58 protein-coding genes (1 of these 58 only partly in view) are annotated in these 55626 nt (G+C 60.2%); 34 read left to right on the top strand and 24 right to left on the bottom strand.

All coding sequences use genetic code 11. The features are described from left to right. Positions 1-22: 22 nt before the first annotated feature. Genes KRR23_RS20855 through pilG form a run of 4 tightly spaced genes read right to left on the bottom strand, consistent with a single transcriptional unit; the run spans position 23 to position 3504 of the window. Complete coding sequence (locus tag KRR23_RS20855) at positions 23-2083, bottom strand: methyl-accepting chemotaxis protein (protein WP_216744037.1); 2061 nt, start codon at positions 2081-2083, stop codon at positions 23-25. A 31-nt stretch (positions 2084-2114) separates the two neighbouring features. Next, positions 2115-2666, bottom strand: a complete 552-nt coding sequence (locus tag KRR23_RS20850; protein WP_216744036.1) for a chemotaxis protein CheW — start codon at positions 2664-2666, stop codon at positions 2115-2117. Positions 2667-2676: 10 nt separating this feature from the next. Next, positions 2677-3042 carry a twitching motility response regulator PilH gene (gene pilH, locus KRR23_RS20845; protein WP_019694067.1) on the bottom strand — a complete coding sequence of 122 codons (366 nt, stop codon included), beginning with the start codon at positions 3040-3042 and terminating at the stop codon, positions 2677-2679. Positions 3043-3099: 57 nt separating this feature from the next. Beyond that, on the bottom strand, positions 3100-3504 hold the full coding sequence (pilG, locus tag KRR23_RS20840; protein ID WP_103316754.1) for a twitching motility response regulator PilG: 405 nt from the start codon (positions 3502-3504) through the stop codon (positions 3100-3102). 234 nt (positions 3505-3738) lie between these two features. On the opposite strand from pilG, the gene gshB reads away from it, so the two are divergent. From gshB to KRR23_RS20805, 7 genes are all read left to right on the top strand, one after another. After that, positions 3739-4692 carry a glutathione synthase gene (gene gshB / locus KRR23_RS20835; protein ID WP_216744035.1) on the top strand — a complete coding sequence of 318 codons (954 nt, stop codon included), beginning with the start codon at positions 3739-3741 and terminating at the stop codon, positions 4690-4692. A 77-nt stretch (positions 4693-4769) separates the two neighbouring features. Further along, a complete protein-coding gene (locus KRR23_RS20830; RefSeq protein WP_216744034.1) occupies positions 4770-5669 on the top strand; it encodes an energy transducer TonB in 900 nt (299 codons plus the stop codon). A gap of 240 nt (positions 5670-5909) precedes the next feature. After that, on the top strand, positions 5910-6479 hold the full coding sequence (locus KRR23_RS20825; protein WP_216744033.1) for a YqgE/AlgH family protein: 570 nt from the start codon (positions 5910-5912) through the stop codon (positions 6477-6479). Then, on the top strand, positions 6479-6916 hold the full coding sequence (gene ruvX, locus KRR23_RS20820) for a Holliday junction resolvase RuvX (RefSeq protein ID WP_054594455.1): 438 nt from the start codon (positions 6479-6481) through the stop codon (positions 6914-6916). The genes KRR23_RS20825 and ruvX overlap by 1 nt, the downstream gene beginning before the upstream one ends. Before the next feature lie 95 nt (positions 6917-7011). Then, a complete protein-coding gene (gene pyrR / locus KRR23_RS20815; protein WP_123581324.1) occupies positions 7012-7518 on the top strand; it encodes a bifunctional pyr operon transcriptional regulator/uracil phosphoribosyltransferase PyrR in 507 nt (168 codons plus the stop codon). 26 nt (positions 7519-7544) lie between these two features. Continuing rightward, on the top strand, positions 7545-8549 hold the full coding sequence (locus tag KRR23_RS20810) for an aspartate carbamoyltransferase catalytic subunit (protein ID WP_216744032.1): 1005 nt from the start codon (positions 7545-7547) through the stop codon (positions 8547-8549). After that, a complete protein-coding gene (locus tag KRR23_RS20805) occupies positions 8546-9817 on the top strand; it encodes a dihydroorotase (RefSeq protein WP_216744031.1) in 1272 nt (423 codons plus the stop codon). Before KRR23_RS20810 ends, KRR23_RS20805 begins: the two co-directional genes overlap by 4 nt. Positions 9818-9975: 158 nt before the next feature. Here the strand turns inward: KRR23_RS20805 and KRR23_RS20800 are convergent, their stop codons facing one another. Continuing rightward, positions 9976-10395, bottom strand: coding sequence for a TM2 domain-containing protein (locus KRR23_RS20800; RefSeq protein ID WP_216744030.1), 420 nt, complete (start codon positions 10393-10395; stop codon positions 9976-9978). Between the two features lie 251 nt (positions 10396-10646). On the opposite strand from KRR23_RS20800, the gene KRR23_RS20795 reads away from it, so the two are divergent. After that, on the top strand, positions 10647-11270 hold the full coding sequence (locus KRR23_RS20795) for a C40 family peptidase (protein ID WP_216744029.1): 624 nt from the start codon (positions 10647-10649) through the stop codon (positions 11268-11270). Between the two features lie 166 nt (positions 11271-11436). Here the strand turns inward: KRR23_RS20795 and KRR23_RS20790 are convergent, their stop codons facing one another. Continuing rightward, complete coding sequence (locus KRR23_RS20790; protein WP_123581329.1) at positions 11437-12471, bottom strand: type IV pilus twitching motility protein PilT; 1035 nt, start codon at positions 12469-12471, stop codon at positions 11437-11439. 56 nt (positions 12472-12527) lie between these two features. On the opposite strand from KRR23_RS20790, the gene KRR23_RS20785 reads away from it, so the two are divergent. From KRR23_RS20785 to KRR23_RS20735, 11 genes are all read left to right on the top strand, one after another. Next, entirely contained in the window at positions 12528-13214 is a 687-nt protein-coding gene (locus KRR23_RS20785; protein WP_216744028.1) for a YggS family pyridoxal phosphate-dependent enzyme, read from the top strand. A gap of 33 nt (positions 13215-13247) precedes the next feature. Next, a complete protein-coding gene (proC, locus tag KRR23_RS20780) occupies positions 13248-14066 on the top strand; it encodes a pyrroline-5-carboxylate reductase (RefSeq protein ID WP_216744027.1) in 819 nt (272 codons plus the stop codon). Between the two features lie 24 nt (positions 14067-14090). Continuing rightward, complete coding sequence (locus KRR23_RS20775; protein ID WP_054594462.1) at positions 14091-14678, top strand: YggT family protein; 588 nt, start codon at positions 14091-14093, stop codon at positions 14676-14678. Next, positions 14678-14974 (top strand): DUF167 domain-containing protein, encoded by a 297-nt coding sequence (locus tag KRR23_RS20770; RefSeq protein WP_216744026.1) that lies wholly within the window; start codon positions 14678-14680, stop codon positions 14972-14974. The genes KRR23_RS20775 and KRR23_RS20770 overlap by 1 nt, the downstream gene beginning before the upstream one ends. A 303-nt stretch (positions 14975-15277) precedes the next feature. After that, positions 15278-16417: a homoserine O-acetyltransferase gene (locus KRR23_RS20765; RefSeq protein ID WP_216744025.1), complete on the top strand. Its 1140-nt coding sequence runs from the start codon at positions 15278-15280 to the stop codon at positions 16415-16417. 7 nt (positions 16418-16424) lie between these two features. Further along, entirely contained in the window at positions 16425-17045 is a 621-nt protein-coding gene (gene metW / locus KRR23_RS20760; RefSeq protein WP_071552963.1) for a methionine biosynthesis protein MetW, read from the top strand. Positions 17046-17069: 24 nt separating this feature from the next. Further along, positions 17070-17504 carry a DUF4426 domain-containing protein gene (locus KRR23_RS20755; protein WP_216744024.1) on the top strand — a complete coding sequence of 145 codons (435 nt, stop codon included), beginning with the start codon at positions 17070-17072 and terminating at the stop codon, positions 17502-17504. Next, the gene (gene rdgB / locus KRR23_RS20750) at positions 17501-18097 is read left to right on the top strand and encodes an RdgB/HAM1 family non-canonical purine NTP pyrophosphatase (protein WP_216744023.1); all 597 of its coding nucleotides are present in this window, start codon (positions 17501-17503) and stop codon (positions 18095-18097) included. Before KRR23_RS20755 ends, rdgB begins: the two co-directional genes overlap by 4 nt. Continuing rightward, positions 18094-19296, top strand: coding sequence for a radical SAM family heme chaperone HemW (gene hemW / locus KRR23_RS20745; RefSeq protein ID WP_145014308.1), 1203 nt, complete (start codon positions 18094-18096; stop codon positions 19294-19296). The genes rdgB and hemW overlap by 4 nt, the downstream gene beginning before the upstream one ends. A 9-nt stretch (positions 19297-19305) precedes the next feature. Continuing rightward, on the top strand, positions 19306-19629 hold the full coding sequence (locus KRR23_RS20740; RefSeq protein ID WP_054594469.1) for a DUF3392 domain-containing protein: 324 nt from the start codon (positions 19306-19308) through the stop codon (positions 19627-19629). An 89-nt stretch (positions 19630-19718) separates the two neighbouring features. Further along, positions 19719-20267: an RNA 2'-phosphotransferase gene (locus KRR23_RS20735; protein ID WP_216744022.1), complete on the top strand. Its 549-nt coding sequence runs from the start codon at positions 19719-19721 to the stop codon at positions 20265-20267. A gap of 412 nt (positions 20268-20679) precedes the next feature. On the opposite strand, the gene trmB is transcribed toward KRR23_RS20735, so the two are convergent. The 4 genes from trmB to KRR23_RS20715 all read right to left on the bottom strand — a co-directional run bounded on the left by trmB (position 20680) and on the right by KRR23_RS20715 (position 22940). Further along, positions 20680-21405, bottom strand: a complete 726-nt coding sequence (gene trmB / locus KRR23_RS20730) for a tRNA (guanosine(46)-N7)-methyltransferase TrmB (protein WP_054594470.1) — start codon at positions 21403-21405, stop codon at positions 20680-20682. Positions 21406-21414: 9 nt separating this feature from the next. Further along, complete coding sequence (locus KRR23_RS20725) at positions 21415-22209, bottom strand: thiazole synthase (protein WP_019694092.1); 795 nt, start codon at positions 22207-22209, stop codon at positions 21415-21417. A gap of 68 nt (positions 22210-22277) precedes the next feature. Beyond that, a complete protein-coding gene (thiS, locus tag KRR23_RS20720; protein WP_007897898.1) occupies positions 22278-22478 on the bottom strand; it encodes a sulfur carrier protein ThiS in 201 nt (66 codons plus the stop codon). Between the two features lie 90 nt (positions 22479-22568). Then, the gene (locus KRR23_RS20715; protein WP_216744021.1) at positions 22569-22940 is read right to left on the bottom strand and encodes a DUF423 domain-containing protein; all 372 of its coding nucleotides are present in this window, start codon (positions 22938-22940) and stop codon (positions 22569-22571) included. Between the two features lie 74 nt (positions 22941-23014). On the opposite strand from KRR23_RS20715, the gene mtgA reads away from it, so the two are divergent. Then, a complete protein-coding gene (mtgA, locus tag KRR23_RS20710; protein WP_216744020.1) occupies positions 23015-23737 on the top strand; it encodes a monofunctional biosynthetic peptidoglycan transglycosylase in 723 nt (240 codons plus the stop codon). A gap of 180 nt (positions 23738-23917) precedes the next feature. Here the strand turns inward: mtgA and rpoH are convergent, their stop codons facing one another. From rpoH to ftsY, 4 genes are all read right to left on the bottom strand, one after another. Then, the gene (gene rpoH / locus KRR23_RS20705; RefSeq protein ID WP_019694095.1) at positions 23918-24772 is read right to left on the bottom strand and encodes an RNA polymerase sigma factor RpoH; all 855 of its coding nucleotides are present in this window, start codon (positions 24770-24772) and stop codon (positions 23918-23920) included. Between the two features lie 113 nt (positions 24773-24885). Further along, positions 24886-25908 carry a permease-like cell division protein FtsX gene (ftsX, locus tag KRR23_RS20700; protein WP_216744019.1) on the bottom strand — a complete coding sequence of 341 codons (1023 nt, stop codon included), beginning with the start codon at positions 25906-25908 and terminating at the stop codon, positions 24886-24888. Next, positions 25905-26576, bottom strand: coding sequence for a cell division ATP-binding protein FtsE (ftsE, locus tag KRR23_RS20695; RefSeq protein WP_019694097.1), 672 nt, complete (start codon positions 26574-26576; stop codon positions 25905-25907). Before ftsE ends, ftsX begins: the two co-directional genes overlap by 4 nt. Continuing rightward, complete coding sequence (ftsY, locus tag KRR23_RS20690) at positions 26573-28132, bottom strand: signal recognition particle-docking protein FtsY (RefSeq protein WP_216744018.1); 1560 nt, start codon at positions 28130-28132, stop codon at positions 26573-26575. The genes ftsE and ftsY overlap by 4 nt, the downstream gene beginning before the upstream one ends. Before the next feature lie 342 nt (positions 28133-28474). On the opposite strand from ftsY, the gene KRR23_RS20685 reads away from it, so the two are divergent. From KRR23_RS20685 to KRR23_RS20665, 5 genes are all read left to right on the top strand, one after another. Beyond that, positions 28475-29836 carry a pitrilysin family protein gene (locus tag KRR23_RS20685; RefSeq protein WP_216744017.1) on the top strand — a complete coding sequence of 454 codons (1362 nt, stop codon included), beginning with the start codon at positions 28475-28477 and terminating at the stop codon, positions 29834-29836. Next, positions 29829-31319, top strand: a complete 1491-nt coding sequence (locus KRR23_RS20680; protein WP_216744016.1) for a pitrilysin family protein — start codon at positions 29829-29831, stop codon at positions 31317-31319. The genes KRR23_RS20685 and KRR23_RS20680 overlap by 8 nt, the downstream gene beginning before the upstream one ends. Beyond that, entirely contained in the window at positions 31319-31936 is a 618-nt protein-coding gene (gene rsmD, locus KRR23_RS20675) for a 16S rRNA (guanine(966)-N(2))-methyltransferase RsmD (RefSeq protein WP_054594477.1), read from the top strand. Before KRR23_RS20680 ends, rsmD begins: the two co-directional genes overlap by 1 nt. A 72-nt stretch (positions 31937-32008) precedes the next feature. After that, positions 32009-33007: a hydrolase gene (locus KRR23_RS20670; RefSeq protein WP_216744015.1), complete on the top strand. Its 999-nt coding sequence runs from the start codon at positions 32009-32011 to the stop codon at positions 33005-33007. 4 nt (positions 33008-33011) lie between these two features. Then, a complete protein-coding gene (locus KRR23_RS20665; RefSeq protein ID WP_216744014.1) occupies positions 33012-33842 on the top strand; it encodes an AraC family transcriptional regulator in 831 nt (276 codons plus the stop codon). Positions 33843-33879: 37 nt separating this feature from the next. Here the strand turns inward: KRR23_RS20665 and KRR23_RS20660 are convergent, their stop codons facing one another. Together KRR23_RS20660 and KRR23_RS20655 are read right to left on the bottom strand one after the other, a co-directional pair. Continuing rightward, positions 33880-34734, bottom strand: a complete 855-nt coding sequence (locus KRR23_RS20660; RefSeq protein ID WP_216744013.1) for a sulfurtransferase — start codon at positions 34732-34734, stop codon at positions 33880-33882. A gap of 32 nt (positions 34735-34766) precedes the next feature. Further along, on the bottom strand, positions 34767-35438 hold the full coding sequence (locus KRR23_RS20655; protein WP_216744012.1) for a TetR/AcrR family transcriptional regulator: 672 nt from the start codon (positions 35436-35438) through the stop codon (positions 34767-34769). A 147-nt stretch (positions 35439-35585) separates the two neighbouring features. Here KRR23_RS20655 and KRR23_RS20650 point away from each other — a divergent pair, with 147 nt between their 5' ends. The 5 genes from KRR23_RS20650 to KRR23_RS20630 all read left to right on the top strand — a co-directional run bounded on the left by KRR23_RS20650 (position 35586) and on the right by KRR23_RS20630 (position 40390). Further along, entirely contained in the window at positions 35586-37016 is a 1431-nt protein-coding gene (locus KRR23_RS20650; RefSeq protein ID WP_054594482.1) for a coniferyl aldehyde dehydrogenase, read from the top strand. Positions 37017-37199: 183 nt separating this feature from the next. Further along, entirely contained in the window at positions 37200-37745 is a 546-nt protein-coding gene (locus tag KRR23_RS20645; protein WP_216744011.1) for a twin-arginine translocation pathway signal protein, read from the top strand. A 64-nt stretch (positions 37746-37809) separates the two neighbouring features. Next, complete coding sequence (locus KRR23_RS20640; protein ID WP_216744010.1) at positions 37810-39405, top strand: GMC family oxidoreductase; 1596 nt, start codon at positions 37810-37812, stop codon at positions 39403-39405. Between the two features lie 115 nt (positions 39406-39520). Next, complete coding sequence (gene coaD / locus KRR23_RS20635; RefSeq protein WP_008019993.1) at positions 39521-40000, top strand: pantetheine-phosphate adenylyltransferase; 480 nt, start codon at positions 39521-39523, stop codon at positions 39998-40000. Positions 40001-40138: 138 nt separating this feature from the next. After that, the gene (locus tag KRR23_RS20630) at positions 40139-40390 is read left to right on the top strand and encodes a YfhL family 4Fe-4S dicluster ferredoxin (protein WP_019694109.1); all 252 of its coding nucleotides are present in this window, start codon (positions 40139-40141) and stop codon (positions 40388-40390) included. Positions 40391-40489: 99 nt separating this feature from the next. Here KRR23_RS20630 and KRR23_RS20625 read toward each other — a convergent pair whose 3' ends face one another. The 3 genes from KRR23_RS20625 to KRR23_RS20615 all read right to left on the bottom strand — a co-directional run bounded on the left by KRR23_RS20625 (position 40490) and on the right by KRR23_RS20615 (position 42792). Next, on the bottom strand, positions 40490-40813 hold the full coding sequence (locus KRR23_RS20625) for a multidrug transporter (RefSeq protein ID WP_216744009.1): 324 nt from the start codon (positions 40811-40813) through the stop codon (positions 40490-40492). Between the two features lie 54 nt (positions 40814-40867). Then, positions 40868-41680, bottom strand: a complete 813-nt coding sequence (mutM, locus tag KRR23_RS20620; RefSeq protein WP_054594486.1) for a bifunctional DNA-formamidopyrimidine glycosylase/DNA-(apurinic or apyrimidinic site) lyase — start codon at positions 41678-41680, stop codon at positions 40868-40870. Positions 41681-41976: 296 nt separating this feature from the next. Then, a complete protein-coding gene (locus tag KRR23_RS20615; protein ID WP_216744062.1) occupies positions 41977-42792 on the bottom strand; it encodes an HDOD domain-containing protein in 816 nt (271 codons plus the stop codon). Positions 42793-42993: 201 nt separating this feature from the next. Between KRR23_RS20615 and KRR23_RS20610 the strand changes: the two genes are divergently transcribed. Both KRR23_RS20610 and KRR23_RS20605 read left to right on the top strand, forming a co-directional pair. After that, complete coding sequence (locus KRR23_RS20610; RefSeq protein ID WP_216744008.1) at positions 42994-44190, top strand: class I SAM-dependent rRNA methyltransferase; 1197 nt, start codon at positions 42994-42996, stop codon at positions 44188-44190. A gap of 134 nt (positions 44191-44324) precedes the next feature. After that, on the top strand, positions 44325-45524 hold the full coding sequence (locus tag KRR23_RS20605) for a multidrug effflux MFS transporter (RefSeq protein ID WP_216744007.1): 1200 nt from the start codon (positions 44325-44327) through the stop codon (positions 45522-45524). Positions 45525-45691: 167 nt separating this feature from the next. On the opposite strand, the gene KRR23_RS20600 is transcribed toward KRR23_RS20605, so the two are convergent. Both KRR23_RS20600 and KRR23_RS20595 read right to left on the bottom strand, forming a co-directional pair. Continuing rightward, the gene (locus KRR23_RS20600) at positions 45692-47374 is read right to left on the bottom strand and encodes a DUF4153 domain-containing protein (protein ID WP_216744006.1); all 1683 of its coding nucleotides are present in this window, start codon (positions 47372-47374) and stop codon (positions 45692-45694) included. A 29-nt stretch (positions 47375-47403) separates the two neighbouring features. Continuing rightward, on the bottom strand, positions 47404-47973 hold the full coding sequence (locus tag KRR23_RS20595) for a hypothetical protein (RefSeq protein ID WP_216744005.1): 570 nt from the start codon (positions 47971-47973) through the stop codon (positions 47404-47406). Positions 47974-48271: 298 nt separating this feature from the next. On the opposite strand from KRR23_RS20595, the gene ilvD reads away from it, so the two are divergent. Beyond that, positions 48272-50113, top strand: coding sequence for a dihydroxy-acid dehydratase (gene ilvD / locus KRR23_RS20590; protein WP_216744004.1), 1842 nt, complete (start codon positions 48272-48274; stop codon positions 50111-50113). A gap of 102 nt (positions 50114-50215) precedes the next feature. On the opposite strand, the gene KRR23_RS20585 is transcribed toward ilvD, so the two are convergent. Genes KRR23_RS20585 through KRR23_RS20575 form a run of 3 tightly spaced genes read right to left on the bottom strand, consistent with a single transcriptional unit; the run spans position 50216 to position 53931 of the window. Further along, a complete protein-coding gene (locus tag KRR23_RS20585; protein WP_216744003.1) occupies positions 50216-51442 on the bottom strand; it encodes an SGNH/GDSL hydrolase family protein in 1227 nt (408 codons plus the stop codon). A 1-nt stretch (position 51443) separates the two neighbouring features. Continuing rightward, positions 51444-52544, bottom strand: a complete 1101-nt coding sequence (locus KRR23_RS20580) for an SGNH family hydrolase (protein WP_216744002.1) — start codon at positions 52542-52544, stop codon at positions 51444-51446. Beyond that, complete coding sequence (locus KRR23_RS20575; RefSeq protein WP_367880661.1) at positions 52531-53931, bottom strand: MBOAT family protein; 1401 nt, start codon at positions 53929-53931, stop codon at positions 52531-52533. The genes KRR23_RS20580 and KRR23_RS20575 overlap by 14 nt, the downstream gene beginning before the upstream one ends. Positions 53932-54242: 311 nt before the next feature. Between KRR23_RS20575 and KRR23_RS20570 the strand changes: the two genes are divergently transcribed. Continuing rightward, positions 54243-55626 carry the 5' portion of an L-cystine transporter gene (locus tag KRR23_RS20570; RefSeq protein ID WP_216744000.1) on the top strand. 8 nt of this gene lie beyond the right edge of the window, so the window shows 1384 of its 1392 coding nt (coding positions 1-1384); the start codon lies at positions 54243-54245; its stop codon lies off the right edge, out of view.

Genomic DNA, 55626 nt, shown 5'->3' with positions numbered 1-55626 from the left:
ATGCTTTTCCAGCAGGCATCGTTCAAGCCTTGTCGGCGCTGCGCTCAGGCACCGCCGGCAAGGTGAAACCAGACACCGAACGCCGCAGCTGGCTGGCCATCTTCGCCAGGTTGCCGATGCTCTCGGCGGTGGCCGTGGAGCCCGACGAGGTCTGCGTGGTGATCTGCTGGATCACGTTCATCGTCAAGGATATCTGACCCGCCGAAGACGTCTGTTGCTGCGCCGCGTTGGAAATACTCTGGATCAACGCTGCAAGCGTTTTCGATACGCCTTCGATTTCTTCCAGGGCCACCCCCGCATCCTGCGCCAGTCGCGCGCCACGCACCACTTCGGTGGTGGTCTGCTCCATGGAAATCACCGCTTCATTGGTGTCAGTCTGGATCGCCCGCACCAGAGTTTCAATTTGTCGGGTGGCCGCCGACGAGCGCTCCGCCAGCCGCTGGACTTCATCGGCAACCACCGCAAAACCACGCCCGGCGTCACCGGCCATGGAGGCCTGAATGGCGGCGTTCAGCGCGAGAATATTGGTCTGGTCGGCAATGTCGTCGATCAGGCTGACGATGTCGCCGATTTCCTGGGACGACTCGCCCAGACGCTTGATCCGCTTGGCTGTGTCCTGAATCTGCTCACGGATATTGTCCATGCCGTGAATGGTGTTGTGCACCACCTCGTTGCCTTTGTTGGCGATCTCCACCGAGCGCTCGGCAACGGCGGACGACTCGGCGGCATTGGCCGAAACCTGATCGATGGATTGGGCCATTTCGTTGATCGCTGTCGAGGCTTCGGAAATCTGCTGCGCCTGATGCTCCGAGGCCTGGGCCAGGTGCATCGCGGTCGCCTGGGTTTCCTGCACCGCGGCAGCGACCTGGCCGGCGGTCAGGTTGATGGTCGCGACCAGATCGCGCAGCTGATCGACCGAGTAATTGATCGAGTCGGCGATGGTCCCGGTGAAGTCTTCGGTGACCGATGCCGTGACTGTCAGGTCGCCATCGGCGAGGTCTTCGATCTCGTCGAGCAAGCGCATGATCGCGTTCTGGTTACGTTCGTTCTTCTCGGCGGTTTCGCGCAACTGGCGATTGGTTTCACGGACCATCACCAGGCCGATCAGGATGATTGAAGTCAACGCCAGCAAACCCAGCACGTAACCACCGATGGTATCGGTCGAACGCCCACCCACCATGTTTTCGAAACCGTTGGCCAGGTGCGACGCCTCATCGAGCAAGGTCTGCGACAAGTTGAAGATATTGCCCGCCGACTCGCGGACCTTGAACAGTTCCGGCGAGGTTTCGAGGATCTCGTCGACCGAGCCCGAAACGAACTCGAACAGCTCGGCAATCTCGGTCAGACGGGCACGGGCGTCCTGGTCTTCGACCTGGCTGATTTTCATCAGCGGATTGCCTTGAAGCATGCCGTTGAGCACTTGACCAAAGCGCGCGGCATCACGGCCAAAGGCGTCGGCAGCCTGTTGGGCATTTTCGTCGCCGACGAGCACCGTGTTGACCGCGCCCAGGATCCGTTCGGCCAGCAACGACTGGCGCTGAGCCATGGCGACCTGAGTCGCCGGTGCGCCGCGCTGGAGCAGGATTTCGACGACTTTTTCGTACTCGACCTGCAACTGCGGCACGGTCTCGGCCAGGGTCGCGGCGACCTGATGCAGCGACAGCACAGTCTGTTCGCTGGAAAGAATCGCGTCGGTATTTTTCAGCAGGCGCTCCCAGTCCAGTTGCACCGCTCGCATTTCGGCGTGCACCGCGTGGGGTGCTGGTGGCAGACCGGTGGTCGGGTCACCTTTTTTCAGGTAGCCCCAACGCAGGGCGAAGTCGTTACGCGAATCACTCAGCAGCTTAAAGGCCGCCGCTTTGCCGGCCGCCGCTTCAGTGGCGTTCTTGGCGATGCGCTGGGACAGCACGCGCAGCTCGCCAGCGTGACCAATGTACTGCTTGTCGTAGGAGGCCTGGGTATTGAGGTAAGCGAAGTTGGCGAACAGCAACACGATGAACACGATCAGCGCCATGAACAGCACAATGATCTGCGCACGACTGCGCGACCCTTCCGTAGCCTTGCCTGTATTTGCTTTTATCATCGATCCTCGCCCGTTCTGCCCAATTCAACTCTCACCCCTGTAGGAGCAAGGCTACATCCATGAACCGAGGGGACTGCACCAGGGCAAACGGGCTGAAAACCTGCCAACGTTGCTCGCGTTCGAACTGTCCCTTTATGAAAAGGCCCGCCGCACCACCCTGAGCGTCCAGTGATGCCGGCTCGAAACTGGCCTGATTGAAGTGCTGCATGCCAAGCACCTCATCGACCATCAACCCGACGAACACCTCTTTATACTCAACGACCAATACGCGCCGCTGTTTGCGCAGCGCAGACAACTCAATCCCGAGGAAACCGCACAGATCCATGACCGGCAACAGTCGTCCGCGCAGGTTACCCACGCCCCTGACCCACGACTTGACCCCAGGCAGCTGAGTCAGACGCGGTTCGTGCAACACCTCGCTGACCTCGCCCATCGGCGCCACGTACCAGCGCTCGCCGAGGCGAAAGCCGATCCCGCTCCAGCCGTGGTTGCGGGTTTGCTGCGAAGGCAGGTCCGCCGCCAGCAGGCGGCAGCGCTGATCGATCTGCAGCAGCAGTTCGAAGGCAGTCAGCGACTCGGCCATCGGTCGGCCGTCAGCCTGCCAGCACGTTGTTCAGGGTCTTGATCAGGGTGTCTTCTTCCACCGGCTTGGTGAGGTAGTCCCTGGCGCCCTGGCGGGTGCCCCAGACCTTGTCGGTTTCCTGATCCTTGGTGGTGATGATGATCACCGGGATGTGCCCGGTTTCCGGGTCTTTGGTCAACTGGCGGGTGGCCTGGAAACCGTTGAGGCCGGGCATGACGATGTCCATCAGCACCGCGTCGGGTTTTTCCTGGCGGGCCAGTGCCACACCGTCTGCGCCGTTTTCGGCTTTCAACACTTCGTGACCGTGCTTTTCCAGCATGCCGGTCAGTTTGTACATTTCGGTCGGCGAATCATCGACGATCAGAATACGTGCCATGGTCTTCCCCATTCTTGTAGACGCCGGGCCCGCTGGCCGAGCGTCACTGTGCGTGTCTTACTGCGGCGAAACAACGGCAAAGCCCGGTACATGGGCCTGGATCGCGCTCAGCAGTTCTTCCTTGCTGAAAGGCTTGGTCAAAAACTGGTCGGAGCCGACGATGCGCCCCTTGGCCTTGTCGAACAACCCGTCCTTGGACGACAGCATAATCACTGGCGTGGACTTGAACGCGCTGTTGTTCTTGATCAACGCGCAGGTCTGATAGCCATCCAGACGCGGCATCATGATGTCGACAAAGATGATGCCGGGATGATTGTCGGCAATCTTGGCCAGGGCATCGAAACCATCGATGGCCGTGATGACCTCACAGCCTACGTTTTTCAACAACGTTTCGGCGGTACGGCGAATCGTCTTCGAATCGTCGATCACCATGACCTTCAAGGCGCTGGAATGCTGTTCCATATCTGCTCTACCGTCGCCTTTGCGAATCAAATTGTCGTTTGCGGCTTACCGAGGGCCCGAAACCCTTGATGCTCAAGGGCCAGAACGATATGGCAGCCTTTTTAGCACAGTCTCCAAATCCAATCTATCGAGCAACCTTCGAGGTGGTTTTTCCTTGACCGGGAACACACTGGGCGCCACTCTGACGCCACTTTTTCATGTCGCTTCGACCACCCAAATTTCGAGGAAAAACCCATGAGCGTTCGCGTCGGGATTGTCATGGACCCTATCGCCAGCATTTCCTATAAAAAGGATAGCTCGCTGGCCATGCTGTTGGCCGCCCAGGCGCGCGGCTGGACGCTGTTCTATATGGAACAGCGCGATCTTTACCAGGCCGAAGGTGAAGCCCGGGCGCGGATGCGTCCTTTGAAAGTTTTCGCCAACCCGGAAAAATGGTTTGAGCTGGGAGCCGAAACCGACGCGCTGCTGAGCGATCTGGACGTGATCCTGATGCGCAAGGATCCGCCATTCGACATGGAGTTCGTTTACTCCACCTACTTGCTGGAGCAAGCCGAGAGCGCGGGCGTACTGGTAGTCAACAAGCCGCAGAGTCTGCGCGACTGCAATGAAAAACTGTTCGCCACACTGTTCCCGCAGTGCACGCCGCCGACCGTGGTCAGCCGCCGTCCCGATGTACTGCGCGATTTCGCCGATCATCATGGCGATGTGATTCTCAAACCGCTGGACGGCATGGGTGGTGCGTCGATCTTCCGTCACACCAAGGGCCATCCGAACCTGTCGGTGATCCTCGAAACCCTGACCCAGCACGGCAAGCAGCAAATCATGGCGCAGGGTTACCTGCCGGCGATCAAGGACGGCGACAAGCGCATCCTGATGATCGATGGCGAACCGGTGGATTACTGCCTGGCGCGGATTCCCGCCGCTGGCGAAACCCGTGGCAACCTGGCCGCCGGTGGTCGTGGCGAAGCACGTCCGCTGACCGACAAGGACCGCTGGATCGCCGCACAGGTCGGCCCGACCCTGCGTGAAAAGGGCTTGCTGTTCGTCGGCCTCGACGTGATCGGCGAGCACCTGACCGAAATCAACGTCACCAGTCCGACCTGCATTCGCGAGATCGACAACGCTTTTGGCACGAACATCGGCGAAATGCTGATGGCTGCCATCGATCAGAAGCTTAAAGCGCGTTGATATAGAACACCCAAGTTACGACCAACATTGCGTTATCATGCGCGGCTTGTGAAAAACGCGATGTTGGTTTTCTTGTTATGACACTTCCGTCCGATCTGCCTCCCGAACTCGCCCACCGTGGCGTGCGCCCGGCCGATCGCCTCGGATTTACCCTGTTTCTTGCGGCGCTGATTCACCTGGCCTTGCTGTTGGGCGTCGGGTTCACCTTTGTCGAACCCAAGCAGATCAGCAGAACCCTGGAAATCACCCTCGCCACCTTCAAAAGCGAAAAGAAGCCTGCAAAAGCCGATTTCCTCGCCCAGGAAAACCAGCAAGGCAGCGGCACTCTGGATAAGAAGGCGATCCCCAAGACCACCGAGATCGCACCATTCCAGGACAACAAGGTGCAAAAGGTCTCGCCCCCGCCGTCGGTCAAGCCTCAGGTAGAGGAAGCCGCGCCGAAAGCCGCCGTGACCACCATCGCGCCCGCGCCAAAGAAAGCCGTGGCCAAGAAACAAGAGGTCAAGGCCGAGCCGACACCCAAGGCCGCGACACCGACGTTTGACAGCTCGCAGCTGTCCAGCGACATCGCCAGCCTGGAAGCGGAACTGGCCAACGAACAACAGCTGTATGCCAAGCGCCCGCGTATCCACCGCCTGAGCGCCGCCTCGACCATGCGCGACAAGGGCGCCTGGTATAAGGACGAATGGCGCAAGAAGGTCGAGCGTATCGGTAATTTGAACTACCCCGAAGAAGCCCGGCGCAAGCAGATCTACGGCAACTTGCGACTGATGGTCTCGATCAACCACGATGGTTCGCTGTATGAGGTGCTGGTGCTGGAATCCTCCGGCCAGCCGCTGCTGGATCAAGCCGCGCAGCGCATCGTCCGTCTGGCCGCACCGTTTGCGCCGTTTACCGGCGACCTATCGGATATCGACCGGCTGGAAATCATTCGCACATGGAAATTTGCACGCGGAGACAAGCTCTCCAGTAACTGACACTGGCGCTCATCTGTGGCGAGGGAGCTTGCTCCCGCTGGGCTGCGAAGCGGCCCCAAAAGCGGCAACCCCATTCAATCGGGCACAACGCGCCAGCCGGATTGCGACTGCTACGCCCGAGCGCGGACCGGCCCAGCGGGAGCAAGCTCCCTCGCCACAGGGGCCTGCGGTGAATCCAATCAGCATTTCCTGCGCATCCCCAGCTTGTCAGTTTGCCCCTCCAACGCCACACTAGCGCCTATGAAGAACGTCAGCCCGAGCTACCTCAAGCATCACTTCCTGATCGCCATGCCTCACATGGCCGACCCGAACTTTGCGCACACCTTGACCTACATCGTCGAGCACACGGCCAATGGTGCCATGGGGTTGATCATCAACCGCCCACAAGACCTGAGCCTGGCGGACATTCTCGAGCAATTGCGCCCTGACATCGAACCCTCGCCACTGTGCCAGCACGTGCCGATTTTCACTGGCGGCCCGGTACAGACCGATCGCGGTTTTGTCCTGCACCCCGTCGGCTCGACGTATCAGGCAACGGTCGAGCTGGATGGCCTGGCACTGTCCACCTCCCAAGACGTGCTGTTTGCCATCGCCGATGGCGTTGGCCCGAGCAAAAGCCTGATCGCCCTCGGCTACGCCGGTTGGGAACCCGGACAACTGGAAACCGAGCTGGCCGACAACGCCTGGCTGACCTGCCCGTTCGATGCCGACATCCTGTTCAACACCAGCAGTGAGCTGCGCCTGGAAGCGGCTGCCAAGCGCCTGGGCATCAACCTAAGCCTGCTAACCAGCCAGGCGGGACACGCCTGATGGCCCTGCGTCTGATTCTGGGCTTTGACTACGGCACCAAACAGATCGGCGTTGCGGTCGGACAGGTGATTACCGGCCAGGCCCGCGAGCTCTGCACCTTGAAGGCGCAAAACGGCATCCCGGACTGGAATCAGGTCGAAGCCCTGATCAAGGAATGGAAACCCGACGCTGTGGTGGTCGGCCTCCCGCTGAACATGGACGGCACGCCCAGTGACATGTGCTTGCGCGCCGAGAAGTTCGCCCGCCGCCTGAATGGCCGCTACAACCTGCCCTTCTATACCCACGATGAACGTCTGACCACCTTTGAGGCCAAAGGTGAACGGCGGGCACAGGGCGGGCAGAAAGGCAGTTACCGCGACAACCCGGTCGACGCCATCGCTGCCGCCCTGCTGCTGCAAGGCTGGCTCGACGAAAACACTGCACTGTTCGAATCCTGAAAGCCGAATCCTGAAGAGGCGCCACAGTGCCTCTCTTCGCTACAACCCGAGCCGCACTGTACACGCAGCGTGCTCGGGCCCATGAAGGAGCAACCATGAGCCTGCCCAATCCCGCCGAACTGATCAGCCAAATGGCGGTCCGTCTCAAGGCCCATCTTGAACACCGGGGCATCAGCGAACCGCGCTACGTCGGCATTCGCACCGGTGGTGTGTGGGTCGCCCAGGCCTTGCTCGAAGAGCTTGGCAGCGACGCGCCACTGGGCACCCTGGACGTTTCCTTCTACCGCGACGACTTCAGCCAGAGCGGTCTGCACCCGCAGGTGCGCCCTTCGGCACTGCCGTTCGAAATCGAAGGCCAGCACCTGGTGCTGATCGACGACGTGCTGATGAGCGGTCGGACCATCCGCGCCGCCATGAACGAACTCTTCGATTACGGCCGCCCGGCCAGCATCACCCTGGTGTGCTTGCTCGATCTGGATGCCGGCGAGCTGCCAATCCGCCCGAACGTGGTGGGTGCCACCCTGTCGCTGGCGGCCCACGAACGGGTCAAGTTGACCGGCCCCGACCCGCTGCAACTCGAACTGCAAGACCTCGCCCTTTAATTCGCCCTTTTAAAGAGTCCATTGCGATGACGCCTTCAGACACCAAGCGCCCGCTGCAGCTCAATGATCAGGGCCAGCTGCGCCACTTCCTCTCGCTCGACGGTCTGCGCCGCGAGCTGCTGACGGAAATCCTCGACACCGCCGACTCGTTCCTTGAAGTCGGCGCCCGGGCGGTCAAGAAAGTCCCGCTGCTGCGCGGCAAGACCGTGTGCAACGTGTTCTTCGAAAACTCCACCCGCACCCGTACCACCTTCGAACTGGCAGCCCAGCGGCTGTCAGCAGACGTAATCACCCTGAACGTGTCGACGTCGTCGGCGAGCAAGGGCGAAACCCTGCTCGACACCCTGCGCAACCTTGAAGCCATGGCCGCCGACATGTTCGTGGTGCGCCACGGTGACTCTGGCGCCGCGCACTTCATTGCCGAACATGTTTGCCCACAGGTGGCGATCATCAACGGTGGTGACGGCCGTCACGCCCACCCGACCCAGGGCATGCTCGACATGCTGACCATCCGTCGGCACAAAGGCAGCTTTGAAAACCTGTCGGTGGCCATCGTCGGCGACATCCTGCACTCGCGGGTTGCACGCTCGAACATGCTCGCGCTGAAAACCCTCGGCTGCCCGGACATCCGCGTGATCGCGCCGAAAACCCTACTGCCAATCGGTATCGAGCAGTACGGCGTGAAGGTCTACACCGACATGACCGAAGGCCTGAAGGACGTCGACGTGGTGATCATGCTGCGTCTGCAGCGTGAGCGCATGACCGGCGGCCTGCTGCCGAGCGAGGGCGAGTTCTATCGCCTGTTCGGCCTGACCACTGCGCGCTTGGCCGGTGCCAAACCGGATGCCATCGTCATGCACCCGGGTCCGATCAACCGGGGCGTGGAGATCGAATCGGCGGTGGCCGACGGTCCGCACTCGGTGATCCTCAATCAGGTGACCTACGGGATTGCCATTCGTATGGCCGTGTTGTCCATGGCCATGAGCGGGCAGACTGCCCAGCGCCAATTCGAGCAGGAGAAGGCCCAGTGAAGCTCAGCATTCTCGGCGCCCGCGTCATCGATCCAAGCAGCGGCCTGGATCAAGTCACCGATATTCACATTGAAGCCTGCAAGATCGTCGCCATTGGCGCCGCTCCAGCCGGTTTCGTCGCTGTCGAGACCCTTGAGGCCAAAGGCCTGGTGGTCGCTCCCGGCCTCGTCGACCTGAACGTCGCCCTGCGCGAACCGGGTTACAGCCGCAAAGGCACGATTGCCAGTGAAACCCGCGCCGCTGCGGCGGGCGGCGTCACCAGCCTGTGCTGCCCGCCACGGACCAAACCGGTGCTGGACACCTCCGCCGTGGCTGAGCTGATCCTCGACCGTGCCCGCGAGGCTGGGAATGCCAAGGTCTTTCCGATTGGCGCCCTGAGCAAAGGGCTGGACGGCGAACAGCTGGCGGAACTGATTGCCCTGCGCGATGCCGGCTGCATTGCATTCGGCAATGGCCTCGATAATTTCCGCAACACCCGGACCCTGTGCCGGGCGCTGGAATACGCGGCGACGTTCGACCTGACGGTGATCTTCCATTCGCAGGATCACGACCTGGCCGAAGGTGGCCTGGCTCACGAAGGCCCGACCGCGAGTTTCCTCGGCTTGCCGGGGATTCCCGAAACCGCTGAAACCGTGGCCCTGGCCCGTGATCTGCTGCTGGTCGAACAAACCGGCGTACGTGCGCACTTCAGTCAGCTCACCAGCGCCCGTGGTGTGGCATTGATTGCTCAGGCTCAGGCCCGCGGCATGAAAGTGACAGCCGATGTGGCGTTGTATCAACTGATCCTCACCGACGAAGCGCTGATCGACTTCAACAGCCTGTACCACGTCCAGCCACCGCTGCGCACCCGCGCTGACCGCGATGGCCTGCGCGCCGCCGTGAAGTCGGGGGTAGTTCAAGCCATCTCCAGCCATCACCAGCCGCACGAGCGCGACGCCAAGCTGGCACCGTTCGGCGCGACCGAGCCGGGCATCAGCAGCGTTGAACTGCTACTGCCGCTGGCCCTGACGCTGGTAGAAGACGGTTTGCTCGACCTGCCGACGCTGCTGGCACGCTTGAGTGCCGGTCCGGCCGATGCCCTGCGCCTGCCGGTAGGCAAGCTGGCGGTGGGCGCTCCGGCGGATCTGGTGGTGTTCGACCCAACCGCCTCCACCGTGGCCGGTGAGCACTGGCTGTCGAAGGGCGAAAACTGCCCGTTCCTCGGCCATACCCTGCCGGGTGTGGTGCGCTACACCCTGGTGGACGGACGGATCACCCACCGGGCTTGAGACGCGTCACCTGTGACAAGGGGGCTTGCCCCCGTCGGCCGGTCCGCGCTCGGGCGCAGCAGTCGCAAAACCAGCTAATGGGTTCTATCTGAAAGAACTCGGCTGCTGATTTGGGGCTGCTTCGCAGCCCAACGGGGGCAAGCCCCCTCGCCACATATTCAGCGGCTTTGCGCGTTACGAATCGAGATCTGGTCATTCAATGTCCAGAAGTCATACAGCACCCCCAGAAAGAACAACCCGCCGGTCACCAGGTACAGCAGGCCCGTCAGCCACTTGCCTTGGTACATGCGGTGCAGACCGAACACGCCCAGGAAGGTCAGCAGGATCCAGGCAACGTTGTACTCGATAGGGCCGGCGGTAAAACGCAGGTCCGCTTCACGGTCCATCGCCGGGATCAGGAACAGGTCGATCAGCCAGCCAATGCCCAGCAACCCGAAGGTGAAAAACCAGATCGTACCGGTGACCGGCTTGCCGTAATAGAAACGGTGAGAGCCGGTAAAACCGAAAATCCACAGCAGGTAACCGATCACCTTGCTGTGGGTGTCCTGGCGTGAAACATCCTGACGATAGGTGTCCATGGGTTCCCTCATTTGCCTCGATAGATAAATATTCTTGAATTCTTTGTGACTTTTTTACAGGCGACCGACGTGTGGCAAATGCTACCTTGTCTCCCGTCAAAGCCTTGTAACACCTGACTTCTGTCCGACAATTGAGTCCGTTTGCCGCTTCTTTGCTGCAGTTGACCCCCGGGTTGAATCGACCAACGGCCTCGGAAAGGACAAAAAAGCTGTTATAAAGTTGCGCGCTTCCCCATATAGAGCCTTGCCTAATGCGTCCATTTTTCAAGACATGGCTAACCATTTGCCTATTAATGCCACTGGCCGCCCACGCCACCAATCGTGAGCAACGTCTTCCGAACGTTAATGGTTACACCCCAAAATCTCATGTTTCTGCCGTCACCAGCAAAAACAAACACGCTGTAAAAGGTCTGACTCACCTGAGCAAGGCCGATAGCAAACCGGTCCCGCCAATGGGAGCCAAACAAAGCAGCAATGTACTGAGCCGTGCAGTAAACGTGCTCGGCACTCCTTATCGTTGGGGCGGCAGTAGCCCAAGTAAAGGCTTCGATTGCAGCGGGCTGGTGAAATACGCCTTCAATGGCGTGGGTGCGGCTGATCTGCCACGCACTTCCAACGCCATGGCCGCCGGTCACGGACAGAAAGTCGATCGCAAGGACTTGAAGCCCGGCGATCTGATTTTCTTCAATATCAAGAGCCGAAAGGTCAACCACGTCGCCATTTACCTGGGCAACGACCGCTTCATCCACGCACCGCGTCGTGGCAAGTCGGTGACCATCGACACCCTGAAGAAACCGTACTGGGAAAGCCATTACGTGGTTGCCAAGCGGGTTGAAACGAAAGAATCGAAAGCCCTGCGCATCGCTCAGCGCTGATCCGAAACAAGATCATTGTGGTGAGGGGGCTTGCCCCCGTTGGGCTGCGAAGCAGCCCTAAAGTCATCAAATGTATATTTTCAGGCGTACCGCATTCGCAGGGTTGCGACTGCTGCGCAGTCGAGCGGGGGCAAGCCCCCTCGCCACAGGTTTGCATTCAACCCTCTCAGAAATTATCCGGTGACCGCGCCCTCTCTCGCGCATGCTCGCGACTGATCAGGCCTTTGTTCACCAGATCCTTCAAGCTCATATCCAGCGTCTGCATCCCCAGCGAAGCCCCGGTCTGAATCGACGAGTACATCTGCGCAATCTTGTCTTCGCGGATCAGGTTTCGAATCGCCGAGGTGCCAAGCATGATTTCGTGGGCCGCCACCCGGCCACCACCGATTTTCTTGATCAGCGTTTGGGAAATCACCGCCTGCAACGACTCCGAGAGCATCGAACGCACCATCGACTTCTCATCGCCTGGAAACACGTCCACCACCCGGTCAATGGTTTTCGCCGCCGAGTTGGTGTGCAAGGTGCCGAAGACCAGATGCCCGGTCTCGGCCGCCGTCAGCGCCAGGCGGATAGTCTCCAGGTCACGCATCTCCCCTACCAGAATCACGTCCGGGTCCTCGCGCAATGCCGAACGCAACGCAGTAGCGAAACTGCGCGTATCGCGGTGCACTTCACGCTGATTGATCAGGCATTTGCGTGATTCATGGAGGAATTCGATGGGGTCTTCGATGGTGAGGATATGGTGATGCCGGTGGTTGTTCAGGTAATCGATCATCGCTGCCTGGGTGGTCGATTTACCGGAGCCTGTGGGCCCGGTGACCAGTACCAGTCCGCGAGAGACCTCGGCAATACGGCGAAACACATCCCCCAACCCCAGATCTTCCATGCTCTGGATTTTCGAGGGGATGGTCCGGAACACCGCGCCCGGGCCGCGATACTGATTGAACGCATTGACCCGAAAGCGCGCCACACCTGGCGCCTCGAAGGAAAAGTCGGTCTCCAGCGCCTGCTCGAACTCCACCCGCTGCTTGTCGTTCATGATCGCGTAGATCAGCTCGCGCACCTGCTTGTCATCCAGCGCCGGCAGGTTGATCCGCCGCACATCGCCATCGACCCGGATCATCGGCGGCAGCCCCGCAGACAGGTGCAAGTCGGAAGCCCCTTGTTTGGCGCTGAACGCCAGCAGTTCAGTGATATCCATAGCACTCCCCAATTCCAGTAGAATGCCGCGAACCTCAGACTGCCGGCGTCCCTTGAATGTTCACGATAGCAGACAACATAGCGCAGGTAGCTGCGCGAATCCGCGCAGCGGAACAGACCGCGCAACGTGCCGAACACAGCGTCCGGCTGCTGGCGGTGAGCAAGACCAAACCCAGCGAGGCAGTGCGTGAAGCCTACGCCGCCGGCGTGCACGACTTTGGTGAAAACTATCTGCAGGAGGCCTTGGGCAAACAGCTCGAGTTGGCCGACCTGCCCTTGTGTTGGCACTTCATCGGCCCCATTCAATCGAACAAGACGCGTGCTATCGCCGAGAACTTCGCTTGGGTGCATTCCGTGGATCGCTTGAAAATCGCACAGCGCCTGTCCGAACAACGCCCGGCCGAGCTGCCGCCCCTGAACATCTGCATTCAGGTCAATGTCAGCGGTGAAACCAGCAAATCCGGTTGCACCCCGGCCGATCTGCCGGCACTGGCCAGCGCCATCAGTGCCTTGCCAAGGCTGAAACTGCGTGGGCTGATGGCAATTCCCGAGCCGACTGAAGATCGCGCCGCTCAGGACGCAGCCTTTGCGACCGTACAAAAGCTACAAGCCAGCCTGAATCTGCCACTCGACACACTTTCCATGGGCATGAGCCACGACCTGGAGTCGGCCATCGCCATGGGCGCCACCTGGGTTCGTATTGGTACGGCCCTGTTTGGTGCCCGCGACTACGGTCAGCCGTAACGTGGCTGACTTACCTCTCTATAAGGACCTGACATGAGCAAGACTCGCATTGCCTTTATCGGTGCCGGAAACATGGCCGCCAGCCTGATCGGCGGCCTGCGTGCCAAAGGTCTGGACGCTGCACAGATCCGCGCCAGCGACCCGGGCGCTGAAACCCGCGCACGGGTATCGGCGGAACACGGCATCGAAACGTTCGCCGACAACGCCGACGCCATTCAAGGCGCAGACGTGATCGTACTGGCGGTCAAACCCCAGGCGATGAAAGCTGTGTGTGAAGCACTGCGTCCAAGCCTGGCGCCGAATCAACTGGTAGTGTCGATTGCCGCCGGGATCACCTGCGCCAGCATGAACAACTGGCTTGGCGCTCAGCCGATCGTGCGCTGCATGCCCAACACCCCGGCGCTGCTGCGTCAGGGCGTCAGCGGTTTGTATGCCACGACCCAAGTGACAGCCGAACAGCGTCAGCAAGCCCAGGAGCTGCTGTCTGCCGTCGGCATCGCCCTGTGGCTGAACGAAGAGCAGCAACTGGACGCGGTCACCGCCGTTTCCGGTTCGGGCCCTGCGTACTTCTTCCTGCTGATCGAAGCCATGACCGCTGCGGGCGAGAAACTTGGCCTGCCACGGGACATCGCCGCCCAGCTGACCCTGCAAACCGCACTGGGCGCCGCGCACATGGCCGTTGCCAGTGACGTCGACGCTGCGGAGCTACGCCGTCGCGTAACTTCGCCAGCCGGCACCACCGAAGCCGCGATCAAGACCTTCCAGGCCGGTGGCTTTGAAGCCCTGGTCGAAAAAGCACTCGGCGCCGCAGCCCACCGTTCAGCCGAGATGGCCGAGCAACTGGGTCGCTAATCAGCTCTTACAAAGGAATCAATAATGCTCGGACTCAATGACGCTGCCATTTTCATCATTAAAACCTTGGGCAGCCTGTACCTGCTGATCGTGCTGCTGCGTTTTATCCTGCAGTTGGTTCGGGCGAACTTTTACAACCCGCTCTGCCAGTTCATCGTGAAAGCCACTCAACCGCTGCTCAAGCCTCTGCGCCGGGTAATCCCGAGCATGTTCGGGCTGGACATGTCGTCTCTTGTACTGGCGCTGATCGTGCAGATGCTGCTGATAGCCGTCATCCTGGCGCTCAAAGGCTTCCTGGTCGACTCGCTGCTATTGGTGCCTTGGGCACTGATCGCCATCTTCTCGCTGTTTTTGAATATTCTGTTCTACGCGATGATCATCAGCGTGATTCTGTCCTGGGTCGCCCCGGGGAGCCACAATCCGGGCGCAGAGCTGGTCGCTCAGATTACTGAACCGGTACTCGCCCCATTCCGCCGTATCGTGCCGAACCTGGGTGGCCTCGATATCTCGCCGATCTTTGCGTTTATCGTGATCCAGTTGCTGCAAAGCTGGCTGATCCCACGCCTTGCGTACTTCGCCCTCATGCCGCAGGGACTGCTCGGGCTCATCTGATGAGCTACTTTCGCTGGGACGGTGATGATCTGATCCTCGACTGTCACCTGCAACCGGCGGCCCGCAGCGATGATTTCTGCGGGCTGCATGGCGATCGGCTGAAGATCCGCCTGACCGCCCCGCCGGTCGAAGGCAAGGCCAATGCCTACCTGATGGCGTTTCTGGCCAAGGCGTTTGGTGTGTCCAGGAGCCAGGTAAGCCTGATCAGCGGCGAGCTGAACCGGCAGAAGCGGGTTCGGGTGAGCGCGCCAAAGAAGCTGCCGGAGTTGCCGGGGTTGGTGCCGCGCCCGCTTTGAATGTGTGTCGCTACATAGAACCACCCCTCACCCCAGCCCTCTCCCCACAGGGGAGAGGGGAAAGGGAGCCGATCCCCATGCTTTTCAAAACCTGAGTTCGACTTTGGCATTTCAGGTCTCTGTACCTCGACCAGGCAACTCGGTCAGTCCCCTCGCCCCTTGGGGCGGTCCGACGTTTCGGGAGGGTTAGGGTGAGGGGGCGATCCAAAGCCGAACACCCATTTCCCAATCACCCCGCCCTTCGCTTGCCGCTAGCCACAGCGGTCTTTAGACTTACGCCTCATTTCAACGAGAGCAGGGTTGATGCCAACTGCCTTTCCCGCCGATTCTGTTGGTCTGGTGACGCCGCAAGTGGCGCACTTCAGCGAGCCCCTGGCCCTTGCCTGCGGCCGCTCCTTGCCCGCCTATGACCTGATCTATGAAACCTACGGCACGCTGAACGCCACGGCGAGCAACGCCGTGCTGATTTGTCATGCCTTGTCCGGTCACCATCACGCTGCCGGTTATCACAGTACCGAAGACCGGAAACCCGGTTGGTGGGACAGCTGCATCGGCCCGGGCAAACCGATCGACACCAACAAGTTCTTCGTGGTCAGCCTGAACAACCTCGGCGGCTGCAACGGCTCAACCGGCCCGAGCAGCATCAACCCGGACACCGGCAAACCGTTTGGTGCCGACTTCCCGGTGCTGACCGTGGAAGACTGGGTTCACAGTCAGGCGCGTCTGGCGGACCGGATCGGCATCAACCAGTGGGCAGCCGTGATCGGCGGCAGTCTGGGCGGCATGCAGGCGATGCAGTGGAGCATCACTTACCCTGATCGCATCCGTCACTGCCTGGCCATTGCCTCGGCACCGAAACTCTCGGCGCAGAACATCGCCTTCAACGAAGTGGCGCGCCAGGCGATCCTCACCGACCCGGATTTCCATGGCGGCTCGTTCCAGGAAGCGGGCGTGATCCCCAAGCGCGGGCTGATGCTCGCGCGGATGGTCGGGCACATCACCTACCTGTCGGACGATTCCATGGGCGAAAAATTCGGCCGTGGCCTGAAGAGCGAAAAGCTCAACTACGACTTCCACAGCGTCGAGTTCCAGGTCGAAAGCTACCTGCGTTATCAGGGCGAGGAGTTCTCCGGGCGTTTTGATGCCAACACCTACCTGCTGATGACCAAAGCGCTGGACTACTTCGATCCGGCAGCGAACTTCGACGATAACCTGGCGAAAACCTTCGCCAGCGCCAAAGCCAAGTTCTGTGTGATGTCCTTCACCACCGACTGGCGCTTCTCCCCGGCCCGCTCGCGGGAACTGGTTGACGCGCTGATGGCGGCCAAGAAAGACGTTTGCTACCTGGAGATCGATGCTCCGCAAGGCCACGACGCCTTCCTGATTCCGATCCCGCGCTACTTGCAGGCGTTTCGCAATTACATGAACCGAATTTCGCTTTGAGGAAGACATGAGAGCCGATCTGGAAATCATCCAGGAATGGATCCCCGCCGGCAGCCGCGTGCTCGACCTCGGTTGCGGTGATGGCGAGCTGCTGACCTGGCTACGCGATAACAAGCAAGTCACCGGCTACGGGCTGGAAAACGACGCGGACAACATCGCCGAATGCGTGGCCAAGGGCATCAACGTCATCGAGCAGGACCTGGACAAGGGCCTGGGCAACTTTGCCAGCAACAGTTTCGACATCGTGGTGATGACCCAGGCCCTGCAAGCCGTGCACTACCCGGACAAGATCCTCGACGAAATGCTGCGGGTCGGTCGTCAGTGCATCATCACCTTCCCCAACTTCGGTCACTGGCGCTGCCGCTGGTACCTGGCGAGCAAGGGCCGAATGCCGGTTTCGGAGTTTTTGCCGTACACCTGGTACAACACGCCGAACATCCACTTCTGCACGTTTGAAGACTTTGAAGCGCTGTGTCGCGAACGTGAAGCCAAGGTCATCGATCGACTTGCCGTCGATCAACAACACCGACACGGGTGGGCCAGTAAGCTATGGCCTAATCTATTAGGTGAGATTGGCATCTACCGCGTCAGCAGTCCTGGCCTGCAGGATCACCAGGTAGCGGTTTAACGAGGTTTTTCGAGGAGAGCGATCATGGGTCGTCTAGCCCTGTTTCTGTTAACAGCCTGCCTGAGCGTCAGCGCCATGGCCGCCGAACCGATCAAAGGCGAACGTCAGGAAACCTTCGGTGACGTGACGGTGCACTACAACACCTTCAATTCCACCTACCTGACGCCGGATATCGCCAAAAACGCCGAACTGGTCCGCAGCAAGAATCAGGGTGTGATCAATGTGTCGGTGATCAAGGCCAACAAACCGGTGATCGCCCAGGTCAGTGGCACGGTGAAAGACCTGACCAGCAAAAGCATCCCGCTGAAGTTCAAACAGATCACCGAAACCGGGGCCGTTTACTACATCGCCCAGTTTCCGGTGGATCAGCAGGAAGTCCGGACTTTCGAAATCAACGTGCAAACCGGCGACAAAATCAACACCATCAATTTCAACCAAGAGCTCTTCCCCGGCGAATGATCAATTTCACGCAACTCGTATTGGCCAGCCATAACGCCGGCAAACTCAAAGAACTCCAGGCCATGCTCGGCGACTCGGTGCGCCTGCGCTCGATTGGCGAGTTCAGCAGCGTCGAGCCTGAAGAAACCGGCCTGTCGTTCGTCGAAAACGCCATCCTCAAGGCCCGCAATGCCTCGCGCATTTCCGGTTTGCCGGCACTGGCCGATGATTCGGGGCTGGCGGTGGACTTCCTCGGCGGTGCGCCGGGTATCTACTCGGCGCGTTACGCCGATGGCCAGGGCGATGCGGCGAACAACGCCAAACTACTCGACGTGCTGAAAGACGTCCCCGAAGCCGAACGCGGCGCACAGTTTGTGTGCGTGCTGGCACTGGTGCGCCACGCCGACGATCCGCTGCCGATTCTCTGCGAAGGCCTGTGGCACGGGCGCATCCTGACCGAAGCCAGCGGTGAACACGGTTTTGGCTACGATCCGCTGTTCTGGGTGCCGGAGCGCGATTGCTCCAGTGCAGAATTGAGCCCGGCCGAGAAAAACCAGCTCAGCCACCGCGCCCGTGCAATGGAATTGCTGCGCCAACGCCTGAGCCTGAAATGACCCACGACTCGTCCGCGTCGCCGCTGATTTACGGCGGCGCGCAATCGCCTCGGGCGGCCCTGCCAGTGCTGCCGCCCCTGGCGCTGTACATCCACATTCCGTGGTGCGTACGCAAATGCCCTTATTGCGACTTCAACTCCCACACCGCAAGCCCCGTGCTGCCGGAAGAAGAGTATGTGGATGCCCTGCTGGCTGACCTCGATCAAGACTTGCATGCGGTTTACGGCCGTGAACTGAGTTCGATCTTCTTCGGCGGCGGCACACCGAGCCTGTTCAGCGCGCAAGCGTTGGGCCGTTTGCTCAAAGGTGTGGAGCAGCGAATCCCGTTTGCCGGCGATATCGAAATCACCCTGGAAGCCAACCCCGGGACCTTCGAACAGGAAAAATTCGTCGCTTACCGCGCCTTGGGCATCAATCGCCTGTCGATCGGCATCCAAAGCTTCCAGCAAGAGAAACTCAAGGCCCTGGGCCGGATCCACAACGGCGATGAAGCAATTCGCGCGGCTGGCATGGCCCGTCAGGCCGGGTTCGACAACTTCAACCTGGACCTGATGCACGGTTTGCCCGATCAGTCCCTGGACGATGCGCTGGACGACCTGCGTCAGGCCATCGCGCTGAAACCGACTCATCTGTCCTGGTATCAGCTGACGCTGGAGCCGAACACGGTGTTCTGGAATCAGCCGCCAACCCTGCCGGAAGATGACACCCTGTGGGACATTCAAGAGGCCGGTCAGGCGCTGTTGGCCGAACATGGTTACGCCCAATACGAAGTGTCGGCCTATGCTCAGCCTGGTCGCCCGGCGCGGCATAACCTCAATTACTGGAGTTTCGGCGACTTCATCGGCATCGGCGCCGGGGCTCACGGCAAGCTCAGCCATCCGGACGGACGCATTGTCCGCACCTGGAAGACTCGCCTGCCGAAGGACTACCTCAACCCGGCAAAAAGCTTTCAGGCGGGTGAGAAGGCCCTGACCAACGAAGAGCTGCCGTTCGAATTCCTGATGAATGCCCTGCGCTTGACCGAAGGTGTTGAGGCGCGCCTGTATCCAGAGCGCACCGGCCTGACACTGGAAAGCCTTGCCGAAGGCCGCCGCGAGGCCGAACAAAGTGGCTTGTTGCAGGTCGAACCGTCACGTCTGGCGGCGACGATGCGCGGACAACTATTTCTCAATGACTTGCTGCAGAATTTTCTGACTTAAGGAAATCGAATGGATTTGGTACTCGATCTGCTTGCCACCGTGTCCCGCTGGAGCCGTAGCAACCTGTCGGAAATCGCCCTGGCGCTGGTGGGCTGCCTGCTGGTGCTGTTTGGCGCCGATATCAAAGGCTGGATCGATCAACGCCTGGGCAGCATCGCCGGTGCCTTGCGCGTCCCGCTAATGGCCCTGGTGTGCATGATCGGCAGCGGCGCCGCACTGATCTACGCCACGCCGTGGATCGTTCGCGGCCTGAGCCAGTTCAACAACTACAGCCTCGCGCCGGTGTTGTTGGTGGTGCTGGTGTTGATCGGCGTCGTCGCGGACCGCCGCTGACTTTCGGATACACCACTAAACAACGGTGGGAGCTCGCTCCCACATTGGATTGTGATCGATGCTCTTTTTGCCGGTAGTCAGGGAAGATCATGAGTAAGAAGCTGCTGGACGATACAAGCAAATTTCTCAGCTACGTGTTGCGGCACGAGCCGCAGGCCATTGGCCTGGTACTGGATACCGACGGTTGGGCGGTTATCGACGCGCTGATAAGCGGCGCAGCACGCGATGGTAGAACCCTGGATCGGCAATTGATCCAGCAGGTTGTCGACAGCAGCGACAAGAAACGCTTTTCGATCTCCGCAGACGGCCAACGCATCCGCGCCGTACAGGGTCATTCGACAAAAACCGTCGACCTGCAATTTGAAGAAAAGCGCCCTCCCGCGACGCTGTACCACGGCACCGCGACCCGGTTCATGGCGTCAATCAACGAACAGGGGCTGATTCCAGGCTCACGGCGTCACGTGCACCTGTCCCAGGAGGTAGAAACCGCCAGCGCTGTGGGCCAGCGCTATGGGACAGTGGTGATTCTGAAGGTCGCTGCCCAACAGATGCAGGATCAAGGCTTCAAGTTCTACCAAGCCGAGAATGGAGTCTGGCTGACAGAGCTTGTGCCTGTGAAATTCATCTCCCACCTATAGCCACGACCGCCGCCAACTCATCTGCCATCTATTTATTGTCGGACGCCTTGCCTGCATTTCGAATCATCGTGTTGAGCCCGTTGTAGTCATTGCAGCCCAGCGCTTCAGCATCATCCAGATAGGCAATATTTTGACTGTAGGCTACAAGTCTCTTTCCGCGACCGCTCAGAGAACATCGGATTGTCCTGCAGGTTAGCCAGAAAGTACGTTGCAACTGTGTGTCCGCCATCAGACGCCCGTTTCAGACTGTCTACGAGCGCTTCAATATCACCCTCTGCATTTCTTGAACACCACACAAAACAACTGTGGGAGCGAGCTTGCTCGCGATGGCGGTCTGACAGTCAACTTAGATGTTGAATGTTATGGCCTCATCGCGAGCAAGCTCGCTCCCACATTTTGTATTGCTTTAGGCTTACGACTGTTTCTCGAACTTCAAATCCCACACGCCATGCCCAAGACGTTCGCCGCGGCGTTCGAACTTGGTGATCGGGCGCTCGGCTGGGCGTGGCACGCACTTGCCGTCTTCGGCGAGGTTGCGGTAGCCCGGCGCGACGTTCATCACTTCCAGCATGTATTCGGCGTAAGGTTCCCAGTCGGTGGCCATGTGCAGCACACCGCCGACCTTCAACTTGCTGCGTACCAGCTCCGCGAACGACGCCTGAACGATGCGACGCTTGTGGTGACGGCTCTTGTGCCATGGGTCCGGGAAAAACAGCATCAGGCGATCGAGGCTGTTATCGGCCACACAACGGTTGAGCACTTCGATCGCATCGCAATCGTAGACCCGCAGGTTGGTCAGGCCTTGAGTCAACACGCCATTGAGCAACGCGCCAACACCTGGTCGGTGCACTTCAACGCCAATGAAGTCCTGATCAGGCGAAGCCGCGGCCATTTCCAGCAGCGAATGGCCCATGCCGAAACCGATTTCCAGCGAGCGTGGTGCCGAGCGACCGAACACCTGGTCAAAATCCACCGGTGCGTCGGCCAACGGCAGGACGAACAGTGGCGTGCCCTGGTCCAGGCCGCGCTGCTGGCCTTCGGTCATGCGCCCGGCGCGCATCACGAAACTCTTGATGCGGCGGTGTTGGCGCTCTTCGCCTGCTTCCGTCTGGATAGGCGTGTCGTTCGATTCTGTCATCAATGGCTCTTACTTGATCAGACCATCCAGCGGCGAGGAAGCGCTGGCATAGAGTTTTTTTGGCATGCGCCCGGCGAGGTACGCCAGACGACCTGCAACAATGGCGTGTTTCATCGCTTCAGCCATCATGATTGGCTGTTGGGCGTGGGCGATGGCCGAGTTCATCAGCACCGCTTCGCAACCCAGTTCCATGGCAATGGTCGCGTCGGATGCAGTACCGACACCAGCATCCACCAGCACCGGGATCTTGGCTTCTTCGAGGATGATCTGCAGGTTGTAAGGGTTGCAGATCCCCAGACCCGTGCCGATCAGACCGGCCAGTGGCATGACGGCGATGCAGCCGATTTCCGCCAGTTGACGGGCAATGATCGGGTCATCGCTGGTGTAGACCATCACATCGAAACCTTCCTTGACCAGCACTTCGGCGGCCTTGAGGGTTTCGATCACGTTAGGGAACAAGGTTTTCTGGTCCGCCAACACTTCCAGCTTCACCAGGTTGTGGCCGCCGAGCAGCTCACGGGCCAGGCGGCAGGTGCGCACAGCCTCGGTAGCGTCGAAGCACCCGGCGGTGTTCGGCAGGAAGGTGTAGCGATCCGGCGACAGGACTTCGAGCAGGTTCGGTTCGCCCGGATTCTGGCCGAGGTTGGTGCGGCGCACGGCGAAAGTGACGATCTCGGCACCCGAGGCTTCGATGGCCAGGCGGGTTTCTTCCATGTCACGGTACTTGCCGGTACCTACCAGCAAACGCGACTGGTAAGTACGACCGGCCAGGACGAAAGGCTTGTCGCTGCGAACGTTGCTCATCGGAAATCCTCTGTTGGGGTGAGGTTCTTGCAGAATGCGTGTGGGGCACGGGAGTCGCCTGCTGGTTTCTAGCCGCCGCCGATGGCGTGCACAACTTCAACCGAATCGCCGTCGTTCAGCGTTGTTTCAGCATGCTGACTGCGCGGGACGATATCCAGGTTGAGTTCGACCGCCACCCGGCGTCCGGTCAGTTCCAGACGGGTCAGCAGGGCCGCAACGGTTTCGCCGTCGGGCAGTTCAAGGGATTCGCCGTTCAACTGAATGCGCATGCCGGATGCCGCCATCATTTTTAGGGGCCAGCATTCTAGCCCGATCAGTCAGGTCGACCCAAGCCATTCGTCTTGAAACGGACTCTTAAGTCAGCTCAAGCGCCAGGCGGCTATCCCAAGGCACAGCCAGCCCACAAGGAATGCCAATCCACCGAATGGCGTAACGATGCCCAGCTTGCTGACACCGGTCAGGGTCAGCAGGTACAGGCTGCCGGAAAACAACAGGATGCCGATGGCAAATGATACGCCAGCCCAGGTGATCAAGCGCCCGGGAATCTGCGTGGCCAGCAGTGCTACGCCCAACAGCGCCAGGGTATGCACCAGTTGGTAGGTGACGCCGGTGTGGAAAATCGCCAGGTATTCGGCACTCAGGCGGTCTTTCAGGCCATGGGCGGCAAACGCGCCCAGGCCCACGCCAGTGAAACCGAAAAAAGCGGCCAGCATCAGAAAGCCACGCAGCATGAGGAACTCCAGTCAGAATCATCGGGCAGGGTCTGTATAATGGCCCGCTCGACGGGTTCGGCCAAGCCATCTCTATGCTGCGTTTAATGTTCCGCCGTTTCACAAAAGCCCTGCTCTGGTTCGCCGGTGGCAGCATATTGCTGGTGCTGTTGTTTCGCGTCGTTCCGCCTCCAGGGACGGCGCTGATGGTCGAACGCAAGATCGAATCCTGGGTCGATGGCGAGCCTATCGACCTGCAACGCAACTGGCAGCAGTGGGACAACATCTCCGATGACCTGAAGGTCGCGGTGATGGCTGGCGAAGACCAGAAATTCCCCGAACACTGGGGTTTTGACTTCGGTGCGATCCAGGCCGCGCTGGCCCACAACGAACTCGGCGGCTCGATCCGCGGCGCCAGCACCTTGAGCCAGCAAGTCTCGAAGAACCTGTTCCTGTGGTCCGGCCGCAGCTGGCTGCGCAAAGGGCTGGAGGCTTGGTTTACCGGACTGATCGAAGTGTTCTGGCCCAAGCAGCGAATTCTTGAGGTGTACCTCAACAGTGTGGAATGGGATGACGGCGTGTTTGGCGCCGAAGCGGCTGCACGGCATCACTTTGGCGTGAGCGCCCGGTCGCTGAGCCGTCAACAAGCCAGTTTGCTGGCCGCCGTACTACCAAACCCGCGAGTCTGGAGCGCCGGCCATCCGAGCCCTTATGTATTGCGCCGCGCGAGCTGGATTCGGCAGCAGATGAGCCAGTTGGGCGGGGATAGCTACCTGACCGGACTCAACGCTTCGCGCCGGGCGCCGTGGGCTCAGTAACCCTCTCCCGCTGATCGTTCCCACGCTCTGCGTGGTAACGCATCCGGTGACGCACTGCGTCACGACTCGGCGCTGAGCGTCGAAGGCGGCATTCCTTTGCTGCGCGTGGGAACGAGAATGCCTATGCACAAACAAAAACGCCCCGATCATTGATCGGGGCGTTTTTTATTGCGTTACCGCTTAAGCAGCAATCGACAGCTTGAGCTTGTTCATCGCGCTCTTCTCGAGCTGACGAATACGCTCGGCCGACACGTTGTACTTCTGCGCCAGGTCGTGCAGCGTGGCTTTTTCTTCTGCCAGCCAACGCTGATAGAGGATGTCGCGGCTGCGGTCGTCCAGCACTTCCAGCGCTTCGTGCAGGTTGTGGGTGGAGTTGTCGGTCCAGTCGGCATCTTCCAGTTGACGGGCCGGGTCGTACCGGTGGTCTTCCAGATAGTTGGCCGGCGACTGGAAAGCGCTGTCGTCGTCCGCTTCGGCGGCCGGGTCAAAGGCCATGTCGTGGCCGGTCAGGCGGCTTTCCATCTCGCGAACTTCCCGCGGCTCTACGCCGAGGCTTTCAGCTACTCGATGGACTTCCTCGTTGTTCAGCCATGCCAGACGCTTCTTCTGGCTGCGCAGGTTGAAGAACAGTTTGCGCTGGGCCTTGGTCGTGGCGACCTTGACGATGCGCCAGTTGCGCAGGATGAATTCGTGGATTTCAGCCTTGATCCAGTGCACCGCAAAGGACACCAGACGCACGCCCATTTCCGGGTTGAAGCGCTTGACCGCTTTCATCAGGCCAACGTTGCCTTCCTGAATCAGGTCAGCCTGGGCCAGGCCGTAGCCGGAATAGCTACGGGCAATATGTACAACAAAACGCAGGTGGGCGAGCACCATCTGCCGAGCCGCCCCCAAATCCTGCTCATAGTAGAGACTCTCGGCCAGTTCACGCTCCTGCTCTGGTGTCAGCAATGGAATGCTGTTCACCGTATGCACATAAGCCTCCAGGTTCGCGCCTGGGACCAGAGCATACGCAGGTTGCAAAGAAGTGGTCATACGAAAAAACCTCCGACTCACATAACTCGTGCAGTTCAGCACTGCGAAAAGTTGACCGGGAACCGAAGGACAAGTTCCCCTATACGCTGAAAGGTCATACAAGCAATAAGACACTACTTCGGTGCGAGCTCTCTCAAATGGCGCGCTACCGCAATCCAAGCACCGATATACCCCAACAGCACTGCGCCTAGCAAGAGTGACAGACCATCGGCAACCGGTACCCCGGACAACGCGAAATTACTGCCATACAAGCCGGCCAGCCCAACCACTGCGTCGTTCAGCCAATTCAGGCCAAACGCCAGAACACCCCAGGAAAGAATCCCCGCACCGAAGCCATACAGCGCACCCATGTACAGAAAGGGCCTACGCACATAGCTGTCAGTGCCGCCGACGAGTTTAATCACTTCTATCTCTGTGCGGCGGTTTTCAATATGAAGACGAATGGTATTGCCTATCACCAAAAGTAATGCAGAAACCAGCAACACGGTCAGGCCGAAGACAAACCGCTCGCCCAGCTTGAGGATGGCCGCCAAACGCTCGACCCAGACTAGATCAAGTTGCGCCTGTTGTACCTTCGGCAACTCGGAAAGTTTTTGTCTTAATGCTTCAAGGGTCGCCTTGTCGACTTCGTTCGGAGTGACCAGCACCACACCAGGTAACGGGTTCTGCGGCAACTCCTTGAGTGCCTCGCCCAGACCGGACTGCTGCTGGAACTCTTCCAGCGCCTGTTCGCGGCTGATGTATTCGGCATCGGCTACACCCGGCATGCCTTTGATCTGCTCGCGCAGTTGCTCGCCTTCGTTGGCGCTGGCATCGATCTGCAGGTAAAGCGAGATCTGCGCCGCACGCTGCCAGGAGCCTCCCAGACGTTCGACATTGTTCAGCAGCAACGACAAGCCCATTGGCAAACTCAGGGCAACCGCCATCACCAGACAGGTGAAGAAGCTGCCGATGGGCTGCTTGCCCAGACGCCGCAGGCTGTCCAGCAAACTGGCGCAGTGACTTTCGATCCAGGCGCGCAGCAAGGTGCTGAAGTCCGGACCATCGTCTTCATCGCGCTTTTTTTTCTGTGGTTGCGGATCGGCGGCCTTCGGGGCCACGCGCTCGGAAACCTTCGGACTGCGTGTTGCACTCATACCCCGGCCTCCCCGTCGCCGATCAATCGGCCACGCTGCAAGGTCAGCATGCGATGACGCATGCGGGCGATCAGCGCCAGATCGTGACTGGCGATCAGCACGCTGGTACCCAGACGGTTGATGTCTTCGAAGACGCCCATGATTTCTGCCGCCAGACGCGGGTCGAGGTTGCCGGTCGGTTCGTCCGCCAGCAGCAAGGCCGGGCGATGGACGATGGCGCGGGCAATGCCGACACGCTGTTGCTGACCGGTGGACAGATCACCCGGGTAGAGGTCGGTCTTGTCCGAGAGTGCAACGCGCTCCAGGGCCGAATCCACGCGCTTGGCGATTTCAGCCTTGGACAAGCCGAGAATCTGCAACGGCAAGGCGACGTTGTTGAACACCGTACGGTCGAACAACAACTGGTGGTTCTGGAATACCACGCCGATCTGCCGGCGCAGGTACGGGATCTGCGCGTTGCTGATGGTCGCCAGGTCCTGCCCGGCCAGCAGCAGTTTGCCAGTGGTCGGACGCTCCATCGCGAGTAACAGCCGCAGCAGGGTACTTTTACCAGCACCAGAATGGCCGGTGACAAACAAGAACTCGCCCCGACGGACTCGAAAGCTCAGCTCATGCAAGCCGACGTGACCGTTCGGATAGCGCTTACCGACCTGTTCGAAACGAATCATGAACGCTCCCGCTCGGCAAATAGTGCCTGGACAAAGGGTTCTGCTTCAAAGGTACGCAAATCATCGATGCCTTCACCGACACCGATGTAGCGAATCGGCAGACCAAACTGCTTGGCCAGGGCGAAAATCACCCCGCCCTTGGCCGTGCCATCGAGTTTGGTCAGGGCCAGGCCGGTCAGTTCGACCGTCTGGTTGAATTGTTTGGCCTGGTTGATGGCGTTCTGGCCAGTACCAGCGTCGAGCACCAGCAGCACCTCATGCGGCGCATCGGCGTCGAGTTTGCTGATCACCCGGCGAACCTTTTTCAGTTCTTCCATCAGGTTGTCTTTGGTGTGCAGGCGACCGGCGGTATCGGCGATCAGCACATCAATGCCACGGGCCTTGGCGGCCTGTACCGCATCGAAGATAACCGAAGCCGAGTCGGCGCCGGTGTGCTGGGCGATCACCGGGATCTTGTTGCGTTCGCCCCAAACCTGCAATTGCTCGACCGCCGCGGCACGGAAGGTATCACCGGCTGCGAGCATGACTTTCTTGCCTTCAAGCTGCAGCTTCTTCGCCAACTTACCGATGGTGGTGGTTTTGCCGGCGCCGTTGACGCCGACCACCAGAATCACGAACGGCTTGTTCTGCGAGGTGATTTTCAGCGGCTGCTCGACAGGCTTGAGCATGTTGGCAAGCTCGGCCTGCAAGGATTTGTACAGTGCATCGGCGTCGGCCAACTGCTTGCGCGCGACCTTCTGGGTCAGGCTCTGGATGATCACCGATGTCGCTTCGACACCCACGTCAGCGGTCAGCAGGCGGGTTTCGATGTCTTCGAGCAGTTCGTCATCGATGATCTTCTTGCCGAGGAACAGGCTGGCCATGCCCTCGCCAATGCTCGCGCTGGTTTTCGACAGGCCTTGCTTGAGGCGGGCAAAGAAGCCGGCTTTGGTTTCTTCGGTGCGAACCGGTTCGGCTGCAACCGGCGCCGCAACCGGAACGACCGGAGCAACCGGCGCTGGCGGTGTTACCGGAGCCGCGACGACGGGCGCTGGGGCAAGCACAGGTTCTGGGGCACGTTCTGGTGCCACGAATGCGGCAATCACCGGCTGAGGCAGATCAGGCTCATCAACCGTCAGTTGCTCAGCCGCCGGATCAATGACCGGGACCGGTTCGACCACCAGCAGCTCTACCGCTTGCTGGACTACTGTCGGCGCAGGAATCGGTGGCGTGACATGCGGCGCCAGCTCGTTTTCGACCAGGGCCACCGGCTCTTCAGCCACCGGCAACGTCAACCACGGCTTGTGTACGACTTCTGGCGCGCGCGGTACTTCAGCGACTGGCACAGGCGCTGGCTCGACAACCGGTTGCACTACCGGCTCGGCTATCGGCGATACGACGGCGGTCGGCGCTTGCGCAACGGGCGCAGCTTCTATTACCGGCTCAGGCGCAACCTCTGGAAGTGGCTGTGGCTGTTCGACGGCGGGCTCCTGCGGCTTTTTGCGCAGCCATCCGAACAGGCTTTTCTTCTCGCCAGCCGCAGCTGGGGTCTTCTTGTCGTCGTTGGAACCAAACATGGAGGACGGCTATCTCACGGTAGCGACGCGCCAATGGCGCCTCGGCAAATAAATATTCGATGCAGAACAGACTGCGTTTCACCCAGCTTGTTCACGCGCAACATTTTGTCGAAGTGCTCAACAGCACCTCAAGGATCGATTTTACGAAGGACTGAACTGGCAAAATCGGCGAAAAAGCGGAGTTTAGCTGATAAACAGAGGCTTTCCGCCGCGAACCCATACAGCCTGATCAAGCACAAAAGCCTGATAGGCGTGGCCGCCAGTAAAACGGACCGTTATCCTAGCACCTCCTCGCCCGCCGACGCTAAGACCTAGCGGGCAGCCCAACAGGTTTAAAAACGAATGAATGCTCTAGCCCGCCGCGCTGCAGGCCTGCTGCTCAGCACAGTTTGTCTGCCCCTTTCAGCTTTGGCTGCCGCCCCCCAACCGACCCACGAATTCACCCTCGACAACGGCCTCAAGGTCGTCGTGCGCGAGGATCATCGTGCACCCGTCGTCGTTTCCCAGATCTGGTACAAGGTTGGCTCCAGCTACGAAACCCCGGGCCAGACCGGTTTGTCCCACGCCCTGGAACACATGATGTTCAAGGGCAGCGAGAAAGTCGGCCCCGGCGAAGCGTCGTTGATCCTGCGCGACCTCGGCGCCGAAGAGAACGCCTTCACCAGCGACGACTACACCGCGTATTACCAGGTGCTGGCGCGTGATCGCCTGGGCGTGGCCTTTGAACTGGAAGCCGACCGCATGGCCAACCTGCGCCTGCCGGCCGACGAGTTCAGCCGCGAGATCGAAGTGATCAAGGAAGAGCGCCGCATGCGCACCGACGACAAGCCGATGGCCAAGGCTTACGAGCGCTTCAAGGCCATGGCCTACCCGGCCAGCGGCTACCACACGCCGACCATCGGCTGGATGGCTGACCTGGATCGCATGAAGGTCGAAGAACTGCGCCACTGGTATAAATCCTGGTACGTGCCGAACAACGCCACGCTGGTGGTGGTCGGTGACGTAACCCTGGACGAAGTCAAAGCCCTGGCCCAGCGCTACTTCGGACCGATCCCGAAGCGCGACGTGCCGCCAGCGAAGATTCCGCTGGAACTGGCCGAGCCCGGCGAGCGCCAGATCACCCTGCATGTACAGACGCAATTGCCGAGCCTGATGCTGGCCTTCAACGTGCCGAGCATCGCCACTGCGCAAGACAAGCGCTCGGTCAATGCCCTGCGGTTGATCGCGGCATTGCTTGATGGCGGCTACAGCGCGCGCATCTCGGCGCAACTGGAGCGCGGCGAAGAACTGGTCTCCGGTGGTTCATCGAGCTACGACGCCTACACCCGTGGTGACAGCCTGTTTACCTTGTCGGCATCGCCGAACACCCAGAAACACAAAACCATGGCCCAGGTCGAAGCCGGCCTGTGGAAACTGCTCGAACAGCTGAAAACCACCGCGCCTTCGGCTGATGAAGTTGAACGCGTACGCGCACAAGTGATCGCCGGCCTGGTCTACGAGCGTGACTCGATCACCAGCCAGGCCACTGCCATTGGTCAGCTGGAAACCGTCGGTCTGTCGTGGAAGTTGATGGACACCGAACTCGCCGAGCTGCAAAGCGTGACACCGGAAGACATCCAGAAAGCCGCCCGCACCTATTTCACTCGCGAACGTCTCAGCGTTGCGCATGTACTGCCACTGCCCGAGGAAACCGCTCATGAGTGAGAGTAAAAAACCACGCCTGGCCCTGATCGGCCTGGTACTCGTCGCACTGGTCGCCGCGTTCGGTTTCTACCTCAGCCGTTCGACCGAGACCAATGCCAGCGAAGCCCTCGACCAGGCCAAGGCCAGCAAAAAGCTGCAATCACTGGCCGAACTCGACGGTAAAGCGCCGAGCCACCGCACGCTGGACGTGCAAACCTGGAAAACCGCTGAAGGCTCCAAGGTGCTGTTCGTTGCAGCCCCGGAACTGCCGATGTTCGACATGCGCCTGATCTTCGCCGCCGGCAGCAGTCAGGACGGTGATAAACCGGGGCTGGCCGTGCTGACCAATGCCATGCTCAACGAAGGTATCGCCGGTAAAGATGTCAGCAAGATCGCTGAAGGCTTCGAAGGCCTTGGCGCAAACTTCGGCAACGGCGCCTACAAAGACATGGCCGTCGCCACATTGCGCAGCCTGAGTGCTGTGGATAAACGCGAGCCGGCGCTGAAACTGTTCGCTGAAGTGGTCGGCAAACCGACGTTCCCGACCGACTCATTGGCGCGCATCAAGAACCAGTTGCTCGCCGGCTTCGAATACCAGAAGCAGAACCCCGGCAAACTGGCGAGCCTTGAGCTGATGAAGCGCCTGTATGGCAACCACCCTTACGCACACTCAAGCGACGGCAATGCGCAAAGTGTGCCGCCGATTACCGTGGCGCAATTGCGGGCCTTCCACGAAAAAGCCTATGCCGCGGGCAACGTGGTGATTGCACTGGTGGGCGACTTGTCGCGCAGCGAAGCCGAAGCGATTGCCGAACAGATTTCCGTCGCACTGCCAAAAGGCCCGGCGCTGGCGAAAATCGAACAACCGGCTGAACCAACAGCCAGCATCGGGCACATCGAGTTTCCGTCCAAGCAAACCAACCTGATGCTCGCGCAACTGGGCATCGACCGTGACGATCCGGACTACGCGGCCGTCTCCTTGGGCAACCAGATTCTCGGTGGCGGTGGCTTCGGCACCCGACTGATGAGCGAAGTACGTGAAAAACGCGGCCTGACCTACGGCGTCTACTCCGGTTTCACCCCGATGCAGGTCCGTGGCCCGTTCATGATCAACCTGCAAACCCGCGCCGAAATGAGCGAAGGCACGCTCAAACTGGTGCAGGACGTGCTCGCCGACTACTTGAAAACCGGCCCGACCCAGAAAGAACTCGACGACGCCAAACGTGAACTGGCCGGCAGCTTCCCGCTGTCCAACGCCAGCAACGCCGATATCGTCGGCCAACTGGGCGCCATGGGCTTTTATAACTTGCCGCTGAGTTACCTTGAAGACTTCATGCGACAGTCGCAAAGCCTGACAGTCGAGCAGGTCACCGCGGCAATGAACAAACACCTGAGCACGGACAAAATGGTCATCGTTTCTGCTGGTCCGACCGTGCCGCAAAAGCCGTTACCGGCCCCAACTGACAAACCATCCGAGCAGCCGCTCGGGGTTCCGGAGCATTAATGGCCAGTCCATCGCGTCCTAAAAAACCTGTTCATAACGTGCATAACGGCGTGAACCAATTACGCATCATCGGCGGCGAATGGCGCAGCCGTCGCCTGAGTTTCCCGGACGCTCCAGGCTTGCGCCCGACGCCCGACCGCGTGCGTGAAACCCTGTTCAACTGGCTCGCGCCGTACGTTGCCGGGGCCAAAGTGCTCGATCCGTTTGCCGGCAGCGGCGCGCTGTTTCTCGAAGCGCTGTCCCGTGGCGCCGCCATGGGACAGGCGCTGGACGCCAGCAGCCTGGCGGTTTCCAGCCTGAAAGAACATTTGGGAACGCTGCGTTGCACCGTCGGCCAGGTGCAAACCGCCGATGCCTTGCGCTACCTGGAAACCCAGCCAGCGATCGCCTACGACCTGGTGTTCCTCGACCCACCGTTCAACCAGAACCTGTTGCCCGCCGTTTGCACATTACTTGAAGAACGCCAATGGCTCGCCGACGACGCGTGGATCTACACTGAAAGTGAGACCGCGCCATCGACCCTCGGTCTGCCAGGGGGCTGGCGCCTGCACCGGGAGCAAAAATCCGGGCGGGTCTACTATGCGCTGTGGCACCGTATGGCAGAGATCGCCGGTTAATCCACCGGCCTGAACAAGGCGCGTGCCTGGGGTTAACAATCTCTGGCACGCACCGCTGCATCGAGAACAACCGTGCCTACATCGCCTGATCGTTTCATCCCTGCCTTCGGCCTCGGCAACCCGCATCTGCAAACCTTGTGGGGACCGCTGTGGCGCAAAACCACTCACCTGGATCGACAACGCGAACGTCTGTGGCTCGACGACGGTGACTTCCTCGATCTCGACTGGCACGGGCCGCACAGCGCCAATGCGCCTCTGGTGCTGGTGTTGCACGGGTTGACCGGTTCTTCGAACTCGCCCTATGTCGCCGGTCTGCAAAAAGCCCTATTCGCCCAAGGCTGGGCCAGCGTGGCGCTGAACTGGCGCGGCTGTTCGGGCGAACCGAATCTGTTGCCGCGCAGCTATCACTCCGGCGCCAGCGAAGACCTCGCGGCGGCGATAAACCACCTTCGAGCCACCCGCCCGTCGGCGCCGCTGTACGCCGTCGGCTATTCGCTGGGCGGCAACGTGCTGCTCAAGCACTTGGGTGAAACCGGCAGTGGCAATCAGTTGCAGGGCGCGGTGGCGGTCTCGGTACCCTTTCGCCTGGACCAATGCGCTGATCGCATCGGTCAGGGATTTTCGCGGATCTATCAAGCGCACTTCATGCGCGAAATGCTCGCCTACATCAAGACCAAGCAACAGAAGTTCCTGCACGACGGCCACCACGAGGGCCTGGAGACCCTGGCCAGACTCGGCTCACTGGAGAACCTGCGCACTTTCTGGGATTTCGATGGCCGGGTGACTGCGCCACTGAACGGTTTCAAGGACGCGCATGACTATTATCGCCGCGCCTCCAGCCGTTATTTTCTCGGCGAGATCCGCACGCCGACCCTGATCATTCAAGCGGCCGACGATCCTTTCGTCTTTCTCCACAGCATGCCACACGCCAGCGAGCTATCGGACTGCACGCAGTTCGAATTGCAGGCCAAGGGCGGGCATGTCGGTTTTGTCGACGGCACGTTCCGCAACCCCGGTTACTACCTGGAGCGACGTATCCCGGCCTGGCTGGCCAACACAGGGCGCGAGTAAGGCCATGGAGGCTACCCCGGGCGAGTCGATCCACTTCTGGCAAACGGCCCCTTTGGCCGGCGTCGAGCTGTTGTCCGCACGCTACATCGAACAGCGCTTCGTCCCTCACGTACACGACGGTTTCGTCATCGGCATCATCATGGCCGGCGCTCAACGCTACCGCTATCGTGGCGCCGAACATCTGGCCGGCAGCGGGACGCTGGTGGTGATCAATCCAGACGAATTGCACACTGGCCACAAAGGCACGGACAACGGTTGGCTGTACCGGGCGTTCTATCCCGACAACCAGCAAATCCTTTCGTTGCTGGGCGAACTTGAGCTGCCTGACCACGACTTGCCGGCCTTTGGTGCGACGCTGTATCGCGACCCGGATCTGGTGAGTGGCCTCTGCCAACTGCACCGTTTGCTGGAGAGCCCTGCCAGTGCGCTGCAACAGCAGACCGCATGGCGGGAAATGATGCTGTCGTTGCTGCAACGTCACGCCGCAGTAGCAACGCCCGGTCAACCTGGCCAGGAACATCGGGCTATCGCCCGGGCCAAGGAACTGCTGCACGCGCAGCTCGCTGCACCGCCCTCCCTGGAAGAACTGGCCGCTGCGGTGAACCTTTCGCCCTTCCACTTCGCCCGAGTGTTTCGCTACGCCACCGGCATGCCGCCGCACGCATGGCTGATGCAGCAGCGTATCGCCCAGGCCCGTGCGTTATTACAGGAAGGCTGCCTGCCACTGGACGTTGCCACCCGGCTCGGCTTTGCCGACCAGAGTCATCTGAGCCGGCAGTTCAAGAAGGTTTATGGCGTGGGACCGGGGGCTTATCGCAGCGCCCGACTGCTTTGAGTCTCAAAGCCCCCCAATACCCACAGGGGATTTGCGATTAGTCGCCGGTAGCGACGCCCCGCGCAGGATCGGTGATCCATTCGCTCCACGACCCGGCATACAGCGAGCCCAATGGATAACCGGCCAGGCACAACGCAAACAGGTTATGGCACGCGGTCACGCCAGAGCCGCAATACGCCACCAGTTCGGTCGGCGAACGATCACCCAGCTTCGCGGCAAAACGCTGCTTGAGCTGATCGGCGGGAAGGAAACGCCCGTCGGCATCCAGGTTGTCGGTAAAGGCCGCGCATTGCGCGCCGGGAATGTGCCCGGCGACCGGATCAATCGGCTCGACCTCGCCACGAAAACGCGGCAGGCCCCGGGCGTCGAGCAAGGTCAGGGTCGGTTGACCGAGGCGCTGTTGCAGTTTTTCGGCACTCACTAACAAGGTGTGGTCCGGCGCGCCAGTGAAGGAGCCACGGCTGATTGCCGGTGCATCCAGGCTCAGCGGTAAACCCGCCGCGTGCCAGGCCTTGAGGCCACCGTCGAGAATGAACACGCCATCGCGCTTGCCCAGCCACGCCAGCAACCACCAGGCCCGCGCGGCATACATGCCGGGGCCGTCGTCATACAAAACGATTTCGCTGTCGTTATTGATACCCCAATCCTGCAAACGCTGAATCAAGTGGTGCGGCGTCGGCAATGGATGGCGACCGGTGACACCCTTGACCACGGGTCCGCTGAGGTCACGTTCGAGGTCCGCAAACGAGGCACCCTCGATATGCCCCAGGGCATAGCTGCGCTGGCCGTAATCCGGGTCTTCGAGGGCAAAACGACAATCCAGAATCACCAACCCGGCCCGCCCCTTTTTCTGGTCCAGGGCGTTCGGGCTGATCAGTTGCGCAATGGGCATAGCGGGCTCCTGTGGTTAAGTCTTTGTCGATCCTACTGCACTTCTTCCAGGGCCTGGGCCAACGGCACGTAAAACTCCTCGAACAAGGCATTGACCGCCTCGCGTGCTTGCTCCGTGACAAATCCTGCTTCCAGCACCAGCACCTGATACACGCCACGTTTAATGGCTTGCTCGCTGAGGTGGTTGGAATTTTCCCGCGTGGTGCACAGAAAGCGCACCCAGGACGTGAGGATGATCCAGGCGTTGAGCGTCAGGGATTCGATCTGGACCTTGTCCATGCACAGGATGCCGGCCTCGACGAAACCTGCGTAAATCGCCGTGCCCTGGATCAGGCAACGTTGCGAAAAACGCCGGTAGCGGGCAGCCAGTTCCGCATCGTTGTCGAGCAAGTGCTCGAGGTCGCGGTGTAAAAACCGGTAGCGCCACATGGCGGACAGGAGTTCCTGCAAGTAGAAACGCTTGTCTTCAACGGTCGCGGCGCGGCCCTGAGGTGGGCGCAGGAAGCTCTCCACCAGGGCTTCGTACTCACTGAACAACACGGCAATGATCGCCTGCTTGTTGGGGAAGTGGTAGTACAGGTTGCCCGGAGAAATTTCCATGTGCGCGGCAATATGGTTGGTACTGATGCTGCGTTCACCCTGTTGATTGAACAGCTCCAGGCTGTTCTGCACGATGCGCTCGCTGGTTTTTATTCGTGGGGCCATGGCTTGAGCTTTAATTCTTCTGTGCGTTGCCGGGCATCTTACGACCTATCCGCTGGCGGATAAATCATCGCTTCCCGAGGATGTCATTTGACTTTCTAGAGCATAGACTCTAAAAACTTCCTCATTCTAAAAAAAACCGGAGCTACCATGCCCGCCGACATTGCCTACCTGCAAAACTCTCAACAGCCATTGAGTGAGCTACACGCTCTGTTTGCCGCCCAGCGCCAGGCCTACGCGGCCCACCCGATGCCGCCGGCCGCGCAACGCCAGCAATGGCTCAAGGCATTGCGTGATCTGTTGAGTGACGAGCGTCAGGCCTTGATCGACGCGATCAGCCAGGATTTCAGCAACCGTAGCGCCGATGAAACCCTGCTCGCCGAGCTGATGCCGAGCCTGCACGGCATTCAATACGCCAGCAAACACCTCAAAGGCTGGATGAAAGCGTCCCCGCGCAAGGTCGGAATCGCCTTTCAGCCGGCGGCGGCCAAGGTGGTTTATCAGCCGCTGGGCGTAGTCGGAGTCATCGTGCCGTGGAACTACCCGCTGTACCTGGCAATCGGCCCATTGGTCGGCGCGTTGTCGGCGGGCAACCGAGTGATGCTCAAACTTAGCGAGTCCACCCCGGCCACCGGGCAACTGCTGAAAACGTTGCTGGCCAAAGTGTTCCCCGAAGACCTGGTGTGCGTGGTGTTGGGCGAAGCCGAAGTCGGCATGGCCTTCTCCAGACTGCCCTTCGATCATTTGTTGTTCACCGGCGCCACCAGCATCGGCAAACATGTCATGCGTGCGGCGGCAGAGAACCTGACGCCGGTGACACTGGAATTGGGTGGCAAGTCTCCGGCAATCGTTTCCCACGACGTACCGCTCAAGGACGCCGCGGAACGTATTGCCTTCGGTAAAACCCTGAATGCCGGACAAACCTGTGTCGCGCCGGACTATGTGCTCGTGCCGGAAGAGCGGGTCGGCTCCTTCGTCGAAGCCTATCGCCAGGCGGTTCGCGGGTTTTACCCGACACTCGCGGACAACCCCGACTACACCGCGATCATCAATGAGCGCCAATTGGCCCGGCTGCGCAGCTACCTCAGCGACGCCACCAGCAAGGGCGCGCTGCTGATTCCGATGTTCGAGCAGGATCAGGACCGACGCATGAGCCACAGCCTGCTGCTGAATGTCAGCGACGAGATGATCGTGATGCAGGACGAAATTTTCGGCCCGGTGCTGCCGATCGTTCCTTACAAGAATCTGGACCAGGCGTTTGCCTACATCAATCAGCGGCCACGTCCGCTGGCGCTGTATTTCTTCGGCTACAACAAGGCCGAACAAAATCGCGTCCTCAACGAAACCCATTCCGGTGGTGTGTGCCTGAACGACACCTTGCTGCACGTCGCGCAAGACGACATGCCGTTTGGCGGTATCGGCGCTTCAGGCATGGGCCATTACCACGGCCATGAAGGCTTCCTGACGTTCAGCAAAGCCAAAGGCGTGCTGATCAAGCAGCGCTTTAACGCGGCGAAGCTGATTTATCCGCCTTACGGCAAGTCGATCCAGAAGCTGATCCAGAAGCTGTTCATCCGCTGACACCTAGGGTCTGTACGAGAACTCGCCGAGCGGTGATCAGGCAAGGCAAAAACAGGCGAGGAACGGCTGGGGTCGCACGCGACTTTAGGCCCCTAAATGAGCATTCCGAGCCTGTTTTTAACGCAGCCTGGTCGACACGCAGGCAGTTTTCGTACAGAGCCTCATGACCGGGTAATAACAATAATGCATCCAAGCCTGTTCGAATCCCCCGCGCTGACACGGCGCAGCCTGCTCAAATTCAGTCTCTGCACCAGCGCCTTCCTGACCGCGGCGGGCCTCGGCGCCAGCCTCAGCGGATGCTCGGCCAGCACCCCGGCCAGCGGTTTCGCCATGTTGCGCAGCAGTGATCTGCCGTTCCTGCGCGCGCTGATCCCGGTGATGCTCGACGGCGCCGTGGCCGTCGAAAAACTCCCAGCCGCCGTCGAAAGCACCCTCCAATCGCTGGACCATGACCTCAATCACCTGTCGCCGGAAATGCTCAAGCTGACCCAACAACTGTTCGACGTGCTCGGCATGACCGTCACTCGCGGGCCACTGACCGGAATCTGGGGCCACTGGGAGAACGCCGATAGCGACGACATCCGCCAGTTCCTCCAGCGCTGGCAAAACAGCTCGCTAAGCCTGTTGCGCATGGGCCACAGCTCGATCCTGCAACTGGTGATGATGGCCTGGTACAAGCGCGCCGAGTCCTGGGCACATTGCGGATATCCGGGGCCGCCCGCCGTTTGAGACCGAGGTGTCCCTATCGCGAGCCGCATCACCACCGAATCCAAAACAATAAGAGAGCCCAAAGATGCCCGTACCCGATCCGTTCCGCGAAGGCCTGGCCCGTGGCTGGAAAACCTACAACGGCTCGCAACTGGCCAATGATCTGACTCTGGAAGCCGACATTGCCATCATTGGCAGCGGCGCTGGTGGCGGCACCACCGCCGAAATCCTCAGCGCTGCCGGCTACAAGGTACTGCTGATCGAAGAAGGCCCGCTGAAGACCAGCAGCGACTTCAAGATGCTCGAAGACCAGGCCTATTCCAGCCTTTATCAGGAAGGCATCGGCCGTATGAGCAAGGACGGCGCGATCACCATCCTGCAAGGCCGTGCAGTCGGTGGCACGACGCTGGTCAACTGGACCTCAAGTTTTCGCACCCCCGAGCCGACCCTCGAACACTGGGCCAGGGAACACGACGTCAAGGGCCACAGCCCGGCCGAAATGGCGCCCTGGTTCGAGAAAATGGAGCAACGCCTCGGCGTCGCCCCATGGCTGGTGCCGCCGAATGCCAACAACAACGTGATCAAAAAAGGTTGTGAACAGCTCGGCTACAGCTGGCACGTGATCCCGCGAAATGTGCGCGGTTGCTGGAACCTCGGCTATTGCGGCATGGGCTGCCCGACCAACGCCAAGCAATCGATGATGGTCACCACCATCCCCGCAACCCTGGAAAAAGGTGGCGAGCTGCTCTACCTCGCCCGCGCCGAACAGCTGCTGATCAAGGATGACAACGTCACCGGCCTGCGCTGCGTGGCAATGGATGAGCGCTGCGTGGCGCCGACCGGGCGCAGCATCACCGTCAAGGCGCGGCACTACGTACTGGCCGGTGGCGGCATCAACAGCCCGGCATTGTTGCTGCGCTCAAAAGCCCCGGATCCCCATGAGCGCCTTGGCAAGCGGACTTTTCTGCACCTGGTGAACATGTCTGCCGGGCTGTTCGACGAGGTGATCAACCCGTTTTACGGCGCGCCGCAGTCGATTTACTCCGACCACTTTCAATGGCAGGACGGCACCACCGGCAAAATGTCCTACAAGCTGGAAGTGCCGCCGCTACACCCCGCGTTGGCGGCGACCTTGCTCGGTGGCTTTGGCGAAGAGAACGCTCGACACATGCAGCAATTGCCGCACACCCACGCGATGCTGGCCCTGCTGCGTGACGGTTTTCACCCGGACAGCCCGGGTGGCAGCGTCGAGTTACGCGGCGATGGCTCACCGGTGCTCGACTATCAGGTCTCAGCCTATGCCTGGGAGGGTATACGTCGAGCGTTTCACAGCATGGCCGAGATCCAGTTCGCCGGCGGTGCCAACGCGGTCATGCCGATGCACGCCGATGCGCGCTACGTGAAAACCCTCGCCGAGGCACGAGCGCTGATCGACGGCCTGAGCCTTGAGCTGTACCGCACACGACTGGGCAGCGCTCATGTGATGGGCGGATGCGCCATGGGTGAAGACCCGAAAAACGCTGTCACCGATAGTCTCGGCCGTCATCATCAGCTGAGTAATCTGTCGATCCATGATGGCTCGCTGTTCCCCACCAGCATTGGCGCCAACCCGCAATTGTCGGTCTATGGACTGACCGCGCAACTGGCGACAGCGCTGGCTGTGCGTTTAAAAAACCCATGAAAAAACCCATAATTCGCATCGTCTATAGTGCTTTCTTACCCCAAAGGCGACTTGGCCGACCGGGAAGGCTGCGATACCATCCGACTCCCCAACGGACTCCCGCCAGGACGACGCGATGAACCGAGTGTTGTACCCAGGTACCTTCGACCCTATTACCAAGGGCCATGGCGATCTGGTCGAACGCGCCTCGCGCCTGTTCGATCACGTGATCATCGCCGTCGCCGCCAGCCCGAAGAAAAACCCGCTATTTCCCCTGGAACAGCGTGTGGAGCTGGCCCGCGAGGTCACTAAACATCTGCCGAACGTCGAAGTCGTCGGCTTTTCGACGCTGCTGGCGCACTTTGCCAAAGAGCAGAACGCCAACGTGTTCCTGCGTGGCCTGCGCGCGGTATCGGACTTCGAATACGAATTCCAGCTGGCCAACATGAACCGCCAATTGGCCCCGGATGTGGAAAGCCTGTTTCTTACCCCGTCCGAGCGTTATTCGTTCATTTCTTCGACGCTGGTCCGTGAAATTGCTGCCTTGGGCGGCGATATCACCAAGTTCGTCCACCCTGTCGTGGCCGACGCGCTGACCCTGCGCTTCAAGAAGTAAGCGCTGCCACAGATTCGGGCCGCGTTCGGACAATCTCTTGCAGTCCATCGCGCCCGCGTGCACTGCGGGCGCCGATGCGGCACAATTGTACGCATCAGTTTTCAGATGCCTGGGCAAACTACCCCGGCAGGAGTCCCAATGTCCCTGATCATCACCGACGATTGCATCAACTGCGACGTCTGCGAACCCGAGTGCCCGAACGCCGCCATCTCCCAGGGCGAAGAGATCTATGTGATCGACCCGAACCTCTGCACCCAGTGCGTCGGCCACTACGACGAACCACAGTGCCAGCAGGTTTGCCCGGTGGATTGCATTCCGCTGGACGAAGCGCATCCAGAGACTCAAGAGCAGTTGATGGAGAAGTACCGCAAGCTTACCGGCAAGGCTTAAGTATTTTGGTGTCTGTTCCGACGCCATCGCGGGCAAGCCTTGCTCCTACAGGTCGGTGAAATCCCGTAGGAGCAAGGCTTGCCCGCGATGTTTTTAAAGCTACTGCTGCTGCTCAAAACCCTCCCCGATACACCCCAGGCAACGGACGAACGCCGCTTTCGCCGGATCGACCACCAGCGCCTGTCCCGCATCGCCTACCCCGCCGCCCAGCGCGGTAAACGGCAAGGACACAATAAACACCCCGGCACCGATCACCGTCGCTGCGACCAGCAACGGGCGTGCGATCAGCAGATCGCCGATCATCGCGTAGGCCGGTGGGTTGTGGATGCTGTAATTGGGGTCGCCGCTGCCGCCGTCGGACGCCTGGGCAGATAAGCCGATGCTCAACAGCAACGCGGCAGCAAGGGTTCGAATCGATGTCATGGCACGGTCCTTCGGCTAGGCAGTCAGACCACTAACTATAGACCGTAGGAATTCTCAGCTCTGACAACGCGGGCAAAAGACGCTGGCGCGCTGCCCGAGGCGAACTTCCCGCAATTCGCTACCACAGACCTTGCACTGCTCACCGCCACGGCCGTACACGAACAACTCTTGCTGGAAATACCCCGGCTGGCCGTCACCGCCAATAAAGTCGCGCAGCGTGGTGCCGCCGCGTTCGATAGCAGCGGCCAGAATGCGTTTGATCTCGATCGCCAGCTTCAGATAGCGCGCCCGGGAAATCCCCTTGGCCTCGCGGCGCGGGTCGATCCCGGCAGCAAACAGTGCTTCGGTCGCATAAATGTTGCCAACCCCGACCACCACGGCGTTGTCCATGATGAACGGCTTGACCGCCATCGAACGCCCGCGTGACAGCTGGAATAGCCGCTCGCCATCGAACAGATCCGTCAGCGGCTCCGGCCCCAGACGAACCAGCAACTCGTGATTCAGCGGATCGAGGCTCCAGAGCATCGCGCCAAAACGCCGCGGATCGGTGTATCGCAGCGCCAGGCCGGACTCGAGTTCGATGTCCACATGCTCGTGCTTGAGCGCCGGCAAGCCGACTTCCACCAGACGCAAATTCCCCGACATGCCCAAATGGCTGATCAACGTGCCGACTTCGGCGTTGATCAGCAAATACTTGGCACGTCGCTCCACCAACACGATGCGCTGCCCGGACAGCCGCACATCGAGGTCCTCGGGGATCGGCCAGCGCAGACGCCGATCACGCACGATCACGCGACTGACGCGCTGCCCTTCAAGGAACGGGGCAATACCGCGACGGGTGGTTTCGACTTCTGGCAGTTCAGGCATGGCGCACTCGGTTCAGGAAAGGTCTAGGGTCTGTTGACGTTTGGTGGCGGCCGCGACGGATGCCCGCTTGGTGCAGGGCAAGGCGCGAGGAACGCGGTTTGGTTGTTCCAAATAAGTTCCGAGCAACGCAGCCCTGCACCAAGCGGGCCCCGTCCCTTCGGGTTGCGTGCCAACGTGCGCGAGGCTGCGTTGCGGGATTTGCTAAGGGAACAACCATTGGCGGCATCCCGCGCCTTGCCTCGCACACGTTGGCCCAGCAACGCGGCTCGCCACCAAACGTCAACAGACCCTAACACTCAATGATGAGCGCCAAGCTCGCGAATCGTCTGTTTGAGGTTTTCGAAGTCGTAGTCCGAGAGGCCGACATAATCGAGCACCAGGTGCCCGATGCTATCCCACTCGTGGTCTTCGGTCTGATTGCCCAGCACCCGATACGACGCGCAAATGTGTTCCGCCATCTTCAGGATCGCCAGCAAGTTTTTCAACTGGCTGTTACGGGATGATTCGTCGCTGAAAATCGCCAGTGCATTGTGGTGATTGGCGATAGCGTTGGTCACATGCTCCGGCAAGCGCCAGGACTTCGCAGTGTAGTAACCGACCACGGCGTGGTTGGTGTTGAGTACGCGGTTCTCGGTATCAACCACCCGGCACTCGGCGTTGGCACTGGCGTAGGCTTCTTCCAGCACCGACATATAGTTGGGGAAGCGCTTGAGCATCAACGGCACGCCACAATCGTGGAACAGGCCTAAAGCATAAGCCTCGTCCACAGCCTGCGAACCAATGCGCTTGGCCAGGCTCAGGCTGGTCATCGCCACGTCCTGGGCGGTGTCCCAGAACCGGTTCAAGGTGACGATGGTGTCGTCATTCATCTCGCCCTTGATCGACTGCGCATTGATCAGATTGATGACCGAACGACTGCCCAGCAGGTTCACCGCGCGCTGGATCGAGGCGATCTTGTTGCTCAGCCCGTAATACGGCGAATTGACGATCTTCAACAAAGCGCCAGAGAGGCCCGGGTCTTGGGAGATCAACTTCGCGATCACTTCCAGGTCCGGGTCCGGCATGTACTGCTCCATCTGCAAATCCACCATGATTTGCGGCTGAGGCGGCACGCTGATGCCTTGCAGGGCCTGTTGAATCTGTTCGGAAGATAGCTCTTGGGACATACGTACTCACTCTGGGCCAAGGGGCGATTCTAGCGGAAAAAATCCGCCACATGGGCGATCTGTCCGACGCAACGCCCAGAAACAACCGCGCTGCGCCTCCCATCTAGCGCTATAATCCCGCTCTTTTTTTTCACCTGGAGCGACGTCATGTCCCTGCCAAGCTTGCGCCTCAAAGCCAACGCCGACCGTCGCCTGCGCGCCGGCCACCTGTGGGTCTACAGTAACGAAATCGACGTAGCCGCCACCCCGCTGCACGGCTTCAAGGCTGGCGACCAAGCGATTCTCGAAGCTGCCGGCGGCAAGCCGCTGGGCATCGTCGCCATGAGCCCGAACAACCTGATCTGCGCTCGCCTGCTGTCGCGCGACATCAAGTTGCCGCTCGACAAGTCGCTGCTGGTGCACCGCCTCAACGTTGCGCTGTCCCTGCGCGAGCGCCTGTTCGACAAGCCGTTCTATCGCCTGGTCTACGGCGACTCCGACCTGCTGCCAGGCTTGGTAGTCGACCGTTTCGGCGACATCCTGGTGGTGCAGATCGCTTCGGCGACCATGGAAGCCCATAAAGAAGACGTGATCGCCGCACTGACCCAAGTGCTCAAGCCAAGCGGCATCCTGTTCAAGAATGACTCCGCGGCTCGTGACGCCGAAGGCCTCAACCGCTACGTCGAAACCGTGTTCGGCCTGGTGCCGGAGTGGGTTGCCCTGGAAGAGAACGGCGTGAAGTTCGAGGCACCGGTCATCCAGGGACAGAAAACCGGCTGGTTCTACGACCACCGCATGAACCGCGCGCGCCTGGCACCTTATGCCAAAGGTAAACGCGTGCTGGACCTGTACAGCTACATCGGCGGCTGGGGCGTGCAAGCTGCCGCTTTCGGTGCCAGTGAAGTGTTCTGCGTCGACGCTTCGGCCTTCGCCCTCGACGGTGTCGAGCGTAACGCCGCACTGAACGGTTTCGCCGACAAAATGACCTGTATTGAAGGCGACGTGTTCGAAGCCCTGAAAGAGCTGAAAGCCAGCGAAGAACGATTCGACGTCATCGTGGCCGACCCTCCGGCGTTCATCAAACGCAAGAAAGACATGAAGAACGGTGAAGGCGCCTACCGTCGCCTGAACGAGCAAGCCATGCGCCTGCTCAACAAGGACGGCATCCTGGTCAGCGCTTCGTGCTCGATGCACCTGCCCGAAGACGACCTGCAGAACATCCTGCTGACCAGCGCCCGCCACCTGGACCGCAACATCCAGCTGCTGGAACGTGGCGGCCAGGGTCCTGATCACCCGGTGCACCCGGCGATTCCTGAAACCCGCTACATCAAGAGCATCACCTGCCGACTGCTGCCAAACAGCTGATCGCTCCCTGCTTGTAGGAGCGAGCCTGCTCGCTCCTACAACAGACTCAGAAAGGTCCCGCACCCGCCTGCATTGACTTTCCTCTTCATCAAATCAACCCTCGGCCACTCCTCACGGACCGAGAGCGTTGCTTGATGACCCACGCCATATACACCAAAGAAAAGTCGTCGATCATCCTGTTGTTGATGACCATGACGCTGCTGGGTGTTTTCCCGCTGGACGTGGTGCTCCCGTCCTTTCCCGATCTCGCTGACTACTTCCAGACCTCACCGTCCGAAATTGCCTTGTCCGTCAGCGTATTCGCCATTGGTCTGGCGTTGTCCGTGGTGCTGGTCGGGCCGCTGTCAGATTTGTGGGGGCGCAAAAAACTGCTGCTGGCCGGTATCGCCATCGCGGTGGTCGGTGCGACGGGCTGCCTGGCTTCCAGCGAATACAGCTGGTTTCTGGTCTTTCGCGTAATTCAGGCGGCGGGTTGCGGATCTTTTGTGCTGTCACAGGCGCTGGTTCAGGATTTGTTCGTCGGCAAGGAACAGGAGCGAATAAGGATCTGGATGGTGACAGGCGGCGGGGTGTTCATTTCGATATCGCCGCTGCTCGGGACCTGGTTGCAATTGCATCTGGGCTGGCAGGGCAGCTTTTACGTGTTTATCACGCTGGCCGTCATTGTCTGGCTAAAAACCTGCTTCCTGCTCAAGGAAGCCCCGCACAGTAGTACTCCATCGCCCGGTCGTTTTTTCAGTGCCTATTGGCGGGTGTGCTCCGATGCACGCTTCATGGGCTATTGGCTGATTTCAGCCCTGGCCTTTGCCTGCCATTTTTCGTTTATCGTCATTTCGCCCATCATTTTCATGGAGCATCTGGCGCTCTCGGCCTACGAGTTCGCCTGGGCGTTGTTGCTGTATGGCGTGGCCTATGTGTTTGGCGGATTTATCGCCAGCGTCCTGCATCGGCGCCTGCAGGCCAATACGCAGATTGTGATTGGCCTCGGGCTGATCGCGCTGTCAGGGTTGGTCATGCTGTGGTTGGCGGATCAGTTCGGCCTCTCTGCTACCGTGGTGCTGATACCCATGCTGATTTGTACGGCCGGCACCACCATTGCCAGGCCTATCGCCAACTCCAAAGCCATGAGTCTCTATCCACAGGATGCCGGCACGTCTACCTCGGTCGGCGGCGTGATGATTTTCATGTGCGGTGGTGTGATCAGCGTGGTGATCAATCTCGCGCCCGAGGACCTGACCACTGCGCTCGCCTTGTGCTTCTTGACGTTGAGTGCCGCGGGTCTTGGCTTGAATGCACTGATCACACGGGGGCACCAGGCGCTGAAGGTGGGCTGATAACTGCCAGTCGTTCACCCAATTCGTACCCGGCCACGTCCACCTCAAGGACCTCGGCCAACTGGTTGCTCGCGGCATCCAGTGAATCACAATGCTGCTCCGCTTAAGTGAACAGCATTGCGGCCATGTGCCGGGATTTTCAGTTGAGGACAAACACTTTCAGCCGATCATCTACGACTGCGAGTCTGCCGCGATTCCAGCTCCACGCCGTCGACCTGCAGGGTCTTGTAGCGTTGGCGCACCGCTTTGATCTTGCCCTCGCGAATCTGCGTGATCAGCCCTGACGCATCGGTGATGCCAGAGAGCAAGCCCTCCACCTGCCATGCACCCTTGCCCTGGCCTTCACGGGCATACAGCATTGCCGAAGATGCCCAGCTCTGCTTTTCGATCAGCAGCACTTCATCGATGCCATCCTCGTCCAGGTCCACCGCCCAGGCCGCGCAGCCGGGAGGGTTGCACTCGCCCCTGGTGGTCAGCAACTCGATCAGTTGCTTGCTGTTATCGGGGACCGGGCCCAGCCAGTACAACTTCGGCGTCAGATAATCGACCGGCTGGTCCTTGATCGAAACCGCCTCCAGCATTTCCAGCAGCTGCACCCTGCCCGGCTCATCCAGGATCTGCCCCTGACGCACCTGCGCAAGCAACCCGTCGAACTGCTCCCGGCCGGGGGCGCCCAGGCGCTGGCGCAGGCTCCTGGCATCGAACTCGGCCACCGGCGTACGCCCGCTCAATAGGCGCTGCACCTGATTGTGGGCACTGAAGGCCTGCGGGTCGAGCAGCGGGCTGAACATCAACAACAGCACCACAAAGCTCAACAGGGCGACCCAAGGGTTGCTGCGGCTCAGGCTGGCAAGCCACACCGACTGCCTGGCAAATACCGCCCACAACGCCGCGAGGCTGTGCACCAGGGCCACAACCACCAGCAGCATGGCCAGAAAGCGCGATGGGGTCAGGCCGTATTGATCAATCCGTAGCCAGCTCGAATACCCCCCCATCACCACCAGCAACGGCAGGCAGCACAGGCTGGCGTTGATCAGGATTTTCAGCGGTTTGGCGTAGACGGCATCGTGCTCGCCGTCCTGGAACACACCATTGAGTAAAAACAGATTGCTCGCCGCCAGGCACAGCAAAATATGCGTCGAGTAACCGGTGCTCCAGATCGGCTGCAGGCCGGTAATCGCAAGGGCCAGAGTGAAGAACACGGTGATCAGCGCACAAAGGGGCAGCAGGTAGCGGCACACCGTCAGCAGCACGCCGCGCAGCAGGCCAATGACCTTTTCGTTTTCGCGGCCCATGCGCATGCCCAGCGAGAAAAACAGCGGCAGGCTGAAGCAGAGGAAGTACGACGAGGTGAACAGCTCAGCCAGCTGAGGCATGCCGAGAATACTGAACAGACGGCCACACAGCCACAGCAACAGGCTGAAGGCCAGGGTCACCAGCAGCGCCAGCAGCACGATAAAAGCGTTGTTCCAAGCGTGCCGGAACAGGTCCGGATAACGTGGGCGGTTGCCTTCGCGGGTTGGCCAACTGAGGACGAACGCGGTGCCGATATAGGCCAGCACCGTCGCCGTAAAAGGCCAGAACATCCACAACCAGCCGTAGGCATCGCGGATAAATACCCAGCTGGAGAACCCGGCCATCAGCAAACTGAAACCCGTCACCAAGACCCAGGTACCACGCTCGCGCACGGCACTGCCGAGCAATTGCAGGTTGCCCCCCGCTACCAGGGCCAAGGTGCAGGCGAAGGTGGAAAGCCCAGGCTGGCGATAGAACAGGCTGCCGCTGAGCAGCAGCCCCTGGACCAAGGCGATGGCGATATAGAACAACAAGGAGCGGTTCAGCGCAGGCATTGCAAATCCTTTTGTGGGGTCGGGCAGCACTAGCAGACCGTCGTCATGGTGTTACGGCGCAGCAGAGTCGCCAGGCACAGGCCGATCAGAAACAGGCCGAGGGAGAACGCCAGGGTCGGTCCGGCAAAAAACACCAGGGCATCCCAACCGCCCTTGAGCGGGTCATGGTAGGTGGTCCAGACTTTTAACAGGGCCTGGGCGATCCAGGGCAATGGCAAGGCCAACGCCACCCACAGCGCAGAATCGAAAAAGCGTCGCCAAAAGTGGGCGAGCCCCGGCAACGCAGCCGCGCTGAGCACGGTCAGCAGCGTCAACCCCGCCACCACACTGCCCAGTACCACCAAGGTCAACGGCAGCCCGCGACAGGCCAGGACCAGACCCGCCACCACCAAAGCCAGGGCAGCGGACGCCAACCAGGTGCGCCATTGGCCTCGACGCTCAGGCAGCAGTTGCAACAGAGTGCCGCCCATCAGCAGGCCCGCGCAGATCTCGGCCATTGCCCCAGACAAACGATTGGAGAGCACAACGCTCATCAGCAGCAGGCCCTGGACCAGCCCCACGACCAGGTAAAACCTCAAGGTTCGAAGCAGTGCAGACATTCCAGTTCCATTGGAGAGTGATCGAAGGGCGCGCAGTCTACCTCAGCACCCCGTCGCCCGGCAGCAGGCAATCGCACGCCGCGAGCGGCTACAACGTTCCTTCCTGACGCCAGCGGTGTAGAATCGAATGATTCATCGCCAGTCATCCCCCGGCGGGTTTATGAGCTCGAGGCCCAAGCAAGCGGCGATCCCGCGACGCGAGTGGCAACTTTCGGACACACGGCCATTTCTGAGTGTTCCCAAGGTCAATAGAAGCTCACTCCCCTTTTGATACCTGCTTAGCCGCCCGGAGTGCTCCATGCCTGATTACCGCTCGAAAACATCCACCCATGGCCGCAACATGGCCGGCGCCCGCGCACTGTGGCGCGCTACGGGGATGAAAGATGACGACTTCAAAAAGCCGATCATCGCCATTGCCAACTCGTTCACCCAATTCGTACCGGGCCACGTCCACCTCAAGGACCTCGGCCAACTGGTCGCCCGCGAGATCGAACGTGCTGGCGGCGTCGCCAAGGAATTCAACACCATCGCGGTCGATGACGGCATCGCCATGGGTCATGACGGCATGCTGTATTCGCTGCCGAGCCGCGAGATCATCGCCGACTCCGTCGAGTACATGGTCAACGCCCACTGCGCCGACGCCATCGTGTGCATCTCCAACTGCGACAAGATCACCCCTGGCATGCTGATGGCCGCCCTGCGCCTGAACATCCCGGTGATCTTCGTCTCCGGCGGCCCGATGGAAGCCGGCAAGACCAAACTCGCCAGCCACGGCCTCGACCTGGTCGACGCCATGGTCATCGCCGCCGACTCCAGCGCCTCTGACGAGAAAGTCGCCGAGTACGAGCGCAGCGCCTGCCCGACCTGCGGTTCGTGCTCCGGCATGTTCACCGCCAACTCGATGAACTGCCTGACCGAAGCCCTCGGCCTGGCACTGCCGGGTAACGGTTCGACACTGGCCACCCACAGCGACCGTGAACAACTGTTCCTGCAAGCCGGCCGCACCATCGTCGAACTGTGCAAACGCTACTACGGCGAGAACGATGAGTCGGTGTTGCCACGCAACATCGCCAACTTCAAGGCGTTCGAAAACGCCATGACGCTGGACATCGCCATGGGCGGTTCGACCAACACCATCCTGCACCTGCTGGCCGCCGCCCAGGAAGCCGAGATCGATTTCGACCTGCGCGACATCGACCGTCTTTCCCGCCACGTTCCGCAACTGTGCAAAGTCGCGCCAAACATCCAGAAATACCACATGGAAGACGTGCACCGCGCCGGCGGGATCTTCAGCATCCTCGGTTCCCTGGCCCGTGGCGGCTTGCTGCACACCGACCTGCCGACCGTGCACAGCAAGACCATGGCCGACGCTATCGCCAAGTGGGACATTACCCAAACCACTGACGAAGCGGTGCACCACTTCTTCAAGGCCGGGCCTGCGGGTATCCCGACCCAAACCGCGTTCAGCCAGTCGACCCGTTGGGAAACCCTCGACGACGACCGTGAAAACGGCTGCATCCGCAGTGTCGAACACGCCTACTCGCAAGAAGGCGGCCTGGCCGTGCTGTACGGCAACATAGCCCTCGACGGCTGCGTAGTGAAAACCGCCGGTGTCGACGAGTCGATCCACGTCTTCGAAGGCAACGCGAAGATCTTCGAAAGCCAGGACAGCGCCGTGCGCGGCATCCTTGCTGATGAAGTGAAAGAAGGCGATATCGTTATCATTCGCTACGAAGGTCCGAAAGGCGGTCCGGGCATGCAGGAAATGCTCTACCCGACGTCCTACCTGAAATCCAAAGGCCTGGGCAAAGCCTGCGCCTTGCTCACCGACGGTCGTTTCTCCGGCGGCACTTCGGGTCTGTCCATCGGCCACGCTTCGCCAGAGGCCGCTGCTGGCGGTGCAATCGGGCTGGTACGGGACGGCGACAAGGTGTTGATCGACATTCCGAACCGCTCGATCAACCTGTTGGTTAGCGACGAAGAACTGGCTGCGCGCCGCGTAGAGCAAGACAAGAAAGGCTGGAAACCGGTTGAAGTGCGTCCACGTAAGGTGACCACCGCACTGAAAGCCTACGCCTTGCTGGCGACCAGCGCCGACAAGGGCGCTGTACGTAACAAAGCGATGCTCGACGGGCTGTAATGCTTAACCGTTGAACACAAAAATGCCCCGCCAAGTGCGGGGCATTTTTTTGCGTTTCAGAAGACCCTGTGGGCGCCTAAAGCTGTGCAGCCTCAGCAAGGCTCACGGCATGCGCTCGCCCAACTGCCCCCGCAGGAAGCGATACAGTCCCTCGGCGCTCTTGCGATAACCATCCGCGGTCAGGTGCACCAGATCATTGCGGGCCAGCTCATTGGCCTGCCACTGGCTGATGGAGCAATCGCCGCCCATGAAGGCCTGCCAGTCCCAGAACAGCGCGCGATTGCGCTGCGCCACGGCTTTCTGGATCTGGATGACCTGTCGCAAGGGCTGCGGCTGCGCGGAAGCGCAGGCACTCGCGCCACGGTGCTTGATGGAGTCCGGCGCACCGACCAGCAGAATCACGGCCTTGGGCAAGGTTTTACGCAACAGGGTGATTTTGTCCTGCAACTGGCTCCGGTATTTATCCAGATCCAGGTCGTCGTCGAAGGCCTCGTTGGTGCCGTAGGCCAGGATGACCATGTCCGGGCGCAACGCCTTGAGGGTGTCCGGCCAATCGGCCTGCCACTTGTCCAGCACGTCCAGCCGGGCACCGTTGATGCCCAGCGCCGAATAAATCACCCCGGAGCTCTTCTGCCCGAGGATATTCCAGCCACCCAGGGCCAGTCCCTCAGTATGGGTGACACTCATTTCCACTGGCAGCGTCACGTTGTTGAACGGCGGGCTGAAGCGCCACTGCCCGCCCGTGGCCGCAAGCATGCGACTGGCCTGAGTGAGATTGGTCTGGGCCTTGAGGCTGCTGTTGGCAGTCGCCTGATAGAGCGCTGAAATCCGGTACTGCTGGAGACTGCCTTCGCGCTCGGCGATCTGCACCTTGGCCCCCGGGGTCATCGGTAACGACAAGTAACCGCCCAGTGGGAACTGAGTACTTTGTTGATTACGCGCCGAGACCAGCGACCACTGACGATTGGCGGCGGTGAGGATGACGCGTTCATAGCGCGTGCCGGGCACAGGCGTTGCGGCGACAAACCCTATCCCGCCATCACCGTACTGGGCCTGCAACAACCGCCGCACCTCACCACTGAACAGATCGGCCGCCGTGTGGGAGTCGCCCAACTGCACAATGGTGATCGGCGTGCGATCCGCCGTATTGAACTTGCGCGCCAGTGCCACCAGGTTCGGATCGCCGCCCCCCACCGGCACGACGTTCTTCGAGGTGTAGCCAGGTTTTTTCGGCGCAGACGCCGGTGTGGCCTGGACCTCGGTCGTGGGGCTGCAACTGCTCAGCAGAGTAATGCTCAACAACAGCGCAATGCCGTGCAGTCGCCGCATATCAGTGCTCCGTCAATTGTTGGCTGGGAAAGTTGATCAGCGACAACACGCGTTCGGCGATCAGCCTTTGCCCGGTCGGCGTGAAATGGATGCCGTCATCGACCCGGGTCTTGACCTTCCGGCTACCGTCGACCGTCAGGTAATAGGAGAACTCATCGGTTTGATAGCCCAGAATCTCGTTGGCCGACACAAAGTGCTGATGGTAGGCCGCAAGCTGGCTTTTGTAGAGCCCGTTCAGGTAGGCCATGGCCGTCGACAGCTTGGCCTTCTCCATGTTCGGCGGGCCGACCCAGATCACCTGTACCCGGTGCGCGCGGGCAGAGTCGAGAATGGAGTCGATACGCTGACGATAGGCCACTTCCCATTCGGGGGTCTTGAAGCGCAAGAATGGTTTGTGCTTGCCTTCGGGCATGTCCCAGGGATCGTTGGGGCCGAGGAACATCACCATCAGGCGAATCTTCGGGTGGCCCTGCAAGGTGCTTTCGATGGTCTTCGGCCAGTTGAAGAAGCTCGGGTAGGCCAGCCCGGTACTCTGCCGGCTCAGGTTGATGCTCTTGACCTTGTAACGCTTGAGCAGGGTGTTCGCCATATGCGGGGCGACCCCTTGCATCAGCGAGTCACCGACAAAAAGCACCTCGTCACCGAGCGCCAGCGTCGCCATCAGCGGAGTGACCGGCGCGCCGTCAACGGGCGGCGCAGGCTTCACCGCGGGATCAGTCACGACCTGGGGCGGAGCTTCTACCGATTTCGCTGCCTGTTCGAGTGTCGGCAATGGCGCGAGCGTCTCGCCAAGCGGTTCCTCTTCATTTACTGCAGCTTGAGCCTGATCGATCAGTTTGACGTCATCCAGGCCCTCAAGCCGGGCGATGAAACCTGACCGCGCATCCGCCAGCGTCTGGTTCAACTGAGCCCCGAAACGCCACTGCGGATTCTGCGCCAGGCCGGGAATCTCGCAGCCATCGTGATACTTCTGCTGACAGTACAGACGAATCGAGTCCTGGTTGAACCAAAACAGCAGCGCGCTGATGACGAGGATCGCATACAGCACTTTGAGTGCGCCGCTCAGGTTCGTGGACAGTGGCGATGCGTTAGAAACTGGCATAGATAAACCCCGGTACGCCCGATGGAGAAGCAAAGATAACCACGCAAATAAACAGCCCCAACGGCACTGGATACAGCAGCCATGGCAACCGGACAGTGGCGTCGAACAACCGACGCGTCAGCGCCACAATCTGTGGATAGATCGCCACGAACAGCAGGCAGCCCAACAATGAAAGACCATTGCTGACCAGCCCCGCCCGCGACATCCCGCCCAGACCGCCGAGCATCTCGATGGCATCGCCAAGGGATGCACAACGGAAGAAGATCCAGGCAAAAGCCACATAGTGGAAGGTCAACAACCGCGCCAGCAGATCGGCCCCCAGCCAGGTCGGACGCTCCGGCAGCCAGTGGCTGAAGAGTTTGTACAGCGCCAGTCCCACGCCATGCAGTGCACCCCAGATGATGAAATTCACACTGGCGCCGTGCCACAGCCCGGAAATCAGCATGGCCAGCAGCATGTTCAGATTGCCGCGCCAGACCCCACGGCGATTGCCACCGAGCGGGATGTACACGTAGTCACGGATAAACGTCGACAGACTGATGTGCCAGCGCCCCCAGAATTCCTTGAGGTTACGCGCGGTGTACGGGAAGTTGAAGTTCAGCGGCAAACGGAAACCCAGCAACAAGGCAATACCCGTCACCAGGTCGGTGTAGCCGCTGAAGTTGAAGTAAATCAGGAACGAATAACCGTAAACGCTGCGCAAGATCTGCTCGGCCGAAAAGCTGACGGACGACTCGAACACCGGGTCGACCCATTCGTTGGCCAGCCAGGAACTGAGGAAGAACAGCTTGACCACCGCCAGCGCAATCAGCCCCAACGCCCGTTGCGGTTCCAGCACCTGCCGGGCTTGCGTTGGGCGAATCTGCGGCAGCATGTCGGTGGCCCGGTTCACGGGACCGGCGATCAGGCTCGGGAAAAACGCCAGGTACAACGCCAGGTCAAAAGGCGAACCTGGTTTTAGCTCGCCACGGTTGATCGACACCAGGTAGCTGACCGAGTGAAAGGTGTAAAACGACAGTCCGACCGGCAGCAACACTTCCAGCAGCGGCAGCGAGACTTCAAGCCCAAGCTGAGCGAAGGCGCTTTGCACCGTACTGGTAAAGAAGTCCTGGTACTTGAACAGGTAAAAGCAGCCGAGCACCAGTAACAACATCAACCCGCTGACGAATGAGCGCCCCGGAAAACGTTCACTCAGCAACCCGAGCAGGTACACCAGTGCGGTGTAGCCCAGCAGGATGTAGAGGAAGTCCAGACTGAAACTGGCGAGGATCGCGTAACTGGCGGCCAGCAACAGTACGTTCTGTAGACGCGTACTCCAGCACACAGACCAGTAAACGAGGAAAAAAAGGATGAAACACAAGCCGAATTCAATCGAGAGATAGCTCACAGCGTAGTCCATTACGTACAGCAGAAATCCAAGCCCGGCACTGAAAAACAGGCCGGGACGCAAACGGCCGCGAGTATGGCAGAACGCCTTTAGCCGTCACAAGTTGAAACACTATTACGAATGAACAAAACCCAATTTTACTGAATATCCTCCGGTCAGCCTGGCCGGTTTCGCCACAGCGCCATCGGCTTATTCCAAAAACCACAGTAACCATGCGTTTTAGATATTAATTCATTAGATATCAAGCTGTTAGGCTTTCCGGTTCGCAATCGCCCCGGAACGCGATTGGCACAAGTCTTTTTGGAGCCTCAATGAATCTGCCGCTGATCCTCAATCTGCTGGTGTTCCTCGCCTTGCTGTTCGGCCTGGCGCAAACCCGTCACACCACCTGGAGCCTGGCGAAAAAAGTCCTGGTTGCGCTGGTGCTGGGCGTGGTGTTCGGTGTTGCCCTGCACACTGTTTACGGTGCCGGCAGCCCGGTGCTGAAGGCCTCGATCGGCTGGTTCGATCTGGTCGGCAACGGTTATGTGCAGTTGCTGCAAATGATCGTGATTCCGCTGGTGTTCGCCTCGATCCTCAGCGCCGTGGCTCGTCTGCACAACGCATCGTCGCTGGGCAAGATCAGCTTCCTGACCATCGGCACCCTGCTGTTCACCACCGCCATTGCGGCGCTGATCGGCATTGGCCTGACCAACCTGTTCGGCCTGACCGCAGAAGGTCTGGTGGCCGGCACCCAGGAAATGGCTCGCCTGCAAACCATTCAAACCGACTACGCGGGCAAGGTCGCTGACCTGAATGTCCCGCAGTTGCTGTTGTCCTTCATCCCGCAGAACCCGTTCGCCGATCTGGCCCGGGCCAAGCCGACTTCGATCATCAGCGTGGTGATCTTCGCCGCATTCCTCGGGGTCGCGGCGCTGCAACTGCTCAAGGATGACGTCGAAAAAGGTCAGAAAGTGCTCAACGCCATCGACACCCTGCAAGCCTGGGTGATGCGTCTGGTGCGTCTGGTGATGAAGCTGACCCCGTACGGCGTATTGGCGCTGATGACCAAAGTGGTTGCCGGTTCCAACCTGCAGGACATCATCAAGCTCGGCAGTTTCGTGGTGGTGTCCTATATCGGCCTGGGCCTGATGTTCGTGGTTCACGGCCTGTTGGTGTCACTGGCCGGGATCAACCCGCTGCGCTTCTTCCGCAAAGTCTGGCCGGTGCTGACCTTCGCCTTCACCAGCCGCTCCAGCGCCGCGAGCATTCCGCTGAGCATCGAAGCACAAACCCGTCGCCTGGGCATTCCTCAATCCATCGCCAGCTTCGCCGCCTCGTTCGGCGCGACCATCGGCCAGAACGGCTGTGCCGGTCTTTACCCTGCGATGTTGGCGGTCATGGTTGCACCGACCGTGGGCATCAACCCGCTCGATCCGCTGTGGATCGCGACCTTGGTAGCGATTGTGACCTTGAGTTCGGCAGGCGTTGCCGGTGTCGGCGGTGGCGCAACCTTCGCCGCGCTGATCGTACTGCCGGCCATGGGCTTGCCGGTGTCACTGGTGGCGCTGCTGATCTCGGTTGAACCGCTGATCGACATGGGCCGTACCGCCTTGAACGTCAGTGGTTCGATGACTGCCGGTGCGATTGCCAGCCAGATCATGCAGCAGACCGACAAAGAACTGCTGGATGCGGATGAGCATGAGGAACTGGCTC

It is taken from the genome of Pseudomonas sp. CVAP#3 (genome assembly GCF_018986375.1).
GTDB classification, from domain to species: Bacteria; Pseudomonadota; Gammaproteobacteria; order Pseudomonadales; family Pseudomonadaceae; genus Aquipseudomonas; species Aquipseudomonas helvetica.
Note: the sequence above shows the minus strand (reverse complement) of the source record. Positions and strands in the feature narration are given on the sequence as shown.

Coding starts and splice junctions, on each gene's coding strand:
- KRR23_RS20855 (WP_216744037.1), bottom strand. CDS start 2,083: ATGATAAAAGCAAATACAGGCAAGGCTACGGAAGGGTCGCGCAGTCGT.
- KRR23_RS20850 (WP_216744036.1), bottom strand. CDS start 2,666: ATGGCCGAGTCGCTGACTGCCTTCGAACTGCTGCTGCAGATCGATCAG.
- pilH (WP_019694067.1), bottom strand. CDS start 3,042: ATGGCACGTATTCTGATCGTCGATGATTCGCCGACCGAAATGTACAAA.
- pilG (WP_103316754.1), bottom strand. CDS start 3,504: ATGGAACAGCATTCCAGCGCCTTGAAGGTCATGGTGATCGACGATTCG.
- gshB (WP_216744035.1), top strand. CDS start 3,739: ATGAGCGTTCGCGTCGGGATTGTCATGGACCCTATCGCCAGCATTTCC.
- KRR23_RS20830 (WP_216744034.1), top strand. CDS start 4,770: ATGACACTTCCGTCCGATCTGCCTCCCGAACTCGCCCACCGTGGCGTG.
- KRR23_RS20825 (WP_216744033.1), top strand. CDS start 5,910: ATGAAGAACGTCAGCCCGAGCTACCTCAAGCATCACTTCCTGATCGCC.
- ruvX (WP_054594455.1), top strand. CDS start 6,479: ATGGCCCTGCGTCTGATTCTGGGCTTTGACTACGGCACCAAACAGATC.
- pyrR (WP_123581324.1), top strand. CDS start 7,012: ATGAGCCTGCCCAATCCCGCCGAACTGATCAGCCAAATGGCGGTCCGT.
- KRR23_RS20810 (WP_216744032.1), top strand. CDS start 7,545: ATGACGCCTTCAGACACCAAGCGCCCGCTGCAGCTCAATGATCAGGGC.
- KRR23_RS20800 (WP_216744030.1), bottom strand. CDS start 10,395: ATGGACACCTATCGTCAGGATGTTTCACGCCAGGACACCCACAGCAAG.
- KRR23_RS20795 (WP_216744029.1), top strand. CDS start 10,647: ATGCGTCCATTTTTCAAGACATGGCTAACCATTTGCCTATTAATGCCA.
- KRR23_RS20790 (WP_123581329.1), bottom strand. CDS start 12,471: ATGGATATCACTGAACTGCTGGCGTTCAGCGCCAAACAAGGGGCTTCC.
- KRR23_RS20785 (WP_216744028.1), top strand. CDS start 12,528: ATGTTCACGATAGCAGACAACATAGCGCAGGTAGCTGCGCGAATCCGC.
- proC (WP_216744027.1), top strand. CDS start 13,248: ATGAGCAAGACTCGCATTGCCTTTATCGGTGCCGGAAACATGGCCGCC.
- KRR23_RS20775 (WP_054594462.1), top strand. CDS start 14,091: ATGCTCGGACTCAATGACGCTGCCATTTTCATCATTAAAACCTTGGGC.
- KRR23_RS20770 (WP_216744026.1), top strand. CDS start 14,678: ATGAGCTACTTTCGCTGGGACGGTGATGATCTGATCCTCGACTGTCAC.
- KRR23_RS20765 (WP_216744025.1), top strand. CDS start 15,278: ATGCCAACTGCCTTTCCCGCCGATTCTGTTGGTCTGGTGACGCCGCAA.
- metW (WP_071552963.1), top strand. CDS start 16,425: ATGAGAGCCGATCTGGAAATCATCCAGGAATGGATCCCCGCCGGCAGC.
- KRR23_RS20755 (WP_216744024.1), top strand. CDS start 17,070: ATGGGTCGTCTAGCCCTGTTTCTGTTAACAGCCTGCCTGAGCGTCAGC.
- rdgB (WP_216744023.1), top strand. CDS start 17,501: ATGATCAATTTCACGCAACTCGTATTGGCCAGCCATAACGCCGGCAAA.
- hemW (WP_145014308.1), top strand. CDS start 18,094: ATGACCCACGACTCGTCCGCGTCGCCGCTGATTTACGGCGGCGCGCAA.
- KRR23_RS20740 (WP_054594469.1), top strand. CDS start 19,306: ATGGATTTGGTACTCGATCTGCTTGCCACCGTGTCCCGCTGGAGCCGT.
- KRR23_RS20735 (WP_216744022.1), top strand. CDS start 19,719: ATGAGTAAGAAGCTGCTGGACGATACAAGCAAATTTCTCAGCTACGTG.
- trmB (WP_054594470.1), bottom strand. CDS start 21,405: ATGACAGAATCGAACGACACGCCTATCCAGACGGAAGCAGGCGAAGAG.
- KRR23_RS20725 (WP_019694092.1), bottom strand. CDS start 22,209: ATGAGCAACGTTCGCAGCGACAAGCCTTTCGTCCTGGCCGGTCGTACT.
- thiS (WP_007897898.1), bottom strand. CDS start 22,478: ATGCGCATTCAGTTGAACGGCGAATCCCTTGAACTGCCCGACGGCGAA.
- KRR23_RS20715 (WP_216744021.1), bottom strand. CDS start 22,940: ATGCTGCGTGGCTTTCTGATGCTGGCCGCTTTTTTCGGTTTCACTGGC.
- mtgA (WP_216744020.1), top strand. CDS start 23,015: ATGCTGCGTTTAATGTTCCGCCGTTTCACAAAAGCCCTGCTCTGGTTC.
- rpoH (WP_019694095.1), bottom strand. CDS start 24,772: ATGACCACTTCTTTGCAACCTGCGTATGCTCTGGTCCCAGGCGCGAAC.
- ftsX (WP_216744019.1), bottom strand. CDS start 25,908: ATGAGTGCAACACGCAGTCCGAAGGTTTCCGAGCGCGTGGCCCCGAAG.
- ftsE (WP_019694097.1), bottom strand. CDS start 26,576: ATGATTCGTTTCGAACAGGTCGGTAAGCGCTATCCGAACGGTCACGTC.
- ftsY (WP_216744018.1), bottom strand. CDS start 28,132: ATGTTTGGTTCCAACGACGACAAGAAGACCCCAGCTGCGGCTGGCGAG.
- KRR23_RS20685 (WP_216744017.1), top strand. CDS start 28,475: ATGAATGCTCTAGCCCGCCGCGCTGCAGGCCTGCTGCTCAGCACAGTT.
- KRR23_RS20680 (WP_216744016.1), top strand. CDS start 29,829: ATGAGTGAGAGTAAAAAACCACGCCTGGCCCTGATCGGCCTGGTACTC.
- rsmD (WP_054594477.1), top strand. CDS start 31,319: ATGGCCAGTCCATCGCGTCCTAAAAAACCTGTTCATAACGTGCATAAC.
- KRR23_RS20665 (WP_216744014.1), top strand. CDS start 33,012: ATGGAGGCTACCCCGGGCGAGTCGATCCACTTCTGGCAAACGGCCCCT.
- KRR23_RS20660 (WP_216744013.1), bottom strand. CDS start 34,734: ATGCCCATTGCGCAACTGATCAGCCCGAACGCCCTGGACCAGAAAAAG.
- KRR23_RS20655 (WP_216744012.1), bottom strand. CDS start 35,438: ATGGCCCCACGAATAAAAACCAGCGAGCGCATCGTGCAGAACAGCCTG.
- KRR23_RS20650 (WP_054594482.1), top strand. CDS start 35,586: ATGCCCGCCGACATTGCCTACCTGCAAAACTCTCAACAGCCATTGAGT.
- KRR23_RS20645 (WP_216744011.1), top strand. CDS start 37,200: ATGCATCCAAGCCTGTTCGAATCCCCCGCGCTGACACGGCGCAGCCTG.
- KRR23_RS20640 (WP_216744010.1), top strand. CDS start 37,810: ATGCCCGTACCCGATCCGTTCCGCGAAGGCCTGGCCCGTGGCTGGAAA.
- coaD (WP_008019993.1), top strand. CDS start 39,521: ATGAACCGAGTGTTGTACCCAGGTACCTTCGACCCTATTACCAAGGGC.
- KRR23_RS20630 (WP_019694109.1), top strand. CDS start 40,139: ATGTCCCTGATCATCACCGACGATTGCATCAACTGCGACGTCTGCGAA.
- KRR23_RS20625 (WP_216744009.1), bottom strand. CDS start 40,813: ATGACATCGATTCGAACCCTTGCTGCCGCGTTGCTGTTGAGCATCGGC.
- mutM (WP_054594486.1), bottom strand. CDS start 41,680: ATGCCTGAACTGCCAGAAGTCGAAACCACCCGTCGCGGTATTGCCCCG.
- KRR23_RS20610 (WP_216744008.1), top strand. CDS start 42,994: ATGTCCCTGCCAAGCTTGCGCCTCAAAGCCAACGCCGACCGTCGCCTG.
- KRR23_RS20605 (WP_216744007.1), top strand. CDS start 44,325: ATGACCCACGCCATATACACCAAAGAAAAGTCGTCGATCATCCTGTTG.
- KRR23_RS20600 (WP_216744006.1), bottom strand. CDS start 47,374: ATGCCTGCGCTGAACCGCTCCTTGTTGTTCTATATCGCCATCGCCTTG.
- KRR23_RS20595 (WP_216744005.1), bottom strand. CDS start 47,973: ATGTCTGCACTGCTTCGAACCTTGAGGTTTTACCTGGTCGTGGGGCTG.
- ilvD (WP_216744004.1), top strand. CDS start 48,272: ATGCCTGATTACCGCTCGAAAACATCCACCCATGGCCGCAACATGGCC.
- KRR23_RS20585 (WP_216744003.1), bottom strand. CDS start 51,442: ATGCGGCGACTGCACGGCATTGCGCTGTTGTTGAGCATTACTCTGCTG.
- KRR23_RS20580 (WP_216744002.1), bottom strand. CDS start 52,544: ATGCCAGTTTCTAACGCATCGCCACTGTCCACGAACCTGAGCGGCGCA.